Source organism: Rhizobium rhizogenes NBRC 13257, from assembly GCF_000696095.1.
In the GTDB taxonomy this organism is placed as follows: Bacteria; Pseudomonadota; Alphaproteobacteria; order Rhizobiales; family Rhizobiaceae; genus Rhizobium; species Rhizobium rhizogenes.
Map to the genome: position 1 here is coordinate 1 of NZ_BAYX01000007.1, position 55,974 is coordinate 55,974.

59 protein-coding genes, 1 pseudogene and 1 riboswitch (1 of these 61 only partly in view) are annotated in these 55,974 nt (G+C 60.2%); of the genes and pseudogenes, 30 read left to right on the plus strand and 30 right to left on the minus strand.

The window, feature by feature from the left end:
* Positions 1-80 precede the first annotated feature (80 nt).
* The 3 genes from RRH01S_RS34180 to ampC form a co-directional block, all read right to left on the minus strand.
* Entirely contained in the window at positions 81-839 is a 759-nt protein-coding gene (locus RRH01S_RS34180; protein ID WP_007689770.1) for a hypothetical protein, read from the minus strand.
* A 75-nt stretch (positions 840-914) separates the two neighbouring features.
* On the minus strand, positions 915-1,703 hold the full coding sequence (locus RRH01S_RS16315; RefSeq protein WP_012652051.1) for a phytanoyl-CoA dioxygenase family protein: 789 nt from the start codon (positions 1,701-1,703) through the stop codon (positions 915-917).
* 770 nt (positions 1,704-2,473) lie between these two features.
* Positions 2,474-3,655, minus strand: a complete 1,182-nt coding sequence (gene ampC / locus RRH01S_RS16320; protein WP_042473139.1) for a class C beta-lactamase — start codon at positions 3,653-3,655, stop codon at positions 2,474-2,476.
* Positions 3,656-3,868: 213 nt separating this feature from the next.
* Between ampC and RRH01S_RS16325 the strand changes: the two are divergent.
* Positions 3,869-4,746, plus strand: a pseudogene (locus tag RRH01S_RS16325) (LysR family transcriptional regulator).
* A gap of 18 nt (positions 4,747-4,764) precedes the next feature.
* Here RRH01S_RS16325 and RRH01S_RS16330 read toward each other — a convergent pair.
* The gene (locus tag RRH01S_RS16330) at positions 4,765-5,277 is read right to left on the minus strand and encodes a GNAT family N-acetyltransferase (protein WP_012652054.1); all 513 of its coding nucleotides are present in this window, start codon (positions 5,275-5,277) and stop codon (positions 4,765-4,767) included.
* 152 nt (positions 5,278-5,429) lie between these two features.
* On the opposite strand from RRH01S_RS16330, the gene pyrE reads away from it, so the two are divergent.
* Entirely contained in the window at positions 5,430-5,945 is a 516-nt protein-coding gene (gene pyrE, locus RRH01S_RS16335; protein ID WP_042473141.1) for an orotate phosphoribosyltransferase, read from the plus strand.
* A gap of 15 nt (positions 5,946-5,960) precedes the next feature.
* On the opposite strand, the gene RRH01S_RS16340 is transcribed toward pyrE, so the two are convergent.
* A complete protein-coding gene (locus RRH01S_RS16340; RefSeq protein WP_037221128.1) occupies positions 5,961-6,956 on the minus strand; it encodes a LysR family transcriptional regulator in 996 nt (331 codons plus the stop codon).
* A 120-nt stretch (positions 6,957-7,076) separates the two neighbouring features.
* On the opposite strand from RRH01S_RS16340, the gene RRH01S_RS16345 reads away from it, so the two are divergent.
* From RRH01S_RS16345 to RRH01S_RS16355, 3 genes are all read left to right on the plus strand, one after another.
* Positions 7,077-8,477 (plus strand): MFS transporter, encoded by a 1,401-nt coding sequence (locus tag RRH01S_RS16345; protein WP_012652056.1) that lies wholly within the window; start codon positions 7,077-7,079, stop codon positions 8,475-8,477.
* Between the two features lie 203 nt (positions 8,478-8,680).
* Entirely contained in the window at positions 8,681-9,058 is a 378-nt protein-coding gene (locus RRH01S_RS16350) for a VOC family protein (protein ID WP_012652057.1), read from the plus strand.
* Positions 9,059-9,284: 226 nt separating this feature from the next.
* A complete protein-coding gene (locus tag RRH01S_RS16355; RefSeq protein ID WP_042473144.1) occupies positions 9,285-10,061 on the plus strand; it encodes a phosphatase PAP2 family protein in 777 nt (258 codons plus the stop codon).
* Here RRH01S_RS16355 and RRH01S_RS16360 read toward each other — a convergent pair.
* Positions 10,035-10,445, minus strand: coding sequence for a response regulator (locus RRH01S_RS16360; RefSeq protein ID WP_037221131.1), 411 nt, complete (start codon positions 10,443-10,445; stop codon positions 10,035-10,037). The two genes, RRH01S_RS16355 and RRH01S_RS16360, sit on opposite strands and share 27 nt — an antisense overlap.
* A gap of 244 nt (positions 10,446-10,689) precedes the next feature.
* Between RRH01S_RS16360 and RRH01S_RS16365 the strand changes: the two genes are divergently transcribed.
* The 6 genes from RRH01S_RS16365 (at position 10,690) to RRH01S_RS16390 (ending at position 16,425) form a co-directional block, all read left to right on the plus strand.
* Complete coding sequence (locus RRH01S_RS16365) at positions 10,690-12,354, plus strand: phosphoethanolamine transferase (protein ID WP_491185347.1); 1,665 nt, start codon at positions 10,690-10,692, stop codon at positions 12,352-12,354.
* 221 nt (positions 12,355-12,575) lie between these two features.
* On the plus strand, positions 12,576-13,610 hold the full coding sequence (locus RRH01S_RS16370; RefSeq protein ID WP_034519275.1) for an LLM class flavin-dependent oxidoreductase: 1,035 nt from the start codon (positions 12,576-12,578) through the stop codon (positions 13,608-13,610).
* A gap of 163 nt (positions 13,611-13,773) precedes the next feature.
* Positions 13,774-14,679, plus strand: a complete 906-nt coding sequence (locus RRH01S_RS16375) for a MurR/RpiR family transcriptional regulator (RefSeq protein WP_042473149.1) — start codon at positions 13,774-13,776, stop codon at positions 14,677-14,679.
* A gap of 42 nt (positions 14,680-14,721) precedes the next feature.
* Positions 14,722-15,477, plus strand: a complete 756-nt coding sequence (locus RRH01S_RS16380; protein WP_042473152.1) for a COG4280 domain-containing protein — start codon at positions 14,722-14,724, stop codon at positions 15,475-15,477.
* Positions 15,474-15,680, plus strand: a complete 207-nt coding sequence (locus tag RRH01S_RS16385; RefSeq protein ID WP_034517791.1) for a hypothetical protein — start codon at positions 15,474-15,476, stop codon at positions 15,678-15,680. The genes RRH01S_RS16380 and RRH01S_RS16385 overlap by 4 nt, the downstream gene beginning before the upstream one ends.
* A gap of 163 nt (positions 15,681-15,843) precedes the next feature.
* On the plus strand, positions 15,844-16,425 hold the full coding sequence (locus RRH01S_RS16390) for a histidine phosphatase family protein (protein WP_042473154.1): 582 nt from the start codon (positions 15,844-15,846) through the stop codon (positions 16,423-16,425).
* 79 nt (positions 16,426-16,504) lie between these two features.
* Here the strand turns inward: RRH01S_RS16390 and RRH01S_RS16395 are convergent, their stop codons facing one another.
* Entirely contained in the window at positions 16,505-17,440 is a 936-nt protein-coding gene (locus RRH01S_RS16395; RefSeq protein WP_012652065.1) for a phytanoyl-CoA dioxygenase family protein, read from the minus strand.
* Between the two features lie 133 nt (positions 17,441-17,573).
* Here RRH01S_RS16395 and RRH01S_RS16400 point away from each other — a divergent pair, with 133 nt between their 5' ends.
* Positions 17,574-18,437: a helix-turn-helix domain-containing protein gene (locus RRH01S_RS16400; RefSeq protein WP_042473156.1), complete on the plus strand. Its 864-nt coding sequence runs from the start codon at positions 17,574-17,576 to the stop codon at positions 18,435-18,437.
* Here the strand turns inward: RRH01S_RS16400 and pdxR are convergent.
* The gene (gene pdxR, locus RRH01S_RS16405) at positions 18,427-19,854 is read right to left on the minus strand and encodes a MocR-like pyridoxine biosynthesis transcription factor PdxR (RefSeq protein ID WP_037221139.1); all 1,428 of its coding nucleotides are present in this window, start codon (positions 19,852-19,854) and stop codon (positions 18,427-18,429) included. The two genes, RRH01S_RS16400 and pdxR, sit on opposite strands and share 11 nt — an antisense overlap.
* A gap of 95 nt (positions 19,855-19,949) precedes the next feature.
* Between pdxR and RRH01S_RS16410 the strand changes: the two genes are divergently transcribed.
* Both RRH01S_RS16410 and RRH01S_RS16415 read left to right on the plus strand, forming a co-directional pair.
* Positions 19,950-20,633: a pyridoxamine 5'-phosphate oxidase family protein gene (locus RRH01S_RS16410; protein ID WP_042473159.1), complete on the plus strand. Its 684-nt coding sequence runs from the start codon at positions 19,950-19,952 to the stop codon at positions 20,631-20,633.
* A gap of 34 nt (positions 20,634-20,667) precedes the next feature.
* Entirely contained in the window at positions 20,668-21,330 is a 663-nt protein-coding gene (locus RRH01S_RS16415) for a GNAT family N-acetyltransferase (RefSeq protein ID WP_042473488.1), read from the plus strand.
* On the opposite strand, the gene aac(6') is transcribed toward RRH01S_RS16415, so the two are convergent.
* Entirely contained in the window at positions 21,327-21,767 is a 441-nt protein-coding gene (aac(6'), locus tag RRH01S_RS16420) for an aminoglycoside 6'-N-acetyltransferase (protein ID WP_037221141.1), read from the minus strand. The genes RRH01S_RS16415 and aac(6') overlap by 4 nt on opposite strands.
* Before the next feature lie 49 nt (positions 21,768-21,816).
* The gene (locus tag RRH01S_RS16425) at positions 21,817-22,302 is read right to left on the minus strand and encodes an HIT family protein (RefSeq protein ID WP_037221143.1); all 486 of its coding nucleotides are present in this window, start codon (positions 22,300-22,302) and stop codon (positions 21,817-21,819) included.
* A gap of 233 nt (positions 22,303-22,535) precedes the next feature.
* Between RRH01S_RS16425 and olsE the strand changes: the two genes are divergently transcribed.
* Both olsE and RRH01S_RS16435 read left to right on the plus strand, forming a co-directional pair.
* The gene (gene olsE, locus RRH01S_RS16430) at positions 22,536-23,534 is read left to right on the plus strand and encodes an ornithine lipid hydroxylase OlsE (protein ID WP_007689814.1); all 999 of its coding nucleotides are present in this window, start codon (positions 22,536-22,538) and stop codon (positions 23,532-23,534) included.
* A 267-nt stretch (positions 23,535-23,801) separates the two neighbouring features.
* Positions 23,802-27,125 (plus strand): thiamine pyrophosphate-dependent enzyme, encoded by a 3,324-nt coding sequence (locus RRH01S_RS16435; RefSeq protein WP_037221147.1) that lies wholly within the window; start codon positions 23,802-23,804, stop codon positions 27,123-27,125.
* A gap of 91 nt (positions 27,126-27,216) precedes the next feature.
* On the opposite strand, the gene olsC is transcribed toward RRH01S_RS16435, so the two are convergent.
* The 13 genes from olsC to RRH01S_RS16500 form a co-directional block, all read right to left on the minus strand.
* Positions 27,217-28,062, minus strand: a complete 846-nt coding sequence (gene olsC / locus RRH01S_RS16440) for an ornithine lipid ester-linked acyl 2-hydroxylase OlsC (RefSeq protein WP_080705442.1) — start codon at positions 28,060-28,062, stop codon at positions 27,217-27,219.
* Between the two features lie 327 nt (positions 28,063-28,389).
* Positions 28,390-29,736 (minus strand): voltage-gated chloride channel family protein, encoded by a 1,347-nt coding sequence (locus RRH01S_RS16445; protein WP_042473161.1) that lies wholly within the window; start codon positions 29,734-29,736, stop codon positions 28,390-28,392.
* A 116-nt stretch (positions 29,737-29,852) separates the two neighbouring features.
* A riboswitch (Fluoride riboswitch) is annotated at positions 29,853-29,940 on the minus strand.
* 57 nt (positions 29,941-29,997) lie between these two features.
* The gene (locus tag RRH01S_RS16450) at positions 29,998-30,822 is read right to left on the minus strand and encodes a class I SAM-dependent methyltransferase (protein ID WP_034517781.1); all 825 of its coding nucleotides are present in this window, start codon (positions 30,820-30,822) and stop codon (positions 29,998-30,000) included.
* A gap of 147 nt (positions 30,823-30,969) precedes the next feature.
* The gene (locus RRH01S_RS16455; protein ID WP_007689827.1) at positions 30,970-32,013 is read right to left on the minus strand and encodes a Gfo/Idh/MocA family protein; all 1,044 of its coding nucleotides are present in this window, start codon (positions 32,011-32,013) and stop codon (positions 30,970-30,972) included.
* Between the two features lie 8 nt (positions 32,014-32,021).
* Positions 32,022-32,807: a ThuA domain-containing protein gene (locus RRH01S_RS16460; protein WP_007689835.1), complete on the minus strand. Its 786-nt coding sequence runs from the start codon at positions 32,805-32,807 to the stop codon at positions 32,022-32,024.
* 163 nt (positions 32,808-32,970) lie between these two features.
* A complete protein-coding gene (locus tag RRH01S_RS16465) occupies positions 32,971-33,312 on the minus strand; it encodes a DMT family transporter (protein WP_007689838.1) in 342 nt (113 codons plus the stop codon).
* Positions 33,313-33,331: 19 nt separating this feature from the next.
* Positions 33,332-33,895: a TetR/AcrR family transcriptional regulator gene (locus RRH01S_RS16470; RefSeq protein WP_034517779.1), complete on the minus strand. Its 564-nt coding sequence runs from the start codon at positions 33,893-33,895 to the stop codon at positions 33,332-33,334.
* Positions 33,896-33,926: 31 nt separating this feature from the next.
* Entirely contained in the window at positions 33,927-35,015 is a 1,089-nt protein-coding gene (locus RRH01S_RS16475; protein WP_034517778.1) for an ABC transporter ATP-binding protein, read from the minus strand.
* A gap of 69 nt (positions 35,016-35,084) precedes the next feature.
* A complete protein-coding gene (locus RRH01S_RS16480; RefSeq protein ID WP_034517776.1) occupies positions 35,085-35,969 on the minus strand; it encodes a carbohydrate ABC transporter permease in 885 nt (294 codons plus the stop codon).
* Position 35,970: 1 nt separating this feature from the next.
* Positions 35,971-36,873: a carbohydrate ABC transporter permease gene (locus RRH01S_RS16485; RefSeq protein ID WP_007689845.1), complete on the minus strand. Its 903-nt coding sequence runs from the start codon at positions 36,871-36,873 to the stop codon at positions 35,971-35,973.
* A 73-nt stretch (positions 36,874-36,946) separates the two neighbouring features.
* Positions 36,947-38,215 carry an ABC transporter substrate-binding protein gene (locus tag RRH01S_RS16490; protein ID WP_007689847.1) on the minus strand — a complete coding sequence of 423 codons (1,269 nt, stop codon included), beginning with the start codon at positions 38,213-38,215 and terminating at the stop codon, positions 36,947-36,949.
* 249 nt (positions 38,216-38,464) lie between these two features.
* Positions 38,465-39,358 (minus strand): sugar phosphate isomerase/epimerase family protein, encoded by an 894-nt coding sequence (locus RRH01S_RS16495; RefSeq protein WP_012652080.1) that lies wholly within the window; start codon positions 39,356-39,358, stop codon positions 38,465-38,467.
* Positions 39,359-39,377: 19 nt separating this feature from the next.
* On the minus strand, positions 39,378-40,406 hold the full coding sequence (locus tag RRH01S_RS16500; RefSeq protein WP_034517773.1) for a Gfo/Idh/MocA family protein: 1,029 nt from the start codon (positions 40,404-40,406) through the stop codon (positions 39,378-39,380).
* A gap of 135 nt (positions 40,407-40,541) precedes the next feature.
* Between RRH01S_RS16500 and RRH01S_RS16505 the strand changes: the two genes are divergently transcribed.
* The 3 genes from RRH01S_RS16505 to RRH01S_RS16515 all read left to right on the plus strand — a co-directional run bounded on the left by RRH01S_RS16505 (position 40,542) and on the right by RRH01S_RS16515 (position 42,443).
* Positions 40,542-41,582 carry a substrate-binding domain-containing protein gene (locus tag RRH01S_RS16505; protein WP_012652082.1) on the plus strand — a complete coding sequence of 347 codons (1,041 nt, stop codon included), beginning with the start codon at positions 40,542-40,544 and terminating at the stop codon, positions 41,580-41,582.
* A gap of 85 nt (positions 41,583-41,667) precedes the next feature.
* Entirely contained in the window at positions 41,668-42,057 is a 390-nt protein-coding gene (locus RRH01S_RS16510) for a group II truncated hemoglobin (protein ID WP_007689854.1), read from the plus strand.
* Positions 42,058-42,065: 8 nt separating this feature from the next.
* Positions 42,066-42,443, plus strand: a complete 378-nt coding sequence (locus RRH01S_RS16515; RefSeq protein ID WP_042473166.1) for a DUF423 domain-containing protein — start codon at positions 42,066-42,068, stop codon at positions 42,441-42,443.
* Positions 42,444-42,459: 16 nt separating this feature from the next.
* Here RRH01S_RS16515 and hmuQ read toward each other — a convergent pair whose 3' ends face one another.
* The 5 genes from hmuQ to RRH01S_RS16540 form a co-directional block, all read right to left on the minus strand.
* Entirely contained in the window at positions 42,460-42,774 is a 315-nt protein-coding gene (gene hmuQ / locus RRH01S_RS16520) for a heme-degrading protein HmuQ (RefSeq protein WP_042473169.1), read from the minus strand.
* Between the two features lie 21 nt (positions 42,775-42,795).
* Positions 42,796-43,074 carry a hypothetical protein gene (locus tag RRH01S_RS16525; RefSeq protein ID WP_034517768.1) on the minus strand — a complete coding sequence of 93 codons (279 nt, stop codon included), beginning with the start codon at positions 43,072-43,074 and terminating at the stop codon, positions 42,796-42,798.
* The gene (locus RRH01S_RS16530; RefSeq protein WP_034517766.1) at positions 43,071-43,469 is read right to left on the minus strand and encodes a DUF2325 domain-containing protein; all 399 of its coding nucleotides are present in this window, start codon (positions 43,467-43,469) and stop codon (positions 43,071-43,073) included. Before RRH01S_RS16530 ends, RRH01S_RS16525 begins: the two co-directional genes overlap by 4 nt.
* A 206-nt stretch (positions 43,470-43,675) precedes the next feature.
* Positions 43,676-44,872 carry a cell envelope integrity protein TolA gene (gene tolA, locus RRH01S_RS16535; RefSeq protein ID WP_034517763.1) on the minus strand — a complete coding sequence of 399 codons (1,197 nt, stop codon included), beginning with the start codon at positions 44,870-44,872 and terminating at the stop codon, positions 43,676-43,678.
* A 4-nt stretch (positions 44,873-44,876) separates the two neighbouring features.
* The gene (locus RRH01S_RS16540) at positions 44,877-45,332 is read right to left on the minus strand and encodes a hypothetical protein (RefSeq protein WP_034517761.1); all 456 of its coding nucleotides are present in this window, start codon (positions 45,330-45,332) and stop codon (positions 44,877-44,879) included.
* A gap of 197 nt (positions 45,333-45,529) precedes the next feature.
* Between RRH01S_RS16540 and hemP the strand changes: the two genes are divergently transcribed.
* From hemP to RRH01S_RS16575, 7 genes are all read left to right on the plus strand, one after another.
* Positions 45,530-45,703, plus strand: coding sequence for a hemin uptake protein HemP (gene hemP / locus RRH01S_RS16545; protein WP_034519271.1), 174 nt, complete (start codon positions 45,530-45,532; stop codon positions 45,701-45,703).
* A 9-nt stretch (positions 45,704-45,712) separates the two neighbouring features.
* Positions 45,713-46,768, plus strand: a complete 1,056-nt coding sequence (locus RRH01S_RS16550; protein ID WP_042473172.1) for a hemin-degrading factor — start codon at positions 45,713-45,715, stop codon at positions 46,766-46,768.
* 10 nt (positions 46,769-46,778) lie between these two features.
* Positions 46,779-47,711: a heme/hemin ABC transporter substrate-binding protein gene (locus RRH01S_RS16555; RefSeq protein ID WP_034517757.1), complete on the plus strand. Its 933-nt coding sequence runs from the start codon at positions 46,779-46,781 to the stop codon at positions 47,709-47,711.
* Between the two features lies 1 nt (position 47,712).
* Positions 47,713-48,822: a FecCD family ABC transporter permease gene (locus RRH01S_RS16560; RefSeq protein WP_034517755.1), complete on the plus strand. Its 1,110-nt coding sequence runs from the start codon at positions 47,713-47,715 to the stop codon at positions 48,820-48,822.
* 7 nt (positions 48,823-48,829) lie between these two features.
* The gene (locus RRH01S_RS16565) at positions 48,830-49,621 is read left to right on the plus strand and encodes a heme ABC transporter ATP-binding protein (protein WP_034517753.1); all 792 of its coding nucleotides are present in this window, start codon (positions 48,830-48,832) and stop codon (positions 49,619-49,621) included.
* Positions 49,622-49,795: 174 nt separating this feature from the next.
* Positions 49,796-50,149, plus strand: coding sequence for an ElaB/YgaM/YqjD family protein (locus RRH01S_RS16570; protein WP_012652090.1), 354 nt, complete (start codon positions 49,796-49,798; stop codon positions 50,147-50,149).
* Between the two features lie 9 nt (positions 50,150-50,158).
* Entirely contained in the window at positions 50,159-50,563 is a 405-nt protein-coding gene (locus RRH01S_RS16575; RefSeq protein WP_034517751.1) for a hypothetical protein, read from the plus strand.
* A gap of 99 nt (positions 50,564-50,662) precedes the next feature.
* On the opposite strand, the gene RRH01S_RS16580 is transcribed toward RRH01S_RS16575, so the two are convergent.
* A complete protein-coding gene (locus RRH01S_RS16580; RefSeq protein WP_007689879.1) occupies positions 50,663-51,214 on the minus strand; it encodes an RNA polymerase sigma factor in 552 nt (183 codons plus the stop codon).
* 11 nt (positions 51,215-51,225) lie between these two features.
* A complete protein-coding gene (locus tag RRH01S_RS16585) occupies positions 51,226-51,432 on the minus strand; it encodes a NepR family anti-sigma factor (RefSeq protein WP_007689881.1) in 207 nt (68 codons plus the stop codon).
* Between the two features lie 266 nt (positions 51,433-51,698).
* Between RRH01S_RS16585 and RRH01S_RS16590 the strand changes: the two genes are divergently transcribed.
* From RRH01S_RS16590 to preA, 4 genes are all read left to right on the plus strand, one after another.
* Positions 51,699-52,493: a response regulator gene (locus RRH01S_RS16590; RefSeq protein WP_012652091.1), complete on the plus strand. Its 795-nt coding sequence runs from the start codon at positions 51,699-51,701 to the stop codon at positions 52,491-52,493.
* A gap of 186 nt (positions 52,494-52,679) precedes the next feature.
* Positions 52,680-53,672 (plus strand): sensor histidine kinase, encoded by a 993-nt coding sequence (locus RRH01S_RS16595; protein WP_153510620.1) that lies wholly within the window; start codon positions 52,680-52,682, stop codon positions 53,670-53,672.
* 508 nt (positions 53,673-54,180) lie between these two features.
* Positions 54,181-55,542, plus strand: coding sequence for an NAD(P)-dependent oxidoreductase (locus RRH01S_RS16600; protein ID WP_042473177.1), 1,362 nt, complete (start codon positions 54,181-54,183; stop codon positions 55,540-55,542).
* A gap of 13 nt (positions 55,543-55,555) precedes the next feature.
* A protein-coding gene (gene preA / locus RRH01S_RS16605; protein WP_007689890.1) for an NAD-dependent dihydropyrimidine dehydrogenase subunit PreA crosses the window boundary here: on the plus strand, positions 55,556-55,974 show its start. It continues 895 nt past the right edge of the window; the window shows 419 of its 1,314 coding nt (coding positions 1-419); it begins with the start codon at positions 55,556-55,558; the stop codon falls past the right edge of the window.

The following is a 55,974-nucleotide window of genomic DNA, read 5'->3' on the forward strand; positions in this document are numbered from 1 at the left end:
CATCATTCATCCAATTGCGCCGTAAGATTTGTCCCGCCCACGATTTTGGGTCTCAGAGGGGATAAATCGGCGTTCCCCAATTATTGCTGCTGCAAGATAATTGGCGGCACATACATCGGCGTTATGAGGCCGTCGCTTTGGATTCGCTTCTGAACATTGGACGGCCGCGAGGCAGACGACGTCGGTTTCGTGCCGGCATTCTTTTTTCCGGATGGAGATGACGCGGATACCGATTGTGATTCCGTAAGTGTCATTGCCTGCAGCACGGCAAGCGCGAAATCGCTGTATGCCTTTCCTCCTTGGGAAAATAGCCAATATTTCCCGTATTGACCTAACGTTACACACTGCAGTCCACCTGCCGAACACGCGGCTGGTGGGGTCGAACTGCGGCTGTGATATAACCAGCCATGATGAGGCGGCTTTGTCGTCAACGCCGCTAAATCTTCAAGCCGAATTGGATCGCCATTTACGGCGTTAGCATAGAGATCACGCATGACCTGAACGGCTTTAGCACTATTGACTGGTGTGACCGTAAGAGTTGATGAACTGGAAAAAGCCCCGACACTCAGTGCAACCTCGCTGGTGACCCCGGCAGGCGCAAACGTCCGTTTTGGAGAGGCGCTTAAAGAGCTGTCATATTTGAGGCTGGCACCTGAGATATTCGCGAAAGCTGGAACCGTGTAGGGGTCGTCAATCGCTTTCGAAAGCTGCATCTTTATTTGATCATACGACGCTGATTCGACGCTACTCTGATATCTTTTTGCCCCCTGCAAGCTAGCAACATCAGCACAACCGGAAACAAGTATTGGAAATAAAATTACACAAAGTCTCGTTTTCATAGCTGCCCCACTCGCCCATTAAACGATAGTAATATTTGCAATCACACGCTGCTCGATCGCTCGGCAGCCACCACCCTACCGCCCCAGCCACGCCCTCAATCCACTCCCCCTATGCGGATCCGCATAGTGAAACAGCGCCGTCGCCCTGATCTTCTCGGGGTCGCAGGGTGCGTTTGTGTGGATCGAGCGATAGCCCCAGAAGAAGTAGAGATTTCCCGGGACCATGGAGATGCGAAGGAATCGATCCGGGATCGATTTTGCCATGCTTCGGAGGGCCCATTGGGTGAGCGGGTTGTCGAGCAGGATCTTGTCGATCAGATTGCTGGCATACCAGCGCCTGACGCGCCGGAAATTCGGCAGGACGATGAGTTCACCATTGTCCTTTCCGGTGGGCACCTCGATGGGCAGCAGCACGGTCAGAACATAGGAATCGAAGTGAAACACCATCGAATGCTTGCGGCCCGTGCTGCCGGTCAGGCATCGCAGGATTTGATAATAGGGCTGGTCGGGCGCGGGTCTCGACGTCGCGATCTCATAGGCGCGCATGCAAATGTGCCGGAGCGCCGGCGACGACGCCAGCTTCCCGAGCGCTGTTTCAGCGACGGGGTCCGGACCGCGCAGCATGGTGTAGCGATTGCCCGCCGCCGCCACCGTATCCCGCACGAATTGGCGCAAGTCCACCAGCTCAGCGGGCGAGATATATCGGGGAAGAACAGCATATCCATCCCGATCGATCTCCTGAACCAGCGACGAAATCTCCGCCTCCGACAGTTCCCGGCAATCGTAAGGCTGGTGAGGGTCAATCGGCTCACAGGAATCAGGTGGCTCAAGAGCGCCCGCTGAAGCGACGATTTCGGAAGTCATAATATCCCCTCCCATCATCCGTAATAAATTCAATTAAAAGTTAAGTTCAAATCATCGTCAAGGACGTTTTTTTCTTTAATAACACGAACTTATTTGAAATATTTCGACTTATTAAGGAATTTCATAGCAGCAACAACGAGATATAATTTACAATTTTCACGCCACCAGCACATAATCTTCTATATCTCTGCCCGCATGAGGCGAATAACGACTATCGCCAGAAACATAGACAGAAATGCTCTCGGAGATAGCTCAGCGCGACATCGACCGTAGCCTCGTCACTTCAAAATCGAATTCGCCCGCCGGCCTGAAAACGAGCGGTGGCTCACAGGATAGACAAGGCGCTGAACCAGAAAGTTAGCCGGGCAAATTTCTCCAGCGATCACGACATTGTGCGCAACAGCTAAAAATCATGAAAAAACTGTAACTTGTCTCTCGGCTCATTGAGAGCGACATTTCCCTCGCGCCGGATAAACGAGGTGATAGACATGTCAGACTTGGAAATGTTGGTGAGACGCCGGATCGAGGAAGAACGTGCCAAGGGCACATCCCCGGAGCGTATAACCCAGCTCATTCAAGAGCTCTTCAACAGCGTGGACGCCGCCCAGGCGAACGCGCCCGTAGCGGCTTCTCGCAGACGATAGCAAAACTCCCGTAGACTGACAGCGGCCGGCTCGCGACATCTCTCGCTGAGCCGGCTCGCTTTTGCCCGGCCGAGCATGGAACCTGGCCGGGCGAAACACAGATGACATTACCAGCCGAGAGTGGTCTCAGCGCATGCCCGACTCCTTGTCCAGCGCCGTCAAGATCCGGTATGCCGCCTTGATGCGTGCGGGGATCGGATAGTTCCTATTTGCCAGCATCACGATGCCGATCCCCTTGGCGGGAGCGAAGGCGACATAGGCGCCGAAACCGTTGGTGGAGCCGGTCTTGTTGATCAGCACGTCCCTGCGCGGCGGCTGAGGAGGCACGAGCTTATTCGCCTTGTTGGGGTTGCGGGACATCTCGTTGGAATTTCCCGCCTGCAACCGCTCAAGGCTAGTGGGATAGGCATACATTTCCCAACCCAGCCCCTGCGTCATGTCGCCGATCCTGTAATATCCGGTATGCGTCGTGGCGATCGCGCTTTGCAGCGTTTCATCCAGCTTCGAACTGTCCATGTTCGCTTCAAGGAAGTGGATCATGTCGGCCGCGGTCGTCTTCACACCGTAGGCTTCCGAGTCCAAGGCGCCCGGCCCCACGCGGATGGGTTTGTTACTCTTCGAATAGCCATAGGCGTAGTTGCCCATCTGATCCTGGGGCACGCGGATATAGGTATGGGTCAGGCCAAGCCCCGGGAAAATCTTCTGTTCCATCAGAGCGTCGAAAGGCTCGCCCATGCTTGCGGCGGCGAGATAGCCGAACAGGCCGATGCTCGGGTTGGAATAGAGCCGACGGGTGCCGGGGGCATGGTCCGGACGCCAGTTCTTGTAATAGGCGATCATCTTGTCCTGACCGGTCACATCATCAGGAAACTGCAACGGCAGGCCGCCCGCCGTATAGGTGCCGAGATCGAGAAGGTTGATAGTGTCGAAGCTGCTGCCGGCCAGAGCCGGCAAATACTTGCTCGCCTTGTCGGAGAAGGACAGCGTGCCGCGCAACTGTGCATAAGATGCAAGCGTCGCGGTGAAGGTCTTGCTGATCGAGCCGAGCTCGAAGATCGTATCCTCGGTGACCTTCTGCCCGTTTTCCCTGGAGGCGACGCCATAGTTGAAGACATAGCGCTTGCCGTTGACAGTGACCGCAACAGCCATGCCCGGAATGTCGTTTTCCTTCATGACGGGCCGGATGGCCTCGTTGACGGCCCGCTCAAGTCGGGCTTGCTCGCCGCCATCAGCAGCGCAGGCACTGCTCCCATGGAAAAGAGAGGCGACGGCGATCATTCCAAATGTTGGAAGAAAGAGATTTCTCATAACGAAAACAATGTCCTCATGTGAATGGTCAACCGCATCCGCATTGAATGACGGCGAGCGGTTGTCAAAGGGGGGAAGCAGACGGTGATTGATCCCGTTGATGTCTTAAGGGCCGCCTGCACTTCTCGAAGCGGACTATGCAGCCGCGCCATGCCCTCGACAAACGATCAATTCTGGGCTTAGACATGAGAAAAACTTGGGCATTGAGGAACCATGGATATCTCGCAGCTACCACTGAACGCCCTGCGCGTCTTCGAAGCCTCGGCGCGGCATGGCAGCTTCACGCGGGCCGGCATGGAACTTCGGGTCACGCAAACGGCCATCAGCCATCAGGTCAAGGCGCTTGAAGAGGTCCTGGGCATCACCCTGTTCAAGCGCCTCCCGCGCGGGGCCTGGCGCTGACCGATGAAGGACATGCGCTGCTGCCGGTGCTGACTGATGCGTTTCGGCGCATGAGTGCGACGCTCAGCCAGCTCGAGGAAGGCAATTTCGACGAGATACTGACCGTCGGCGTGGTTGGCACCTTCGCGATCGGCTGGCTCCTGCCGCGCCTCACCTCCTTCAAGACACAGCATCCCCATGTCGACCTGCGTCTCAAGACCAACAACAACCGCGCCGACATGGTATTGGACGGCCTCGATTTCTTCCTCCGGTTCGGCGATGGCGCCTGGCATGGCACGGAAGCGATCCATCTGATGGATGCACCCCTTTCTCCGGTGTGCACGCCGGCATTAAGCGAAGGGCTTCACACACCGGCAGACCTGGCTAATCTTGACCTGCTGCGGTCATACCGGATCGATGAATGGCCGCTCTGGTTCAGGGCGGCGGGGGCAGCGCCACCCAATCTCCGCGGCTGGATGTTCGATTCGTCGCTGACGCTGGTGGAGGCTGCGGCGCGCGGCGTGGGCGCGGCACTCGTCCCTGTCGCCATGTTCTCGGAGGAGATCGAAGCCGGCCGGATCATTCAGCCGTTTCCAATCACCGTGCTGACCGGCAGCTATTGGCTGACCCGGCTGAAATCCCGCGCGGAAACCGCTTCGATGAAGACATTCCGGCAATGGTTGATGGCGGAAATGGAAGATCAGCCATAGCAGGCTGAAGACCCTCGCTCAGCTTATCCTTGGCGCGGCGAGCGCAAAGAGATTGGTCGGCGCACCATGCAGCATGACCTCGCGCTCCAGGGTGAAACCGCATTTCTCCAGCACATTGCGCGAGGCGACATTGATCGGACGGACGAGGCCGATGACCCGCGCGGCATGCAAGTCATTGAACGCAAAGTCCAAGACCTGCCGCACCAGCTCGGTCGCATAGCCCTTACCCCAGTTATCCGGATGCAGATGATAGGACAGGTTCAGCCCCTCGAACTCCTTCGATGTGGTCACGCCCCCGAACCCGATCAGCCCGCTATCCGCTTCGACGGCCCAGCGGCCAAATCCGTGGCTGCGCCAATGATCCATATCGCGCGCAAGGCGCCGGGCACTCTCCTCTCGCGTATCCGGCGTCGGGTCAGGCCGATGCGCGACGAGCTCCTGCCGTGAAAAAAGCGCGGTGACGAAATCGACGTCCGCCTCCACCGGCACCCGTAGAAGCAGCCGCTTTGTATGCCAAACCCGCTCAGTCATCGATCATCCTAACAACCCTCTCCCGGAACGAGCACAGTTGCCGCAATCAGAGGCAAAGAAAAACGCCCACGATCCATTGTGATCGCCATGGGCACTTTGCGGTCTTCCATGGATTATGTAAATCGAACGGAAACAAGGATTGGGAGATGGTTATGAACGACGACTTGCTGGGCACTGATATCAATGCGATTGCGCGGATCCATGGGACTTTCACGCTGCGATCCGGTCAGGTCTCAAACGAATATTTCGACAAGTATCGATTCGAATCCGACCCAGCTCTTCTGCGCCGCATAGCGCGACGCATGTTGCAGCTTCTGCCGAGCGACACGCAGGTTCTGGCCGGACTGGAACTCGGCGGCGTCCCGATTGCCACAGCAATGTCGCTGGAAAGCGGCCTGCCAGCCGCATTCATTCGCAAGGAAGCAAAGAGCTACGGCACATGCAAGGCGGTCGAGGGCCTGGATATCAAGGGCAAGAAGGTCACGTTCATAGAAGACGTGATCACCACGGGCGGCGCTGTCGTCGACGCGGCTAAGCTGGTCAATGCCGAAGGTGCCGATATCCTCGCAGTCGTCTGTGCCATCTGGCGGGGGAAAGGTGAACCCTCTCTCCCCGGACTGCCCGACCTCTCGGTCTTTCCGGCGCTGCTGGCATCGGAATTGCGGTAGGACCGCACTCGAGCTTTATACGGCTACGGCCAAGGGCGCCTGTTCGTAGCAGCAGGCGGCGTTGGAAACACCCACGCGGCATCCGGATGCCTGAAGCGCATCCGCCACCACCTCCACGAAGAGCCGGCGGAACCATACGGCCCTGCTATCGGCCTGGTCGACCCGACGATAGAGCATCGTCACCGGATCGGCCGGCAGGTCGAGAGGCGGCTGCGAAACCGTCAGATTATGCAATTGCGCCATGCAGCGGGCGATCGATTCCGGGATTGTCGCAATAGCCGGCATGGCCCGGAGCGCCATCGGCAAGGCGGAATAACGCGGCACGGTCGCGACGACCTGACGATGGTATCCGACACGGGCAAGAGCGAGATCGACATTGGTCAGCGTGTTGCCTTCCAGGGAGACGGTAATGTGGTCCGCCTTGGCAAAATCCTCAAGCCCAAGCGGCGCGTCCAACCGGATGTGCCGCGGATCGTAGATACAAGCCGACGCCTGATTGAACAGTGGCGCGCGAATGTGCCAGGATGCCGGTTCGTCATGCACCGAGATGCTGAAGTCATAGGCCCCTTCATCGAGCAGGCGCCCAGCTTCGCGTTTGTCGAAAGCCACACCGGTCAGTCGGGCGTTCGGCGCAAGGCCACGCAACCGCGCCGCCAACGGGCCGAAAAAATCCGATTCGAGATTGTCGCACATGCCGACGCGAAACTCGCCTTGCCAGCTTGAAGGGTCGAAAGCCGCCGGCGGCCGGATGGCACGCTCGATGCCCGAAAGCGCGTCCTCGATGGCAGGCGCAATGGACAGCGCCCGCGCCGTCGGCTGCAAACCGCGCCCGACCCGCACGAACAATTCGTCGTCGAGCGTCTCGCGCAACCGCCGTAGCGCGGCCGACAGGCCCGGCTGGCCAAGCAACAGGCGTTCGGCGGCACGGCTGACATTCCGTTCCTGCATCAGCACGGAAAAGGCGAGCAGCAGATTAAGATCGATTTTTCGAAGTGCAGCATCATTCATCATCGCCAGTAATACCTGACATGGTTACTATCAATTTGCAATAGGGTTTGAACGTGTACATTTTCTCGTTCCCTGCCGTTTGCAACCTCCCAAGAGGCGGCAGCATAGAAAGGAACGATCCCGATGACTTCTTCCCAAACCCGAAGCGGGGCCGGATTTGCGCTGCTGCTGCTATGCGCCGCCAACTTCCTGGACGCCATGGACGTCTCCACCATTGGGGTGGCCCTACCCGCAATCCAGAAAGAGCTCGGCATGCAGGCGACATCGCTGCAATGGGCCGTCAGTGCCTATGTGCTCGGCTATGGCGGCTTCCTGCTGCTCGGCGGCCGTGTCGCCGATCTCTTCGGCCACCGCCGCGTCTTCCTCTGGTCGCTTGCCGTCTTTGCCGCCGCCAGCATTGCCGGCGGCTTCGTCGACAGCGCACCGACCCTGATCGCCGCGCGACTGATCAAGGGCATCGCCGCCGCCTTCACCGCGCCGGCGGCCCTCGCACTACTGCTCTCCGTCTTTGGAGAGGGCAACGCCCGCGCCAAGGCGCTCGGCGTATTCTCGTCAACCGGCGCCGCCGGCTTCGTACTCGGCATGGTGCTGGGTGGGGCTGCGACCATCATCAGCTGGCGGGCAACCATCGTCATGGGTGCACCCGTCGCCATCCTCGCCCTGATCGTCGCACCCTTCGTCCTGCCCGCCGATCACATGCGAAGCGGCCCACGCGCCCGCTTCGACTGGGCAGGCGCAATCACCATCACCCCCGGACTACTGCTCTTCGTTTTCGGCGTCACCAACGCCGCGGCCGATGGCTGGCAGGCATTTGCCACATGGGGATCCCTGGTTGCGGCTCTGGTGCTGATCCTGCTCTTCCTGCTGGTCGAAGCACGGCATAGCGATCCTATGGTGCCGCTTGCCATGTTCCGGCGAGCCAAGCTCAGCCATGCCAATGCCATCGCCGCGCTGTTCCAGGGAGCCTATGTCGGCTTCCAGTTCATCGCGACGCTCTACTATCAGACAGTCGTCGGCTGGTCGGCCTTCGCCACTGGATTCGCTTTCGCCATTGGCGGCGTCTGCGTCATGTTCCTCGCACCGCGCTTCGCCACTATCGGGCAGGCTCGCGGCACGACCCTGCTCATGACGTTGGGCGTCGGACTGCAGGCCATCAGCTATCTCTTCTGGGCGCTGTCGGCCGGCCATATCGATACGATCCTGCTGGTCGCCATCTCGCAGCTGCTGCTTGGTATCGGCTATGCCATGACCTATCCGTCCATTCAGGTCGCAGCCCTGTCCGATATCGAAGAGGATAAGGCCGGCCTGGCTTCGGGCATGCTCTTTGCCTCCTTCCAGATTGGCGGCGGCATCATCCTGGCGGCAGCCTCGGCCGTCTTCAGCGCAGCACCCAGTTACGGCTGGAACCCCTATATCGCCGGCATCGGTTTCGTGACGATCCTGGCCGCCGCCATAACGTTGCTGGCCGCTGTCGGGCCAAAAACGGCAACATCGCGTCCGGATGCCTACCAGGCAGCCGAATAGCCAACGACTTTCATACCCGCGCCAATCCGGCGCGGGTACTCCGCATCATTGTGTCAGCGCTCTTCCCCGCGCACTTCATTGACTCCGAACGGTCGTTGCAAGATGGTGTGCCAACGCTGGAGCCCCTGGTTTTAGAAGGGATGGCAGGCCCTTCGCCTTGGGACGCACGAAGCCGCTACAGTGGGCAAGAGGAGTCTGCATCCATGTTCGATCATGTCTCGATTGGCGTCAAAAGCCTGGAAAGATCCCGGCAATTCTACGATGCAGCGCTAGAACCCCTCGGCTACGAGCGGCTGACGAATTTCGACGGCACTGTCGGCTATGGCGCAGAGCGGGCGCAATTCTGGGTCAGCCAGGTGGAACGTCCCGTTCCGGCAGATCGCGGCTCCGGCCTGCATTTCTGCTTCGTGGCACCGAGCCGGGAAGCAGTCGATGCCTTCTACGCCGCCGGCATCGCCCAAGGCGGCGAGGACAATGGCAAGCCGGGTATCCGGCCGGACTACAGCCAGTTCTACTATGCCGCCTTCGTCATCGACCCCGACGGCTACCGTCTCGAAGCCTATTTTCAGACGGGCTTGTGACGATGATCGCCTGATCGGCAACATCTCATCGTGTAACCTGCCTCCACGGAACGCTGCTCATGGCGGCATCTCCGCACACCATTTTTGCTAACCATTTGATGTTTCAGGCTACTGTCAGGCTTCTGCCGTAAATGCACGGTCGATGGGGATTATCAGTGCCGTTGCGCAAGACGCCAGTGAAATTCCGTCTCACTTTTGCATTCGATGACGGAGGCGGCGTTTCCTGATGTATGATGACTATGTTGCGTACCCGAAACGCGCGACGTCACTCAGCAGACCCCTTGCATCGTTTCTGACGTTGTTTGCCTTCTGGTGGCTGCTGCTGCTTGTTTTCAATAGATTTCCTGAGATCGATCTTTCTGTTGCCCGCAGCGTCTTTACCAATGCGCCCTGCCCTTCGAGTGATCCGATCGGCAAGGTTTGTGGCATATTCGCTTACGACAGGAGCTCGCTCTTCGCCTTCCTGCGCGCCATCACGCTCGTCCTGCCCTATATCGCAATCATCATATTGCTCGCGCTTCCGATTCTGTCCTGGAGGCGGCTCGGGCCGCTTTGGCGCACGCCGAAAATCGACCGGTACATAGCCGCGCTGCTGTCGCTGGCCCTTGGCTGCGGCCTCCTCGTCAACCTTATCCTGAAAGGCTTCTCCGGCCGGCCGCGCCCTCGTGGCACCGATCTCTTCGGCGGGGCGCTGGATTTCGTCCAGGCGGGCTCGTTCGCCGGTAAATGCCTCAGGAACTGTTCCTTCATCTCCGGAGAGGCATCATCGGCCGGCTGGCTTCTCTGTCTTATCTTGCTGCTGCCGCCGCGCTGGCGCATTCCGCTCGGCGTGCCGCTGGCAGCTATATCGATCCTGATGCCGACCATGCGCGTCCTTACCGGCGCCCATTACCTGTCCGACGTGGTCCTCGGCTGGCTTTCGTCGCTGGTGATCTTCGCCGGCATGCTGGCGATTCTCGAGCTCCTCGGCACCTCTTCAGCCCACCCTGGGCAGAAGGCGTGACCGGTCGTTCCTCGATCTCCCAGCAGCCGCAGGCATGACCGCCTTGCGGATTCGAGCCGTCAGTTCGGCAAGCCCGAACGGCTTTATGAGATAATCGACCGCACCGATGCTCAATCCGGTCATCTGATCGGAAATCTGGTCATAGGCGGAAAGGATGATGACCGGCGTCGTCCCCACCTGCGCCTCCATGGATTTCAGCAGGTCCAGACCACTTCCGTCCGGCAGACGCAAATCAAGAAGAACCAGGTCATAATGGCCTCCGGCAACCGCCATCTTCGCCGCTCCAAGGTCCATCGACCAGTCGACCGCAAACCCCTCCGCCAGCAGATGATCCTGCACGGCGTTACCGATGATGGCATTGTCCTCGACCAGTAAAACCCGCACGGCTGCTTCCTTGATTCAAGAAAGGAAGCTATGATCGGGATTGCTGACGGCGACCTGAACTCCACTTAACCGTGCGACAAAAAGCGCGGATAAGCGCAATCGACCAAGGCACAGGTGGACGCTATTCAGGTAAATGTCAGGAACGGCGGGCATGGTCTCGCGCTCAAACAGTCTGAGCCGCGTCCCGCGCGTTAAGTTGTACGGCATTCCCGCTCTGTTCAGGGGAATGCCCTGGAGAAAACCGTTGAACAATAAAAACACTCAGTCTGGCGGACGCAGCGTCCGACCAGCCATCGGCAGCGTCACTCTTTGTCTTATAGCCACCCTTTATATCCTTCTTGTGACGAACCGGATGTTCTGGACCAAGGCTTATGGCTATTTCATTGAAGAGCCCGCCGCCTTCGCCGGCTTCGTCGTCGGCATCTCGGCCGTCATCATGGCGCTCTTCACGTTTTTCTCCGCCAAATACATCACCAAGCCGATCCTGATTTTCTTCGTTCTCGTGGCTTCGGTGTCCTCGTGGTTCAACGACCAGTTCGGCGTGATCATCGACAAGGAAATGATCCGCAACGCGGCGGTATCGACGGGCGCCGAGGCGGGCCACCTGATCACCACGCGTTTTGTGACGCATGTGCTGCTGACCGGTGTTCTTCCGTCGCTGGTGATCGCGTCCGTACGCATCGTCCATCGCCCCATTCTCAAGAAGCTTGCCTACAACACCGCAGTCATTCTCTCCTGCGTCGCGATCTTCATGGTCGCCGGCATCAGCTTCTACAAAACCTATGCCGGCGTCGGCCGGGCGCATCGCGACATGATGGATACGCTCAATCCGGTGGTGCCGATTACCAGTGTCGTACGCTACATCGTCGATTCCACCAGGAATGCAAACGTCGTTGCACAGCCCCTGGGCACAGATGCCCGCAGGGTTGGAGCCGTCGACAACGGCAAGCCGCGCGTGACGATCATCGTCGCCGGCGAAACGGCGCGCGCCCAGAATTTCTCGCTCGGCGGCTATGGCAAGATGACCAATCCTGAGCTCGCGAAGCAGAATATCGTCTATTTCCCCAACACCACGAGCTGCGGAACGGCAACGGCGACATCGATCCCCTGCCTGTTTTCCGTCTACCCGCGGGCGCAATATAGCCATCGCAAGGGTCTGGAAACGGAGAACCTGCTCGACGTGCTGACGCATGCCAAGGTCGACGTGACCTGGCTGGACAACGACACCGGCAGCTACAATGTGACAGATCGCGTTCCCTATACCTATCTGCCGCCCTCAGCCGATCCCCGCTTCTGCAAGGACGGCGAATGTCATGATGCGATCCTGGTCGACAAGATCGACAACTGGCTGGACCACATCAAGGGAGATAGCGTCCTCGTGCTGCACCAGCTCGGCAGCCACGGTCCGGCCTACTACCAGCGCTACCCCGAAGAGTTTCGCCGCTTCACGCCGGACTGCCGGGCCAATGACTTCGGCAAGTGCTCGCAGGAACAGATCAACAATGCGTACGACAATACGATCCTCTACACCGATCACATCGTCTCGGCGGTCATCGACAAGCTGAAGCAGCGCTCGGCCACGGTATCCGGCGCGGTGATGTATTTCTCGGATCACGGCGAGTCGCTTGGCGAGAACGGCATCTATCTGCATGGCACGCCGTATATTATCGCGCCGCCGGAGCAGATCCATGTGCCCTTCCTGGTCTGGATGGCCGACGATCTGGCAAAGATCGGCGGCTATGACATGAGTTGCGTTGCCAAGCAGGCGACCGAAGGCACCCACTCGCACGACAACATCTTCCATAGCGTTCTTGGCATGATGGACATAGCAACGAAGGTCTACGATCCCAGCCTCGACGTCTTCGCCGCCTGCCGCCATCCGGCAAACAAGCTGGCTCAATTGAATTAATGCCTGTGGGCTTGTGACTTCAATCGCGGTATCGCCAATCCGATATCGCGATTCCCTCCGTCACCCCCGCAGGACACGTCTGCGACGTTTCTTGTCCTCACTACTGCTGTCGTCATATCGAATTCCTCGAACGGAACCCTCGAAACTTTGCGGGTGTTTCGCAATTGGGAACGCGAGTAAATGCCTCCCGAACATCATGGCGATAGGCAATGGACACAATCATGACGGCAAACACGGTCGAATTCGGGCTCGATACATTCGGCGACGTAACCCATGACGAGAGCGGGAAGCCGGACTCTCATGCGCAGGTCATCCGCAACGTCATCGAGGAAGGCGTGCTCGCGGACCAGCTCGGGATCGATTTCTTCGGTATCGGCGAGCATCACCGCGAGGATTTCGCGGTCTCCTCGCCCGAGACTGTTCTCGCCGCCATCGCCGGGCGCACGTCGCATATCCACCTCGGATCGGCGGTCACGGTTCTGAGCTCCGACGATCCTATTCGTGTCTTTCAGCGCTTTTCGAGCCTGGACGCGGCATCCAACGGACGCGCCGAGGTGATCCTCGGCCGTGGGTCCTTCACCGAATCCTTCCCACTGTTCGGCTTCGAGCTGTCGCAATATGAAAAGCTGTTCGAAGAAAAACTCGATCTTTTCGCCGCATTGCTCACCAACGAACCGGTGACCTGGAAAGGCAGCATCCGCCCACCGCTCGACAAGCAAAAGGTCTTCCCGACGATCGAGAAGGGTCACCTGAAGACCTGGATCGGCGTCGGCGGCAGCCCAGCTTCGGTCGTGCGCGCCGCACAATATAATCTGCCGCTGATGCTGGCGATCATTGGCGGCAGCCCCTACCGTTTCCAGCCTTATATCGATCTCTATCACAAGGCATTCGCGCAACTGGGCGGCACGGCCCAGCCGATCGGCATCCATTCTCCCGGTTACATTGCCGATACCGACGACCAGGCCCGCGAAGAACTCTGGCCCTGCTACAAGGTGATGCGCGACCGCATCGGCCGCGAGCGCGGCTGGCCGCCGGTGACGCGCAACGAATTCGAGAACGAGATCGAACACGGCTCACTCTATGTCGGCTCGCCCGAAACGGTCGCCGCCAAGCTGACGCCGGTGATCAAGACGCTCGGCATCAACCGCTTCCAGTTGAAATACAGCACCGGCACACTCAGCCACCAGAAGCTGATGCACTGCATCGCGCTTTACGGCCGGGAAGTCATCCCTGCCGTGCGAGCGGGATTGGCGTAACACTCTCCAACCTCAACTGCCGTGCCTGATCGGCCGAAGGGGATGATTGCGGCCGCGACAGCTCGACGCGGCCGCTGGAATCCTGTTGCCATACTTGGTAACGAATACTACATTCATCTCTATCGGTAGCATTTACTACACGACGATAGATGGAAGCATCAGCATGACAACGGATGCACGATCGCAACCGCAGCCTAATTTCGACGCCCGGATTTTCGCCGCGATCGAGGGCCTGGCGCCTGCCGAACAGCGCATGGCCCGCTTCTTCATCGATCAGAAGCAGGCTGTGCTGCTGAACTCCGCCGCCCAGATTGCCGAGCTTGCCGGCGCCAGCGATGCGACGGTGGTGCGAACCGCCCGCGCGCTCGGCTTCGAGAGCCTCTCGGCGCTTCGCGCGGCGCTGCTTTCGGAACTGACAGGAACCTCGACGCCCGGCAATCGGCTGGAGCGGACACTTGCCGAAACCGACGGCGACGCTGCCGGCATCCTGCACCATGTCATCGGCATTCACGAAACCGCGCTGGACGTTCTGAAGCGGCCAGAGACTGCCGCAAGCTTTACGCGCGCCATCGATATTCTGGCGGCGGCAAACCGGCGCCATGTCTTCGGCATCGGCCCCTCCGGCGCAATGGCGGACTATGCCAGCCTGCAATTCAACCGCATCGGCCTGCCCACCTACCCGCTCTCCGCATCAGGCATCGCTCTCGCCGACCGCCTTCTCTGGCTCGGCAGGGGCGACGCCGTTTTGATGATGGCCTACGGCCCGCTCTATCGCGAAGTCGAGGTCGTGCTCGAACAGGCCAGTCGGCATGGCGTGCCGGTGATCCTCATCAGCGACAATCTCGGCCCACTGGTCGCCGACAAGGTGGCGGAAATCCTTCCCGTCCCACGCGGCAAGGCCGATCATCTCGCCATGCATGCCGGCACCATGGTGCTGATCGAAGCGACGATCGTCGGGCTCGCCGCGCATCGCCGACAAGCCGCCTTCGACAGCCTTGATCATCTGAGCACCCTGCGCGGCTCCATCGACAAGGCCTGGAGCAAACGCGGCACGAAGAGAAAGAAATAGCATGCGGAATCAGACCCCTATCCGCCACTCAGGATTCATTGCATGAATAGTCTCACCCCCATCCTCTCCACCCTGACGGCTTCCTTCCTCGGCTCGTTCGTCGAAGTCGTGGAAGCCTTCACCATCGTCCTCGCGGTCGGTGTCACGCGCAGTTGGCGCCCGGCGCTAATCGGTGCGGCGCTCGCGCTCGCCCTGCTGGCCGCCCTCGTCCTCGTCTTCGGGCCGCTGCTGGCGCTGATTCCGATCCATACGATGCAATTCGTCATCGGCGTTCTCCTGATCCTGTTCGGCATGCGCTGGCTGCGCAAGGCCATCCTTCGCTCGCTCGGCGTCATCGCCCTGCATGACGAGGCCGCCGCCTTCACCAAGGAAGCAGCAGCCCTGCGGCAGCAATCCGACGACCGGCGCGCCGATTATCTCGCTGGGCTTGCATCCTTCAAAGCGGTGTTGCTGGAAGGTGTCGAGGTGGTCTTCATCGTCATCGCCGTCGGCGGTGCCCACGGCATGACGCTCTATGCCGGTCTTGGCGCACTGGCCGCCTTCGTCCTGGTCATGCTGATCGGCCTGCTGGTGCATCGCCCGCTCGCCACCGTGCCGGAAAACACGCTCAAATTCGTCGTCGGGCTGATGCTGACCAGCTTCGGCATCTTCTGGACCGGCGAAGGCATCGGCGCGGACTGGCCGGGCGCAGATCTGGCGCTGATCGCCATCTTCGCGATCGTTTCGCTGGTATCCTTCATCATCGTTCGCAGCCTGCGCGGCTCGACCGGCAAACCCACCGCAAAGGCAGCCCAATGAGCGTCGTCCGCACCGCCCTGTCCGAGCTGATCGGCATGTTCATCGATGATGGCAGCCTGGCGACCCTCTGCCTGATCCTGGTCGCCGCCGTCGCCGGAGCCGTCGAGCTTCTGGCACTGCCGCCACTTATCGGCGGAGTCCTGCTTCTGGTGGGATGCCTCGCCATTCTGGTGCACAGCGTTCTGCGTGCGGTAAAACGATAGGATCATCATTCCCCTGCAAACCATTGGTATACAGGGGAAATCAAGGAACTCCCTGCGAACTGATCGCCATCCCTGAGCGAGGCGATGGCCGCCCTGTCCCTCGACAGATCGTCTGGCAGGTGCGAAGAAGCTGAAAGGTTCAGCGCGATTGAGAGGCGTTCAGATGAGCAGTGCATATCCGGAAATCTATCTGGTTCGGCATGGGCAGACGGAATGGAGCCTGTCGGGCCGGCATACCGGACGAACCGACATACCCTTGACCACCGCCGGAGAAGATGCCGCCCGCAAGGTTACCGGCCGCCTGCCTGCCATCGACTTCGCCGCCGTCTGGTCGAGCCCGTCGCAGCGCGCCAGGAACACCTGCGCACTGGCCGGCTTCGGTGACGTCGTTGTCATCAAGGACGATCTGGCAGAGTGGGATTACGGCGCCTATGAAGGCATCACCACCAAGGACATTCAAGCTCAACGCCCCGGCTGGGAGATTTTCCGCGACGGATGCCCAAATGGAGAGACGGCAGCCGATGTCGGTGCACGGGCCGACCGGATCATCGGCCAGCTCCGAGAGATCAACGGCAACGTCCTGATCTTCTCCAGCGCCCATTTCCTGAGGGTCTTTGCCCCGCGCTGGATTGGCCTGCCGCCGGAAAACGGCGCACGTCTCGTGCTCGACACCACCAGCATCAGCATTCTCGGCTACGACCACGACTTAACCGAACCCGTTATCCGCCGCTGGAATCAGATCTAACGGATCGCATCGCCAACAGATAATGATCGAGCGGCAACAAGGCCGCTCGATCAAAGCTTAGCGTCGAACAGTACCCGCCTTACCAGGCCGTCAGCCCCAGCAGCTTTTCACCCAAAGGTGTCAGAACCGCTGTCTCGGCATTATGCTTTTCCCATTCGCGCGGGTCGCCCGGAAACGAGTCGCGCTTCGGATGATCGCGCTCGCGCCATAGGCGGATGCGCTCTTCCCTCTCGACGACATCGTCGAACTCGGCCGGGTGCATCGACACATACTGCGCCATACGCACGCGGTTTTCCGCATGGTTTGGGCGAACACCGTGAGCCAGCAGCGAATTGAAGATCATCAGGTCACCCGGCTCCATCTCGATATTGACGACGGAAAGCCCCGTCATGTCGGGATGCATCGGGTCTCGATCCGCAGGCTGCGTCTTCTCCCATTCTTCGAAACGCTCGAATAGTTCCGGCACGCACTGAAACCCGCCGACATCGCCGTCCTGCTTCTTCAGGCTGAGGACGCCCTGCACGCCGATCGGCAGCGGACGGCGCGATGTGTCCACATCCCAGTGAATGAAGCCGTTCGGATTGCCCCTGACCTTCTTCGGCGCATTGAGATTGGCGCGGTCGATCGTCACCCATAGATCTTCGCGGTCCCAGATATCGACAAAAACGTCATAGATGCGCCGTTCCATGCGGTTGTCCCAGAGCGCCTGGTGATTATAGATCTCCAGCATGCCGGTGTTGTTGAGCTCCTTCATCTTGTGCTCGCGGCGTTGCGGCGCATACCAGGTCGAGGGATCGTTCGGATCCTTCTCGTCAAATGCCCAGAGCACCTCCACAAGCCGCTCGACATTGGCGGCGGGGACCGCCTGCCGCACGATCACATAGCCCTTGGTGATCCAGTGCTGCCAGTCCTGCTGCGAAAGAACCCGCAATGGCAGCGTCTTCTTGATGTCCTTCAGTTGCGTCGTGACCGAAGAAGCGGTCGGATGAGCGTCTCGTTTCAAGGCCTGTTGCATATGGTCCTCCCATCGGATTGATGCCTGTCGTTTCAGACGACGACCGATTTGTAATGGGACGTAAGCTGCTCGTGTTGCCCTGCTCCGGCAATTTCTGATACTATTCTGGCTTTCCTATTCCTATAGGCGCCCGATGAGACCCTATCTTGAAGTGTTGCAGCGCTCGCCCGAGACCTCGTGGAGCATGCTCAACCGACGGCTCGACGACGCCATTCCCTTCCAGTGGCACCATCATCCCGAATTCGAGCTCACCCTCACGCTGAACTCGATCGGCCAGCGTTTCATCGGCGATCACAGCAGCGATTACGACGACGGTGATCTCGTGCTGGTCGGGCCGAACCTGCCGCACACATGGGCCTCACGCGCCAAGATCAATGAGCATCAGCCGCATGTCGCACTTGTCCTCTGGTTCCATCGTGATTGGCTGTTGCGCATGACCGGCGGCGCCGTCGAGTTTCGGCAGATCGAGGCGATGCTCGAGCGAGCCGATGGCGGCCTGCATTACTCGAAGGAGACCGCACAAGCAGTGCGGCTTGAATACGAAGCCGTCTTCGACAAGCCGCCGGTGGAGCGCCTGTTGTCCCTCTTGAACATCCTTGCCAGAGTTGCCGAGGATCGACAGGCAACACCGCTTGCGAGCGCGCCGGGTCGATCACCAGACATCAAGGAAAGCCGCGAACGCATCGACCGCGTACTGACGCATATGCATCTCCACTATGCGCGCGCCATCAGCCTGGAGGAGTTGGCCGATATCGCCGCACTCAGCGTTTCTGGCCTGCACCGCATGTTCCGTCGCCACACCGGCACCGCCATTTCTGACTACCTGACGCGCATGCGGATCGGCGACGCCTGCGCCCGCCTCTCCTCCACCAATCAGGCTATCCACCACATCAGCGATGCGGTCGGCTATCACTCCATCGCCAACTTCAACCGGCAGTTCAAGACCCTCAAGAGCATGACGCCGCGGCAATACAGGGCATTGTTCGTCAGGCGATGACCGACGAACGGCGAAACAGCCTGGCGATCCTTGCCGCCGCCGCATCCGCCGCTTCTGGCGGCATGCGTGCAATGCCGAACAACAGGCCCGGCCGTGGCGGACCGAGGTGCAGGGATGACATGGCGCGGAGCGCGAATCCCTCCGCGTTGATCCTTCGCGTCGCCGCCAGATCGTCGATACCCGCATCCTTGAACCAGGTGGCCAGCTGCAGCCCGCCGGCGCCCTCGCCCAGCTCGAGCCAATCGCCGCAATGGCGGCGTAGCGCTGAAACACTCGCTGCCATGCGCGCGGCATAGATCGCGTTCATCTGTCTCAGATGCGCGCGAAAACGGCCGTCACGGATAAAATCGGCAAGTGCTGCCTGAATATGAATGGGGACGACGGCTCCTCTCAACAGCTGTGCGGCTGTCACCTCCGGCACGAGCCAGGACGGCACGACCGCGTAGGCAACGCGCAGACCGGGAGCAAGCGTCTTCGAGAAGGTGCCGAGATAGGCAACGACTTCGCCACGGTCGATGCCCTGCAGGGCGGCAATCGGACGCGAGGCATACTGGAATTCGCTGTCGTAATCATCTTCCAGCACGACCGAACCGTTGGCGCGGGCAAATTCGAGCAGGGCCAGACGACGCGAAAGGCTCATCGTCGCGCCGGTCGGATATTGATGCGAGGGTGTAACATAGATCAGCCGCGGCGGCGGACCGGCGGCTTTGGTGACATCGATGCCCTCGATATCGCAGGGCACAGGCACGAGGCTCGCGCCCGCCATCCGCAGCAGCGCCTGTGCGGTCGCATATCCCGGCTCTTCTATCCAGGCGACAGCACCATCCGGGCGATCGGATCTCAACAGGACGCGCGCCAGGAGATCGATGGCCGCTCCGGTCGAGGGAACGATAATAAGCTGCTCCGCGCGCGCGATTACGCCGCGCGTGACGGAGATGTGCTCGAGGACCGCTTCGCGCAACTCGCGAATGCCGCTATGGGCGCCGTAGCCGAGGTCATGCACCCGGAGCGAACGGCCGCGAGCGCCGAGATACCGCGCCCACGCGGCATGCGGAAAGGCGGCAGTATCCGGCACGCCGGACTTGAACAAGCCGTCGGTGGCAACCTCGAGCGTTGGCGGCGGGCTGAGCGGAGATGGCTCCGCCTGCCCTTGCAGAGGCGGTGTTGCGAATGCGGCAACGCGGGTCGCCGCCCCCGTCGTCGACTGCAGATAGCCCTCGGCCTTCAGCCGCTCGTAGGCATTGACCGCAGTGGAACGCGCCACACCGAGCGAGATCGCCAGCGTCCTTGTCGACGGCAGCTTTTGTCCCGGCAACATCTGCCCCTGAAGGATGCGGTCACGCATCAGGCGATAGACCTGCCCTTCCAGATCGCCCGAGGTTCGAGCGAGCGCCGGCCATTGCGCAACTGATGTCATACGTCCCCAACTGGTCTGCTTTGAATATAAAAACTGGCTGTTTATAACATACCTCTTTGGCGGCAAGGATCAAAGCGATACCAACGAGGAAAACCATGGCCGATCTCTCCCCGCTATCCACCGACGACTATCCGACCACAGAACGCACGCGCGTGCGGCGCGAACATCATCGCGGCAGCCATGCGCAGGCGGACGTCCATGCTATCCTAGACGCCGCCCCGCTCTGTCACGTCGGCTATGTCATCAATAGTGCGCCCTATGTGACGCCGACGCTGCATTGGCGCGAAGGCAATCATGTCTACTGGCACGGCTCCGCCGCCAGCCGCTTTCTGCGCGCAGCGGAGGATATGCCCGTCTGCCTCACCTGCAGCATCATGGATGGCTATGTGCTCGCCCGCTCCGCCTTCTACCATTCGGTCAACTACCGTTCCGCCATGGTCTTCGGCAAGGCATGCCTGCTGGAGGACACCGAGGAGAAGGCCGATGCGCTCCGCCGTTTCGTCGAGAACCTGTTTCCCGGCCGCTGGGACAGCCTGCGACCGATGACCAGCCAGGAGGTGAAAGCGACCTCCGTGCTGCGGATGGAAATCGAGGAGGCGACCGCCAAGGTGCGCAACGGCCCGCCGGGCGATGCCGACGAGGCGGATGTTCCGGTCTGGGCGGGCGTCTTGCCGGTGCGCAGCCACCTCGCCCCGGCGCAAGCCGCACCCGGATTGCTCGACGGAATAGAGCTACCCGAACCGCTGGCGGCGCTGATACAATCAGGCCGGCTTCGATAGATTGCCCTCGCATTTGATACCGAAGGACTTCGACATGGACCTTACGAATTGGAACGGCGTGCCGCGCCCGCAACGGATCACTCTGGAAGGCCGCTATGTCCGGCTGGAACCGCTCGACGCCACGCACCATAGCACCGACCTCTTCGCTTCGGCGCAGGCGCCCGGCGCCGATGATCGTTTCCGCTACCTGTTCGAGAACGTCCCCGCCGATCTCGCCACCTTCACGCCCTGGCTCGAGAAAGCCGCAGCCAGCACCGACCCGCTGTTCTTCGCCACGATCGACAAGCGGACCGGCCGGGCCGAGGGCCGGCAGGCATTGATGCGTATCGACCCCGCGCATGGCGTCATCGAGATCGGCAGCATTCTCTGGGGTCCGGCAATCGCCCGCAGTCGCGTCACCACCGAGACGCTCTATCTCTTCGCCTCCTATGTCTTCGACACGCTCGGCTATCGTCGTTTCGAATGGAAATGCAACAATCTCAACGAGCCCTCCAAACGCGCCGCCGAGCGCTTCGGCTTTTCCTTCGAAGGCATTTTCCGCCAGCATATGGTCGCCAAGGGCCAAAACCGCGACACCGCCTGGTTCGCGATGATCGATGCCGACTGGCCGCGCCTGAAGGCCGGCTATGAGCGGTGGCTGAGCCCGGAGAATTTCGACGAGGCCGGACAGCAGAAGAGCAAGCTGACGTTCGGCTAGAGCAGCTTTCGAAAGTACACGACGCGTTGGGTTTCCTCGAAACCCAACGCGTCGTGAAAGGCATGGCTTTCGACATTGTCGAGCAGCGCATCCGAAGCAAATTCCTGGCACCCGGAGGCTCGTCCCCAATCGGCGACGGCGCGGCAAAGCAATTGCGCGGCGCCCTGCCGCCTGTACTCCCGGCGCACATAAATGCCCTCAAGGAAAAGCACCGGAGAGGTCTTGCAGCCATTGACATAATCATGCCGGAGCGTCGCCTCGGCAAACCCCACTGCGTGACCCGTCTGATTGCAAGCAATGAAGGCGATGGCATTTTCTTTCGTGAGAATTTGTGTCAGCTCGGCGCGATGATGCTCCATCGAGCTACTCGGCCAGAGCTCGGCGCGCAGACGCAACCATGCATCCAGATGTTCGAAACTGGCTTCCTTTATTTGCATCGTCCCTCCCCATCCTTTGATAGATTTAGCCGCAATGACACTCCCCCAGCTAAGCCGTCAAAAACGTGCTCCGCATCATCGCGACGACGTCCGAAACAGTCGGCCCCGTGACTGGCGGCGGATTTGGCGCCTCACAAAACTCCCGCCAGATAAAGAATGTCAGCTCGGCACCATCCGTCCCCGGCTCCCCCGCAGGCTGACCGAAGGAGCCAAGAGCCCGATAACGCTCATCCTTCCAGAACAGGGCTTCAAGCCAATCATAGACCGGCATGATATGGAAATGTAACGGATGTCCCGGCGAATGACCGTAGCGGCCAATATAGACGCGCGCGGGATGAAGCAGGGTTTCGAGCTCCCGCTGCACCTTGGCAAGAAGAGGCCCAAGCGATGCGAGCGCTTCGGTTGGCAGATCGTACAACGCATTCGTCCCGCGCTTGGAGCCGACCATCAGATAACCCGGCAGGACCGTGTCCATGCGATGGTTCACGAGCCAATGCTCCGTCTCGTGAATTCTGAATTTGGAAGGAATATCCAACGACGTCACCTTTTCATTGCCGTCAGGGCAGCCCCACCCAAGACTTACGCCCGCAAAGACCGATGTCTTAAGGCGGAGCAACTTGAGACGACGAGGTTGATCAGCGTCTGCAATATAGTGAAATGCACGCTTCTATCTCGACTCAAGTTTTCCCTTTCGCGACCACAATCATCGCGTTACATATCGCGCATATTCACGCGCCAACCACCAGATGACAATTCGAGGACAATGGCATGACGTCAAAAAACAGTTCGCGCCTTTACGCTGCTGTTTCATCCCTGTTGTGGCCAGCCATCTTTTGCGCCGGCCTGACAGGCTCCTATTTCGCCTTCCAGTCCGATATGCATCTGCTGTGGTTCAACGTCACTTATTTCTCGATCGTGGCGATCATCGCGCTCTTCGAGCGGCTGATGCCCTATGAAGAGACCTGGCTGGAGAGCGATGGCGAGACGTTCAACAACATCGCTCATACGCTCCTGAGCAAGGGCGGCGTGCAGATCGCCGCGGCCATTGGCACCTCATTCCCGATGGCGGTGGCGACCGTGGCGCAGCCTTTCCTGAGCCACAAGGCGAATATCTGGCCGGAGCAATGGCCGATGGCCCTGCAGGTCGTGCTCGGGCTCGTCATCGCTGAATTCGGCCTCTATCTCGCCCATCGCCTTGCACATGAATATCTGTCGCTATGGCGCTTCCATGCCCTGCACCACAGCGTCGAACGCCTATGGGTCATCAATACCGGACGTTTCCATATCATCGACTCGCTGTTCAAGATCGCGCTCGGCCAGATCCCGCTCTATCTGCTCGGCGCGCCGCTGCCGGTCTTCCTGTGGATAGGCGCGGTCACGGCCTTCATCGGCCTTCTGACCCATTGCAACATCGATGTCCGTACCGGCCCGCTCGACTGGATCCTCTCCACTCCGCGCCTGCACCGCTGGCATCATTCCAAGCTGCTGGCCGAGGGCAATACCAATTATGGGGAAAACCTTGTGATCTGGGACCAGATCCTCGGCACCTACTATAACCCACCTCGCCCCTCCTCCACCGACATCGGCATTACCGGCAAGGTCGCCGACAGTTTCGTTGCCCAACTCGTGCAGCCCTTTTCCAAGAAAGGCGCCAAGCAGATCATCGGCAAGAAGCCGAAGGAAGTCCGGGACAAGGAAGAACTGGCCGCCGCCAAGGCCGCCTCCCGGCGCAAGCAGGCCGAGGAGCCGATCCGCAAGTCAGGCTGAAAGACACGCGACACCGGTCAAATTTTCGAATGGATATGCGGCGCAGGGACAGGCAAGGATGAAATGGCCTCGCCCCGCTACTGCGCGAAAGCGCATAGACTGTGTCCAGGGAAACCGGCTCGACCCAATTCGAAGTGCCGCCGACACACGTAAACCTATTTCAAATCGAGAAGATATTGTCATTTAACGTGTATTGAAAAAGGCACCCTGGGGGGTTACCTATCCCTCGCAAATTATTGACCATGAAAGATTAGGAAAACTATTGAAATGGAAGGGAGATTTACCACAGATCATCTCAAGCAACTCCATAGAATATTTTTCACATCTCGTGAAATAGATAGACTTGAACGAGAATTCATTAAGCAAGGCATAGCACACTTTCATGTTTCCGGTGCCGGACACGAGTCGACGGCGCTGTTGAATGAATTCCTTCATGACGACGATTGGCTGCATCTGCACTATCGCGACAAAGCCCTGATGCTGGCGCGCGGCATGCCCATTCGTGAGTTTTTTTCCAGCCTTCTCGCCACGGGCAATTCGCATTCCGCCGGCCGCCAGATGAGCGCGCATCTTTCCTCCCGCGCTCTCAACATCACGTCCATCGTTGGTCCGGTCGGCAACAATGCACTTCATGCCGTCGGTGCCAGCGCAGCGCTGAAGCATAAGGCAGGCATGCCGATCGCCATCTGTTGCGTTGGCGACGGCACCACGCAGCAAGGCGAATTTCTGGAAGCCGTGGCCGAAGCCGTGCGCGGCCAATATCCGGTCGTCTTCGTCGTCGAGGACAATAGTTTCTCCATCTCGACGCGGACCAGAAAGCAGACCTTCTTCGATCTGCCGACCGGCCCCGCACCATCCTTCTACGGCCTCGACATCATCCGTGCCGAAGGCGACGATCTGGCGGCCTCGCGCGAAGCCTTCCGCAAGGCCGTCCGCCATAGCCGCAACAACCGCACGCCGAGCCTTGTCGTCATCAACATGGAGCGGCTGACCGACCACACCAACGCCGACGACCAGAAGACCTATCGCACGCAGGATGAGATCGAGAACGCGGCTTACCGCGATCCTCTCATCAATTTGAGAGTCGCCCTGCTGAAGGCGGGTATCGACGACACCGCGCTGGACAAGATCGAAAAAGACCTGACTGCAGAAGTGCAGGCGGAAGCAGCCCTTGCCCGCAAGGAAGATGCGCCTAAGGTCGAGCCGGAAGCAAAAGCGCCCTACCCAGCCTCCTTCGACAAGACAGCCGAATATCGCGGCGGCGCCAGTGCTGCGACGCTGACGATGCGCGAGGCGCTGAACGGCGTGCTCGACAAGCAGCTGGCCAACAATCCGGATGTCGTCCTCTTCGGCCAGGACATCGAGGACCCCAAGGGCGATGTCTTCGGCGTCACACGCGGCCTCAGCACGAAGTATCCCGAGCGCGTCTACAATGCGGCGCTGAGCGAATCGACCATCGTCGGCACCGCCGTCGGCCGGGCGCTAGCCGGCCAGCGCCCCGTCGCCTTCCTGCAATTCGCCGATTTCCTGCCGCTCGCCTATAACCAGATCGTCTCGGAAATGGGCAGCATGTTCTGGCGCAGCAATGGCGACTGGGAATCGCCCGTCATCCTGATGGTGAGCTGCGGCGGTTACAAACCCGGCCTTGGACCGTTCCACGCGCAAAGCTTCGAGAGCATGCTGGCGCACACGCCCGGGATCGACGTCGTCATGCCCTCCACCGCCGGCGATGCTGCCGGCCTGCTCAATGCCGCTTTCGAATCCAGACGCCCGACCGTCTTTCTCTATCCGAAGGCTGTGCTCAACAATTCCGACGGCCGCACCTCCGTCGATGTCGACCAGCATTTCGTCCGTCCCGGCCTGTCGCGTTATATCGCCCGCGGCCGCGACCTGACGCTGGTCACCTACGGCAACACGGTGTCGCTCTGCGCCAAGGCGGCAAGCGCCTTCGAGACCCAGGGATTTTCGGTCGAGGTCATCGACCTGCGTTCGATCTCGCCATGGGATGAGAAGGAAGTGCTGGCCAGCGCCAAGCGCACCAAGCGCCTGATCGTCGTGCATGAAGACAACCGCACGGTCGGTATGGGCGCTGAAATCGTCGCCACCGTCTCCGAAAAGGCCGACGTGCCTGTCGTCGTCCGCCGGCTTGCCCGTTCTGACTCGCATGTCCCCTTTAACTTCGGCAACCAGCTGGAAACGCTGCCATCCTACAGCAAGCTGGTCGATCTGATGGCCGAAGTCCTCGAATGCGAGGTCACCTGGCATGAAGAGGACAAGTCTGGCCCGACGGCCGCGATCAAGGCGATCGGCTCTGGCCCCGCCGACGAAAACGTGCTGGTGACCGATCTCCTGGTGAAGCCTGGCGATACGATCGAGGTTGGCCAGCTCGTCGCGGTGGTCGAGGCGACCAAGGCTTCGGTCGAGATCTGCGCCAATATTGGCGGCGTGGTGCAGGAAGTCTTCGTCAAGATCGGCGACCAGATCGCCACCGACAGCCCACTTCTGACCGTGGACGCCGACCGCGACCTCAGCGAGCGCAATTTCGCGCTGGCTTCCGAGGTCCAGAACAAGTTCGTGCTGCGCCGCCTGAAGTCGCACGCCATCCCGGCGCTGCGCCGCCATTCCGGTAATTTCACGGAAATCGCCGTCAGCGGCATGGGCTTTGCGACCGGCGCCCGCCGTGTCAGCAATGAAGAGATCATCCATAACTGGCCGAACCGGCGCGCAGAGGAAATCTTCGCGCTGACCGGCATCAAGAGCCGCTATTGGGTCGGCCCCGGCGAAAGCACGCTGAGCCTGGCGACCAAGGCCGTTCGCGACCTTCTGCACCAGACCAATACGACGATCCATGACATGGACCTCGTCATTGCCGCTACCGGCACGCCCGATATCGCGACGCCGTCGCTCGCAAGCCGCGTTTCGGTTGCCGTTGCCGAAGACGGCGTGCGGCCGTCGCTCGCCGCCTACGACATGGGCGCCGCCTGCTCCGGCTATCTCTATGCCCTGCAGCAGGCTTACGATTTCATTGCCCAGCAGAACGACGCCAAGGTGCTGATCGTCACCTCGGAAGTGCTGTCACCGCTGCTCGACATGAGCGATTTCTCCACCGCCATCCTGTTCGGCGACGCCGCCACCGCCTGCCTGGTGACCAGCCGCGACATGGCGCGCAATCCGCTGTTTGCAGCCAGCCGCCCGGTCATCAGCGGCCGTCCGGAACCGGGCGATCTTCTCTATGTACCGCTGCCGGACAAGGGCGTCATTTCCATGAACGGACGCTCGGTCTTCACCGAAGCCGTTCATTCCATGTCGCGCTCGATCGAGGATGCCTGCGTCGATGCAGGATTGGAGCTTGCCAATCTCGACCTTCTGGTGCCGCATCAGGCCAACCAGCGCATCATCGACACCATCGCCAAGCGCAGCGGCCGCCCGGCGCTGAGCGTCATCGAGAACTACGGCAACACCAGCTCGTCGAGCATTCCGCTCGCCATGATGCATGTCGCCAAGGAACGCTCCGAGCCACTCAACCTTGGCCTCGTCGCCTTCGGCGGCGGCATGACCTCGGGCGCAGCCATCGTACGCACGATCAAGTAACCGCAAACGGCTCTTCACATCGACCAAAACAAAACCCCGAAATCCGCAGCGGATTCCGGGGTTTTTCGTAAGATTAACAAGCCAGTGCTAACTACGCCTTCGGGCGGTTTCTCAGCGCCTCGGCTTCGGCATAGAATTTCTTTTCCCATTCTTTATGATTGTCGAGGCCCTCTTTGATGAAGGGCGTGAAGATCGCCAGGTTCATCAAAGCCCAGTTGACGATGCGGGCCGGGAATTTCAGCGGCTTGACGAAATCGACGAAGAGGACGACGCGGGTCTTGTCGGTGTGGTTCCAGGCCTCATGCTCATAGGCGTCGTCAAAGATCAGCGCCTTGCCTTCTTCCCAGTGGCAGATCTGCTTGTCGACGCGGATGGCGAGCTGGTCCTTCGGCTCCGGTACGATCAGGCCGACATGCAGGCGCAGCACGCCGTTATAGGGGCCGCGATGGGCGGGAAGGTGCTTGCCCGGCTCGAAGATCGAGAACATCGCCGTCGTCAGTCCCGGGATCTTCTGCACCGCCGCCCAGGTGTTCGGGCAGGCCTTGATGTTCTGCTCCGACTTCACGCCGAATCCGAGAAGGAAGAAGGTCTTCCAGCGGTTATCGGTCGAGATGGTCTTCACATCGGTAGAAATGTCCTGGAAGGTCGGCAGCTCACTCTGGCGTTCCAGCACCTTTTCCAGCTCGGCACGGATCGCGGGATAATCCTTCTCGATCTCGGCGGCCCAGGGGAAAGTGGCGTTGTCAAAGACCGGCGGATTGCCGAGCTTGGCGTATTTCAAATTAAGGCTTTCGGCCCAGGCGACGACGCCCATAAAGAAGCGTGTGACTGTGCTTGGGCGATCCATCGGCGCGATGCCGGTTGTACCAAAGGTTTGTTCCGGAGCATTCGGCTCGGCGGTTGTGGGAGCTGGTGCGCTCAAAGTGCTCTCCGTCATGTCTGTCTGCGTAGGGGTTGTTTGGGAGGAGGAAATCTTGTCTCAGGGGAATTTGCGCGGGAATCTTGGAGCGGCAATAGGTCCAGCAACGTCTGCATTTGCCTGGCCGATCCACGATCTGCGCCCGACTCCTCTGTTATGCAATGATCATAATAAGCGATTATATGAGTTCATTAGTCGAATTTCGCAAGAGTATCCGTTCGCAAGAGCGGGGCTTTGTCGTGCGTATTTTTCAATGCCTGTTTTCTGCGGATATCTGCCCCGGAGCCGGCGGAAATACGGCCGAGCCCAAGATTTTTTCCGCAATGATTTCACAATTTTGCGAGCTCACGGCTCATCTCGCTTGGTCTTGGTGTTCAGCAGCGAGCGGATCGATACGCCGGACGAAATGCCGCCGTCAGCGGCACCCTTCACGACGCCGACACGCTGCGACAAATAGATGCTGGTATGGCCGCTACAGATGTAGGCGAGGAAGCAGGCGACGGCGAGATAGACCGTGTGTGTCGCACCGAAGAGCTCGATGCCCATGATCATGCAGGCGAGCGGCGTATTGGTAGCGCCTGCGAAAACCGCGACGAAACCGAGTGCCGCGAAGAGATCGACCGGCGCGCCAAGAATGGCGGCGATGGCATTGCCAAGTGCGGCGCCGATGAAGAACAGCGGCGTCACCTCGCCGCCTTTGAAGCCAGAGCTCAGCGTCACGATAGTAAAGACCGCCTTCCAGAACCAGCTGCAATAATCGACGCGCGCCGGATCGAAGAAGCCCGGGATCGTCGCATCGCCAGGATTGGGTGACCAGACGCCGAGACCGAGATATTCTCGGGTGCCGAGCGCATAGACGAGGCCGATCAGTACGATGCTGGCAATCACCGGCCGGAGCGGCGCATAGGCACAAACTTTCTTGAAGGCAGCCGACATCCTGTGGGAAATCTCGCTGAAGCAGCGGGCCATCAGCCCGAAGAGCACGCCGGCAATGCCGACCTTCAGAAGCAGCAGCGCATCGAGATGGAAGGTGCTAGCCGGCGTGCCGGCGAGATAGGCGATATGGTACTGGATGTGCTCGATACCCCAGGCATGGCAGGTCCAGTCGGCCGCGATCGCCGCCACAAGGCTGGGGATCAGCGCTTCATATTGCATACGGCCGATGGTCAGCACTTCGAGCGCGAAGACTGCGCCTGCGATCGGCGTACCGAACACCGCGCCGAAACCGGCGGCGATGCCGGCCATCAGCAGGATGCGGACTTCGGCGTGGCTCAGTCGGAAAAACCTGGCAAAGGCACTGGCGATGCTGCCGCCGAGCTGCACCGCCGTTCCCTCGCGCCCCGCCGAACCGCCGACCAGATGCGTCAGGACGGTCGAGACCAGGATGAACGGCGCCATGCGCAGCGGTACGCCACCGCCCGGCTCATGGATCTGCTCGACGATCAGATTATTGCCGCCCTCCGCGCCCCGTCCGAAACGCTGGTACGCCAGCACCATCAGGAAACCGGCAACCGGCATCAGGAAGATCAGCCAGGGATAGTCGAACCGCGCCTGCGTCGCCCGGTCAAGGCTCCAGAGAAACAATGCACAGAGCGAGCCGACCACGGCCGCCATCGGCACCACCAGAAAGATCCATTTGAATATGCTGCGCAACTGCTGGAAACGATGATGAAAGAACTCGGATGCCGACATCAGTTCGCCCCTCCCGGAAGACCAGCGATGAGCCTGACGGGGACAAGGATCATAAAACAAAGTTGGGGTAACAGCAGGATTGCGGACACGACTCTACTCCTTCGCCCCACCGGGCACGTTGAGTAGGAGTCATCAGCTTCCCTGAATCTTCAGAGCAGCGGTTCGGCCACCATGGCCCGGCAGAAATCCATTACCGTTGGATTTTTCATACAGATAAGGAAGCGTCCCTGTCAATCCGGGCGCCGCGGATGCGGCCGCCCTTCAAACTGCTTTGGCGATCATTTCGATCGGCGCGATCAGGCCGCTGCCGACCGACGTACCGACATTGCCCACGCGCTCCGCCGCCTTCGGCCCCATCAGTGCGCCGAGGCTCAGCGACTGGCCGCCACCGGCGGCGCTTGCGCGCATCTCCTGCGCCAGTCGGATTGCCAGCGCACTGCGATCCTGCTCGGACTCCACCGTGAAGCCGGCCTCGCTGAGCAACTGTCGATAGGTTTCGGGCGTACAAACGAAGCTCGTCTCCGGCGTCATCGCCCAGGGCATCGGATAGGGCAGCTCGCCGGCCCGCATCTGCATAATTTCATAGAGACCGAACCGGCCGCCGGGCTTCAGCACGCGTCGCACCTCGGCAAACAGCCTCGCCTTATCCTCGATGTTCATGCCGACATGAATGAGCGTGGCACGCTCGAAGCTTTGGTCGGCAAAGGGAAGCGACAGCGCGCTCGCCTGGCGGAACAACACCTGCGCGGCCATGCCGCAACGCTCGGTCAGAACATTGGCGACCTTGACGAATTCATCGGTCAGATCGACTCCGGTGACGATAGAGCCATAGGTGCTGGCCATATAGCGCGCCGGCCCGCCAAGTCCCGATCCGATATCAATCAGCCGCATGCCGTCGATCAAATCGAGATCCCGGGCAAACTCCCGCGTGGCCTCGCGCCGTCCGAGATGGAATTCATCGACCCCGGCAAGGTCGTCGATGCTAAGATGATCGATATCCTTGCCGCCGGCGGTAAGCCCCGCAAGGATCGTTTCTTCCAGTGAGCCGTGCGTATAATGACTCGCAACCTTTTCCTCGGTGGACATGACCCCTCCTCCCATGACCTCGCATTCAGAGCATGATGGAAGGATGCTGCACCTGCCTCCCTATCCCGTCAAGCAATTGGGCAGATCTCAATGAAACGGCCGCCCGAAGGCGGCCGCTTGAATGTCGAAGATAAAGCAGGGGCAACCTCAAACCTTGAGTTCGCGCCGCTCCGTTTCTGTGACCATGGCAAGATCCAGCACACGCTGCAAATTGGCGGCATGGCGGAAGCTCGGATCCTGCGGGCTGCCGGTCATCACCGCATCGGCGAAACGCTGATAATTGGTCAGTACCGGCGGCACTTCGATGACCTTCCACGTCGCCGTTTCAGTGTCGTCGCCAAGGCAACCGCGCAGCTCCGAACCGTTGGGGCTGTGGTTGACTTCCAGCCCGCCGCGTTCGCCATAGATGCGCAGCTTCAACTCGTTCAGATGCCCAGTCGCCCAGCGGCTCGCATGCACGACACCGAGCGCGCCATTGGCGAAATCGACCGACATGGAGAAGCTGTCATTGGCATCAAGCGTATATTCGCCGATGCGCTCATCCGGAGCCTTATTGAAGGTCTTTAGCCGAGCGAAGACATGATCGATATCGGTCGCTGCGCCATAGGCGGCGAAATCGAGGATATGGATGCCGATATCCCCGAGCACGCCGTTGGAACCGTGCCCGGTCGACAGCCGCCACAACCACTTGGATTCGCTCCGCCAATCGCCCCAGGCCCTGGAGACGAGCCAGCTCTGCAAATAGGAAGCCTCGACATGCTTGACCGTGCCGATCTCGCCCGAGATCACCATCTCACGCGCCTTCTGCAGTTGCGCGACATTGCGGTAGGTCAGGTTGACCATGTTAATGACGCCGGCTCGTTCGGCCGCCTCCGTCATCTCCAGCGCCTTGTCGTAATTCTCCGCCAGCGGTTTCTCGCAGAGAACATGCTTGCCCGCGGCCAGCAGCGGCAAGGTCGTCGGGTGGTGGGCCTTGTCCGGCGTGACATTGGTCGCCGCGTCGAAGTCGCCCCAGGCCAGCGCCTCGTCCAGCGACAAGAAGCGGTTCTTGATATCGAACGTATCGGCGAAGGCGGCGAGCCTCGTCGCATCCGTATCGACGGCGCCGACAATCTCGACGCCTGGAATACGGACGAAATGCTCGGCTTGGTTCTTCGCCATGCCGCCCGTGCCAACAATTATGAGACGCATTTTATACCTCAGCGATAACCGGCTTCGCCGGCCTGGTGGAGTTTAGGACCACGTTCGACGATCGGCTCCAACGCCTTCTCGACCGGCACGTTCGGCGCATCATGGATGCTCGCCTGTGTGCCGAGCGGATTGTGCGCCCATTTGACGGAGTTGATCAGAACCTTCTGCACGGTGTCGTTGTGATAGGTCGGATAGGTCTCGTGACCGGGGCGGAAATAGAAGATATTGCCGGCGCCACGACGCCAGGTCATGCCAGAGCGGAAGACTTCGCCGCCCTGGAACCAGGAGATGAACACCGTTTCCAGCGGTTCGGGAACGGAGAACTGCTCGCCGTACATTTCTTCGTTTTCCAGCTCGAAATGTTCGCCGAGACCGGCAGCGATCGGATGGCGCGGGTTGATGACCCAGAGTCGCTCGCGTTCGCCCGCTTCGCGCCATTTCAGCGCGCAGGGCGTGCCCATCAGCCGTTTGAAGACCTTCGAGAAATGGCCGGAATGCAGCACGATAAGGCCCATACCTTCCCAGACGCGCTTGGCGACACGCTCAACGATCTCGTCACTCACGGCGCCGTGGTCCTTGTGGCCCCACCAGAGCAGCACATCAGTGTCCTTCAGCCGGGCTTCGCTCAGGCCGTGTTCCGGCTCCTGCAACGTTGCAGTGGTTGCTTCAATGCCGGCATCGGCATTGAGCCCCTTGGCGATCGTCGTATGCATGCCCTCCGGATAGATGTCGGCGACGACCTTGTTTGTCTGTTCATGAATGTTCTCGCCCCAAACGACGGCACGAATAGTCATTACGGCACTCCTCTAATACCATTGAGATTGAACAGGTTATGCGATCCAAAGCGCTTTGGAAAAGCGCCACTTTCAGGCCTCCATCAGCCCTTCCAGCGCAAGAGATAATGCGTCCGAAGCGATTTGACAAAGGCTAAAATTACCATGCGAAACACCTGTCTTTTCAGTGCGACACGGATTTTGAAAACAGGTTGACGACGATGACGCCGGCGATGATCAGACCAAGGCCTATGACCGCCGCCAGATCAAGTTTCTGGCGGAAAAACACCAGCCCGACGGTGGAGATCAGCACGATGCCGAGCCCGCTCCATATGGCGTAGGCAATGCCGACCGGGATCACCCGCAGGGTCACAGACAGGCAATAGAAGGATGCGGCATAGCACAGCACAAGCACGATCGAGGGACCGAGCCGGGTGAACTGCTGCGACATCTGCAGTGCCGTCGTGCCCATCACCTCCAGCACGATCGCCACCATCAGCACCGCATAAACGGACGCGTTCGCCATCAAACCCTCTCGATATTCATTAGAGTTGCGTGAGCTCGATCAGCCGCTCGACCAGTTTCTCGCGGGCGCTCTCGTCCATCGCATGGCTGTCGAGCAGATCGGCGAGCCAGATCCCATCGGTCGCCAGCCGCACGATCGCCGCATCCACGGAGGAGTCCGTGCCGACATATTCCTCGCTGCGTTCGCGCACCCAGTCGAGCCAGCGCTGCCGCAATTGCGGCTCGCTGAGCAGCACCATCGTCACCTGAGCCCAATCCTTCGTTTCCTCGGGTTGGTCGCGCAGCGCCAGGCAGGCGCGAAGGTAGCCGCGGGTGAAGCGCCCATGCGGCAGCGGATCGGCTCGCATCTCCTCCTCGATCGCCCGGTCCAGCCGCTCGATCAAACTGTCGAACAAGGCCTCCAGCAGCGTATTCTTGTTGGGGAAATGATGCAGCAATCCGCCCTTGCTGACCCCGGAGGCACCCGAAACCGCATCCAGCGTCACCGCCGTCATGCCCTTCTCCGACGCCAGCCGCGCCGCCACCTCCAGCAACTGCTGGCGGACGAGCAAAGGCTGCTTCTTTCTGTGGTGCGCTGTAGACATGGCGACATAACATACCAGTTGGACGGTTTCGTCAATGCGCTGCGTGATGGGCTACGTCGTTCTGGTCGAAAATGGTCAGCTTTGCCCCATCGACGGCAAAGACGATCGGCGCACCGCTAGTGATGGTCGTCATGCCCGGGTCGGTGCCAATGATCTTCGAGCCGTCCTTCAGCCGGACATGGACGAGCGACCGGTCGCCCAACCGCTCCACCGTCTCGACCGTTCCGGCGATGTCGCCCTTGTCCGCAGTGGTCGCCACCAGATATTCCGGCCGAATGCCGAGCGTCAGCTCCGAGCGCGCCATACCGTTCACCGAAACCGCAGTCTTGATGATCGATCCGTCCGGCAAAGTCGCCGTCGCAAAGCCCCCGGCCTCGCCGACGCCGGCCACGTTGACGAAGTTCATTCCGGGTGAGCCGATGAACTGGGCGACATAGCGCGTCGCCGGCCGCGTATAGATCTCCACCGGCGTCGCCACCTGTTCGATCTTCTTGTTGTTCAACAGCACGATCCGGTCGGCAAGCGTCATCGCCTCGATCTGGTCGTGGGTGACGAAGACCATCGTTGCGCCCAGCCGCTCATGCAATTGCGCAAGCTCGACGCGGGTGCGGTTGCGCAGACCAGCGTCGAGGTTGGACAGTGGCTCATCGAACAGGAAGACATCGGGCTCGCGCACGATAGCGCGGCCAATGGCGACACGCTGACGCTGGCCGCCCGAAAGCTCCGATGGCTTGCGGTCAAGCAGATGCGGCATCTCCAATATGGTGGCTGCGATGTCGATGCGCTTTGCGATCTCGGCCTTCGGTGTACCGATGTTTCTGAGACCGAACGACATGTTGTCACGTACCGTCATATGCGGATAGAGCGCGTAGGATTGAAACACCATCGATACGCCGCGTTCGCCGGGCGGAAGCTGGTCGACCCGCCGTCCGCCGATCCAGACCTCACCGCTGGTGATCGCCTCAAGCCCTGCGATCATCCGCAGCAGAGTCGATTTACCACAGCCGGAGCCGCCCAGGAACACGACGAATTCGCCGGGCTCGATCGTGAGATCGATGTCGTTGAGAACCTGCACCGCACCGAAATGCTTGGTGACGGATTTGATGTTGATTCCTGCCATTTTTCCTCCTCCGGAAGAATTGAACTTCGCCAGACCTGCTGTTTCTCTCTTTATGTTCCCGGCATTCGTCTATTTGACAGCACCAGCAGCCACGCCCCGCGTCAGGGTGCGTTGGAAAATCAGGAAGAAAATCACCGTCGGCGTGACGCCGAGCAGCGAAGCTGCGGCAACCGCCGTCGGATCCTGCGTATTGGCGCCTGAGAGGACACCCATGGCGACCGAAACCGTCTGGTTGTTGTTGGAGACCAGGAACACCAGCGGGATCAGGAACTCGTTCCAGGTCCAGATGAAGAAGAAAGTCGCAAGCACGGCAAGTGTCGGCCTGAGAACCGGCACGATCACCAACCACAGGATCTGCCAGCGGCTCGCATTGTCGATCTGCGCCGCCTCGATGATCTCACGCGGGAAGGTGGTCAGCACCGAGGACAGAAGATATGTGCCGAAGGCGGTGTGCAGCACGCCGACGATCAGGATCACCGACAGCATGGAATCGAATAGGCCCACCTGCTTGGCCATGTAGTAAAGCGGATAGATCAGGGCTTCCTGCGGCGCCATGATCGAGATCAGCAAGATTACCAGCAACACCCGCCCTCCCCGCACGCGACCGATGCCGATGGCATAGGCATTGAGGAGACTGAGAACGACCGCGAGAATGGCGGTGCAGCCGCTGATCAGGATGCTGTTGAAAAGCTTTCGCGTAAAGTCGACATTGCTCCAGAAATTCTTGAGCGCCGTCAGGTCGAAGCTATGCGGGAAGGCAAGCGGACCATTGGCCGCATAATCGGTCGGGGTCTTGATGGCGTTGAAAGCCGCCAGGAAGAACGGAAACAGCGTACCACCAAGAAAAACGAACAGAACGGCCAGGACGATCCAGCGGGTCACGCCCTTCTTCTGGCGATGCTCCGTCGGCGCATCCGATGCGACCGTGGCCGAAAGTGAAGCCGTAGCAGCCATCTCAGTGTCCCCCTTCGGTCTGTTTGGATTGCATGCGCAGGAAGAAGATACCGAGCATGATCGTTACGACGGTTTGCAGTGTCGCAATCGCGGCCGCATAGCCGACGCGGTTGGTGGTGAAGAAGTGGTAGTAAGAGAGGTAAGACGGCACCGTCGTCGCATTGTCCGGCCCGCCGGATGTCAAGACGTAGATCGGCGCGAAAACCTTCAGGGCGGCGATCAACGTGGTGAGAGCAACCACGAAAATCTCCGGCATCAGCATGGGGATCGTGATGTAGCGAAAACGGCCGAACCAGCTGGCATTGTCGAGCTCGGCGGCTTCGTAGAGCGAAGGATCGACCCGCGCCAGCCCCGACATGAAGACCACCAGACAGTAGCCGACCTGGATCCAGACAATGACGGCGGAAACGGCCCAGAGCGCGTAACTTGCATCCCCCAGCCAGTTCTGCGCCATGAAATCGAGGCCGATCGCTTTCAGGACTGCGTTGACGATCCCGATCGGATTGAGGATCCACCCCCACAGCACGCCGGCTGCGGTCAGCGGCAAAATCTGCGGCAGATAAAAGCCGGCGCGGAAGAAGCTCGACAAGGTCTCGCCGAACTGTGCGCTGATATAGTCGAACAGCACCGCCGCCAGCACCAGGCCCAGAATGATCGGCACGATCGTCATCGAAATGATGAACAGGAGCGTGTGCTGGATCGATCCCCAGAATGCCGCGTCCACGAGCAATCTCTCGTAGTTTTGAAACCCGACATACCTCGGCGTTCCAATGCCCTTCCAGGTCGTGAAGCTGATCGCGAAATTGGCGATCAGGGGGACAAGCACGATCAGAGCGAACCCCAGCATGCCGGGCAGAATATAGAGATAATACCCCGCCCTGCCGGAGTTTTTGGACTTCTCCATCGCATTCCTCCAGTCCGAGACAGCGAGACGGCATCAAGCCGTCCCGCCGCTGCGAATTGCTCCAGTACAGGGGTTACTGCGCTGCCTGCGCGTCGTCGTAAGCCTTCTTCAGGCGATCGGCGAATTGCTCCGGCGTCGTCGAGCCATTCACCAGGCCGGTGGTCGCCTGGATCAGCAGCTCATAATAGCCGGGAACCGGCCAGTCCGGATAGAAACCGAGACCGCCCTTGCTCGAGATCTCGTTGAAGAGCTCGACATTGCGCTTGCCGACCGGATCGGTGATCGCTGCCGGATCTGCAGCAATGGCCACGCCGCCGAAATTGGCTTGGTCATTCTGGTTCTGTTTGCTCAGCACCAGATCGATGAACTCATAGGCGAGATCCTTGTTCTTGGAGCTTTTGGGCACCATGAACAGGTTGCCGGTCGAACCCGTGCTGTATTTCGGGGTCGGGAAGATGAACTGGCTCCACTTGAAATTCTTGATCGTGCTCGCGAAATTGCCGTTGTTCCAGGTTCCGCTGACAAACATCGGCGCTTTGCCGGAAGAGAAGAGGTTGTCGGCACCTCCCGTCCCCTTCAGACCCGTCGAATCCTTGGAGATGTAACCCTTCTTGACCCAATCGACGATCTTCTGCGCGGCAAACAGGAAAGGCTTGGTATCAAGCGGCGCCTTGAGGCCCTGATAGTTCTTAACCCAGGTATCGTCAGCCTGTGTCAGCGCCAGCGTATAGAGCAGATGCTGCGCATTGGAGTCGACTGTGCCATAAGCGAGTGGTGTGATGCCTTTCTTCTGGAAAGTCTCCAGGGCGGCCTCGAATTCGTCCAGCGTCGTCGGCACCTTGATGCCGTTGGCCTCGAACATATCGATATTGTAGAAGACCGAGACGAACTCGGCGTTGACCGGAAGGCCGATGATCGGACCGGAGCCGTAAACGCCGCTCTGATCATATTTGCTGAGCTGCGTGTTGGTTTCGTTGACAATCTTGTCCCAACCGCGCGTCTTGAATTCATCGTCAAGCGGGGTCAGAAGGCCCTGCGAGGCGACGAGACCGGCCGTCGCATTACCCTTGTTGTATTCCAGCACGTCCGGCGCCTGGTCCGAATTGAGAATAAGGCTGCCTGCCTTCTGCAATTGCTCAAAGGTCTTCTGTTCAAAATTGATCGTGACATCGGGATGCTTGGCCTTAAGTTCGCCGAGCGCCTTCGTCCAGGCCTTGGCCTGAGGTGTATCCGGCAGCTCATACCACCAGACATTTAATGTCTTGCTCTGCGCTTGCGCGACGCCGGCAGCCAACAAGAGCGACATGCCGGCGGTGATCGCCAGCTTCGAAAACATGTTCATAAATTGTCCTCCACCATGCGAACCGTGACGGTCTCAGTCCGACGGCATGGCTCGCGATGCCCGTCGGTGCTCCTCTTATTTCACCCCTCGTCCGTTCATCGACGATGAGACGAACCACTTGGATGTCGCAACGCTCCTCCGTTCCGATATCCGGGCCGACTGGAACGCCGCACGGCGACGCCGCTCCAGTTCCCCGAATTAACGCATAACTCCGTCCTTAAATCGATTCAGATTTAAGGAGCGGGCACGCTATTCGACGAATTCGCCGCCCCGGCTGTGCTTCAGATAGTTCAGGCCATGGATCTGACCAGTCATTTCCAACTCGTCGCGATAAACCGGGTCATGCCAGCCTTCGATATCGATCGATCCCGACCAGCCGGCGAGACGCAATTCGGAGATGATGTCCGTCCAGTTGCTGTCGCCGAAACCTGGCGTACGCATGAAGACGAACTTCTCTTTGCCGAAAATGCCGTGCTCCTTGATGACGTCCCAGCGGATCGTCGCGTCCTTGCCGTGAACGTGAAAGATTTTGCTTGCCCATTTGCGGATCTGCGGCAGCGGCTCGATCAGATAGACCATCTGATGGCAGGGTTCCCATTCGAGGCCGATATTGTCGTCCGGCGTCTCGTTGAACATCAGCTCCCAGGCATCCGGATTATGCGCGATGTTCCAGTCGCCGGTTGCCCAGTTGCCGTCCATGGCGCAGTTTTCGAAGGCAATCTTGATGCCCTTGTCGGCGGCTCGCTTGGCAAGCTCGCTCCACACCTGCTTGTAGCGTGGCAGGCTGTCGGTCAGCGGCTTGTTGCGAATCCGGCCGGTGAAGCCGGCAACGCAGGTGGCGCCGAAGTGATGGGCGTTGTCGATGCAATCCTTCCAGCCCTGCAGCGTCTGCTGATCGAGCTCGGTGGTTTCAAGCGGATTGCCGAACATGCCAAGCGTGGAAATGGTAATGTCGCGGCTGCCGATGGCGTCGAGGCAGCGCTTGCCGAGCTCCGCCAGATTCTGGCCGTTGGTCGTCTGCCAGAAGAAGGGTTCAAAGCTTTCGAAGCCGTGATCGGCGATCTTGGCGATGCCCTTGGCGGCATCCTCACTGGTCGCCTTGATCATCGTTCCGATGCGGATGGCCTTTGCCGGATTTGTCATGGTCTCACTGTCCTTATGCTTAGATTTCGATACGCCGGCCCGACTTGGCGCTTTCGATCGCGCCGAGGACCATTGCGAGGCTATGAATATTGTCGCTGCTTTCGGTCTCCGGCCGCTTGCCCGTCTTCACCGCATCGATAAAGGAGGCGATGACGCTGGCATGCCCATGCGTCTCGTCATCATGCCTGGGGCCGGGAACGTCGATGGGGGTAAAACCATGCAACAGGCCCGGCTCATGGCCGGCGACGGAAGCTTCGAAATGTTCTTCGCCGTCCCAGGTCAGCATGCCTTTGCTGCCGGTGAGCCGCCATTGGCTCTCCCAGCTCGTGCGCTTGCCTTCAGTGCACCAGGAGCCGCGATAGCTGAAGACGACGTCGTCGGAAAACTCGAATAGCGCATGCGCGGACGCACCATGCCTGTACCAGGACCCGGCAGGGTTCTTCTCGACGCAATAGACCGAAAGCGGCGTCTTGCCGGCAACGAAACGGGCGGCATCGAAAGTATGGATCGCCATGTCGAGCAGGAGTACATTGTCCATCTCCTCACGGAAGCCGCCAAAATGCGGCCCGAGGAAGAAATCGCAATGAATGCCGGTGAGCTCGCCGATCGCGCCCTCTTCGACAAAGCGGCGCAGACGGCGCACGCCGGAGATGAAGCGGCGGTTCTGGATGATGGCGTGTACCTTGCCGGTCTTGGCGGCGAGATCGATGAGGGCAGCCCCCTCTTCAAGCGAAGTTGCCATCGGCTTTTCGCTGAGGACATGGCAGCCGGCTTTCAGCGCCGTCGAGACAACGCCGAAGCGAGCGGCGGGAATGACGACATCGAACACCAGGTCGGCCTTCGTCGCCGCGATGACTGCGGCAAGGTCCGAACCGATAACGGCCTCTTCGAGACCGAACTCTTTCGCAAGGTTTTCGGCGGTCGCTCGATTGAGATCGACCAGGCCCACGACATTGATGGTTTCGGCAAGCGACGGCGTCGAGGCGATGGCCTTGAGCCAGCCTTTGGACATAGCTCCGCACCCGCACAAAATGGCGTTAAATTTCACGATTCCCTCCAGCGAATGGTGTCAAACTCCTCGTGACACGCATTCCGTAAACGTTTACGATCCTATGCGAAAAGATTTTCCTGTGTCAATAGAGGAGGACTATGGAAAATGGCGCATGGAGGAAAACACCCGCCGATGAAGGGAATTCGTCAGCTCGCCGAACATCTCGATATCTCGATCGGCACAGTATCACGCGCCTTGAACGGCAAGCCTGATGTCAACGAAGAGACCCGCAAGCGCGTACTCGCCGCCGCCGAACAGCTGGGCTATGTGGCCAACCAATCGGGGCGCAGCCTGCGGCAAGGCACGACCAACGTCATCGGCCTGATGATCCAATCCAGCAAGGAAACGGTTGAAAACAGCGACAATTTCTTTCTGACCGTTACGGGTGGGCTGCAGAGCGTGTTCGCGCGCCACAACCTCGATTTGGTCATGCTCCCCTGCCCGAACGACGAAGACCCCTACGAGTACCTGAAACGCATGGTGGCGAGGCGCATCGTCGATGCCCTGATCATTTCCGAGACACAGCGCATCGACAAACGCTTCGATCTGCTCGCCAAAACGAAAATCCCTTTCGCAGCGCTTGGCCGCAGCCTCTCGATCGGGCAGCATTCCTGGGCCGACCTCGATTTCGACGGCGTCGCCAATTGCGCTGTCGACCGGCTCGTGGCGCATGGGCATCGCCGCATCGCTATCAGCGCGCCCTCCAGCGACATCAATCTCGGCTTCATCTTCGTGGAGGGTTATCGGCGCGCGCTCGAGCGGCACGGCATCGCCTACGACCCGGATCTGGTCATTCGCGCGAAATCGAGCGAACAGGGTGGCTATCAGGTCGCCGACAAATTGCTTCACCTCGATGACAAGCCGACGGCTGTAATCCTGATCTACGAATTGATGGCCATCGGCTTCTACCAGCGCGTGATGGAAGCCGGCATCATTCCAGGGCGCGATATTGCCGTCGTGGGCTTTCGCGAGGCGCCGCGCGCCAAATTCCTGCAACCGCCGCTAACCTGCTTTCGCACATCCCTGCACGAACTCGGTGTCGAATTGGCCGAGATCTTGCTCTCCAGCATGCCCGCCTACAGCCATATCTACCCCAAGACCAAGCGCCAAATGATCTGGCCGCTACAGCTCGTCCCCGGAGAAAGCGACAGTTTTCACCTGAAGGCGGAGTAGCGCCGAAACGCCGCATGGGTGAAATCTGCGATTGCGATCCGCCTTGCAAATTGCCATGTAGAACGCGGCGAACGGGGACCGGCATTTGAGCGAAGAGACCATCACACTCTACCAGGCGATCGGCGGCGATCAGACCGTGCGTGCGCTGACGACACGCTTCTATGATCTGATGGACACGCTGCCGGAAGCCGCCAACTGCCGCGCCGTGCATCCGCCGAGCCTCGAAGGCTCCCGTGAAAAATTCTACGAATATCTGACCGGCTATCTCGGCGGACCACAGCTCTATATCGAGAAACGCGGCCATCCACGCCTGCGCAGCCGTCATTTCGTCGCCGCTATCGGCCCCGCCGAGCGCGACGAATGGCTGCTCTGCTTCCGCCGCGCCATGGCTGAAACCATCGAAAACGAAAAGCTGCGGGCGATCATCTGGGAGCCCATCGAGCGCCTCGCCTTCCATATGCAGAACCGGGAATGAGAGAAGACATGAGCTTCAGCACGATAATCCGTCCGCTCACCCTGTTTGTTGCCGGCACCCTCGGCGCCGCCGGTGTCGCGCTTGCAGCCGCCGCGTCCCATGGCGGCGATACACTTTTTCTCGGCTCCGCCTCGACCATGTGCCTGGCACATGCCCCTGCCCTGCTCGCGCTCTACGCCGGCTATGACCGCATCCGCACCGCGCCGGTGGCGACCATCCTGCTTGGATTGGGAACGCTGATCTTCGCGGGCGATCTGGTCAGCCGCCATTTTCTCGGCAGCTCGCTATTTCCCCTGGCCGTGCCGACCGGAGGAATGGGCATGGTGGCGGGATGGGTTGTCGTGGCGCTGAGCGCTTTCTTCAGGAAAGGCGCGGCGGGAGCTTGAGGCGTGTCAGCCTATCTCAAACCCCAGCAACCACATTGAACCCTTCGAACTGCGGCGGCCCCCAGTACAATGCCTTGTTACTGCCGGCATTGCGGTGCGCCTCGCGGAAATTCTCGGATTTCGTCCAGTTGAGGAAATCCTCTTCGCTGCGCCAGATCGTATGCGAGGAAAATAGCGTATAACCCTCCTCGACATTCACGGAACCGCGCAGCAGGCGGAACTCCACGAAACCGGGAACCTCCCCCAGCCGGGAATCACGGTCTCTCCAAATAGTTTCGAAAGCAATCTCTGAACCGATGACGACCTTGAAGCGGTTCATGGCGATGTACATGGGGCTAGACCTCTCGGGCAATCAGACCTTCTTGCGACGGTCGACAGTCTTGCCCGGTCGAGGTGTAAAGGCAATGACATTCGTGCCATCGCGTGCCGTAATATCTGGCGCTATATCCGATTGCTCTCCCCGCAGGCGCGCCTGCCAGGACGGAAAGGTCATCACGTTGGGAGCCTGCCGCTGCTGCTCTGCACGACGCATCAGCAATTCATAGAGTTCCGGCACGAGGCCGTCACCATTCTGCGCGGCCAGCTTGTGCAGACCGATCATCATGAACCCGTCAGGGCCTTTGTCATTCATCGGGTAGCGTCTCGTTCGTTCATTGTGTTCAGCGCCCGCTCGAGGCTCGACTTGCTGCCATTGCGCAAGGGTATGAACGCCTTGCCGAACTTCTTGCAGCCGGTCTTCACCCGCAGGCACGCATCATGGCTGATACAGTCGATCGGGCAGAAGACACAGTCGACGGACGGTAGCACGGTGTCGATGCGCGACACCGCCTCGCGCAAGCCGCCATCATGATGGATCAGCTCGGCGCCGAAGTTGCTGGCGATCTGCCGCAGATGCGCCACCTGGCAATCGCGACCGCCGACATACAGGAAACTGCGCCCATCGAGGCTGGATTTCCCGGATGTCTGCTCCGGCTTTTGCGCCTCGCGACTATCCCGGCCCAAATCCCTCTTCCCCTTACGCGCCATACATCACCCGTTCATTGGTTGCTCTTGCGCACCCGATTCCGTCGAGCGCTGGGTGACCATATTAAACATGAGTTTTGGAGTAAAGTATAAAGTTGACGATTATTATCATATTTTGTCGCGACATGTTTTCCGTACGCAACAATCAGGCCCAAAGATGGTCAAACGATTGAAATCGATACGATGCTTGCTATAGGCACGAACGCAACCTACCGCCCGGTTACCTGAACCTCTTGCGTGAACGTCCAGCTCGGCTTGCCCCATTCCGAGGGTAACGGCGGAAAGGGTGCAGCCCGCCTGACACCGTCGGTGACAGCTTCGTCCAGCTCTGGAATACCCGAGCTGCGTGCTACCGAGAGGGAAGCCAGCTCACCACTCGCACCAATTGTCAGGCGCACACGCACCGTTATGCCCTTTTCATATTTCGACGACAGACGGACGGCGCGGCGAATGCGGGCCTGGACCTTACCCGGATAATTGGCAACGGCTGCACTACCCGAGCCGGTGCGGCGGGCGTTTGACAGCGAATTCGTATCGGACTGCGAGGTCTCGGTTCCTTCCACAGAACCCCTCTTCGAATCCTGCTGGCTCTCGCCATTGGAGCCGGTCCTAACCTTCGCAATCTTCGGCACCGGCTTCTTAACAACTTCCTTCGCCTTTTCCTGGCGAACGGGCTTTGCGAGCGGAGTGACAACTTCAGGTGTCGGCTCAACGGGCTGCACAGTTTCGGCCGGCTGCACGACGGTCGTCTCGGCGGGCGCTTGCGTTGCAAGGACCTGTGGCTGCTCGGTCGGTTGAACCACCTCCGCCATTTCGGTCGGCTGCACTTCCGTCTCAGCAGGCTGAACGGCTTCTGGCTCGGCCGGCTGTACTTCATCCGGCTTGATTTCGGTCGGCTGAACCGTTTCCGGCTGCACAGCCTCTGCCGTCACCTCTTCCGGGGGCTGCTGCGGGCTTTCTTCACCTGCCGCCATCTGATCCATATCGGAATTGCCGATCATTACGACACTGACGGTATCGCCGGCTTCTTCCTGCGCCTCTTCAGGCGTTGCGACGATCGCCACCAGCAACGCCGCAATCACCATGGCGTGGAAGAAGCAGGACCCCAAGCCAGCGAAAGCAAGTGACTTCTTACCGGCACCCGCTACTTTTTGCGTCCTCTCCGCCGACAACATGTCCATGACCGGCGGCTCGGAGGCATCCGGCGCGGGCTCGGTCGGGTGAACGGGATAGGAGTCGATCTGGGTGAAGCGGCTGTAATGCGATACTGCCTCGGCGGTGGGCGGATGCGGCAGGCCGTCGAGGCCGGCCAGTTCATGGCCCGGAAGCACACTCGGATAGTTGTCATTCAAGCCATCGCCGGAGCGGCGGCGATCGATGGAAACCTGAGCCGAGCGGCGTGCCATGGCGTCAGCCTTCGAAAGGAACGGAAAGCTGGGAGCGCGTCATCAAGGCGGCCTTGCAGGCGCCCGCCGCCGGGCCATCGCAGACCGGCGTATCGTTGACGATGATGCGGCTTACGCTTTCGCATTTCACACCGGGCATGTCGAACTGCCGTACGCGCTTCTTACCGACCGGCAGGTCGCGGAAGTCGAGAACGGTGACGCGGTCGACCGCATTCTTGTCGTTGAAGAAGGCAAGCTCGAAGGAGATCTTGCTGATCGGCGTCGCCAGGTCGTTTTCCGCAACGAAGGTCATCATGCAGCCCTTCTGGGAGGGCGCCAGCGCGTTGAGTTCGACGTTGAGCTTCTGCGCATCCGTTGCAGGAGCCTGCGCCGCGACCGCATCCTCGGCGAAGGCCGGGACACAAGAAGCCATGGCAAACAGCCCACCGGCGGCAACGGCTAAAATCGTCTTGGTCAGCATCAGCAATCACTCCCGAAATGTCTCTTGGCGAACGCAAAGCGAGCATTGGATGCCGGCGCGCGCACCACCTAAAATTTTAAACTTGACTCCAACAGTCTTCTATTGCGTCTTTAGGAAACCATGACTATGTGAGTCAAGTTAAATCTGGCCGGAGTAACCTTCGGTCCCCTATGAATTTTCAGGCAAAACCAAGCAGGATGATTGCTGAGAAGCCCCCAATACAGCCGGTGCCGCCAGTGGCCGCACAGCAAATTAGAATGGTCGAAAGCACGGATATTTTCCGGGGCCAGACCGAAATCATGATCAGACATGAGGGTGCGGTCTATCGGATGAAGATCACGCGCCAAGGCAAACTCATTCTCAACAAATAGGCATAGCAGATGACCGAGACGACCCGCCCCACCCCCGCCGCCATCCGCGCCTTCCGCGCCGAGAATTCGAACATGCGCGAGCGCGATATCGCAGCCCGCTTGAGCGTTTCCGAAGCCGCGCTGGTCGCCGCCGAAGTCGGCATTTCCGCCATTCGCATCGATGCCGACGCCAACCGTTTCCTTGAGCACATCGCCCCGCTCGGTGAAGTCCTGGCGCTGTCGCGCAACGAGAGCACCGTGCACGAGAAGATCGGCGTCTACGAGAACATCAAATCCGGCGTACAGGCCGCCATCGTGCTCGGTGAGAACATCGACCTGCGCATCTTCCCGCAGCGCTGGGCGCATGGCTTCGCCGTCACCAAGACGGACGGAGACCAACAGAAGCTCAGCCTGCAATTCTTCGACAAGGCCGGCGACGCCGTACACAAGGTGCATCTGCGTCCCGCCTCCAATGTCGAGGCCTATCACGACATGGTCGCGGCACTTCGCCTCGATGACCAGTCGCAGGATCTGATCGAAGATTTCTCCGGCTATGACAATGGCGCGATCGACGGCGATATCAGCCGCGACGAGCTGCGCGACCATTGGAGCCGCATGACCGACACGCATGAATTCTTCGGCATGCTGAAGAAGCTGAAGATCGGCCGCCAGGCGGCGATCCGCGCCGTCGGCGATGATTACGCCTGGAAGCTCGGAACCGGTGCTGTCGCCGAGATGATGCATGCCTGCGTGCGCGAGGGCCTGCCGATCATGTGCTTCGTCACCAATGAAGGCACCGTGCAGATCCATTCCGGCCCGATCGTCAACGTTGCGACCATGGGACCCTGGATCAACGTCATGGATCCCACCTTCCACCTGCATCTGCGCCAGGACCACATTGCGGAAGCCTGGGCCGTGCGCAAGCCGACCAAGGACGGCCATGTCACCTCGTTCGAAGCCTATAATGCCAAGGGCGAAATGATCATCCAGTTTTTCGGCAAGCGGAAGGAAGGCTTCGACGAACGCCGCGACTGGCGCGCCATCATCGAAAACCTGACACGGGCTGACGCCAGCGTCGCCGCCTGAGGATCGAACCATGACGATGTTGACCAATATCAAGCGCATCAAGCCGTGGGAAATCGCGCTCACCGCCGTGGTGATGATCCTACCGCTGGTGCCCGTCAGCCCGATCAAGGGCAACTATAGCCTGGTCCAGCACGCCCATGCAGCCGAGGTGCCAAAGATCGACACATCGCGGCTCGTCTCGGTCGGCGGCGATGTCACCGAGATCATTTATGCACTCGGCGAGGAAAAGCGGCTCATCGCCCGCGACTCCACCAGCAACTATCCGGAAGCCGCAGCCAAGCTGCCTGATGTCGGCTATATGCGCGCGCTGTCGCCGGAGGGCATCCTTGCCGTCAATCCGACCGCCATCATCGCCGTTGAGGGCTCCGGCCCGCCGGAGGCGCTCGCCGTGCTGCGCAATGCCAGCCTGCCCTTCGAAACCGTGCCGCAGACCTACGACCGTGACGGCATCCTGAAGAAGATCGACGTCATCGGCTCGCTGCTCGGCGTGCCGGACAAGGCAAAGGCGCTGGAAGGCAAGGTCGCCGCCGATCTCGATGCCGCCATTGCCAATTCCGAAAAGCGTCCGGAGGCCGAGCGCAAGCGCGTGCTCTTCATCCTCAGCAACCAGAACGGCAAGATCCTCGCCTCCGGCGACAATACCGCCGCCAGTGGCATCATCAAGCTTGCCGGCGCGATCAACGCGGTCGGCAGCTTTTCCGGTTACAAGCCGCTGACGGACGAAGCCATCATCGAGGCCAAGCCCGACATCATCCTGATCATGGATCGCGAAGGCCCGCTGTCGATGAAGGACGAGGACCTGTTGAAGCAGCCGGCGATTTCGCTGACGCCCGCGGCCAGCCACAAGGCAATCGTCCGCATGGACGGCCTGCATCTCCTGGGCTTCGGACCCCGCACCGCCAGCGCCGTACGCGAGCTGAACGCGGCGATCTACGGAGGCTGACATGGCGCTCAGCGAGGTCGTGGCGGAGCTGAAGCACATGTCGCACGGAACGACCCGCCGTCGCGAGGGCGACCGCACGCTGCTCGCCCTCCTCGTCCTCGCCGGCCTCGCGGTCGCCTCCGTGCTCGCTTTCGCCTTCTCGATCACCATGGGCGCCTCGAATGCGTCGATCAGCGATGTCATCCGCAGCATGGTCGGCAGCGGCGCGGATAGCGCGCTCAGCAGCCGTGACCGCATCATCATCTTCGATATCCGCCTGCCCCGCGCCATCCTCGGCTTCCTGATCGGCGGCGGGCTTGCCGTCTCCGGCGCGGTCATGCAGGGCCTGTTCCGCAATCCCCTGGCCGATCCCGGCCTGATCGGCATTTCGGCGGGCGCCAGTCTCGGGGCAGTCGGAATGATCGTCCTGGGCGCTGGCATCCTCGCGCCGGTCACGCATCTCCTGGGCATCTTCGCCCTGCCCATCGCCGCCTTCATCGGCGGCCTTGCCACGACGATCATCCTCTACAAGGTAGCAACGCGGCATGGGCAAACATCGATCGCCACCATGCTTCTCGCCGGCATCGCCATCGGCTCGCTGGCGCTGGCGGCAACCGGCCTGTTGATCTACATGGCCGATGATCGGCAGTTGCGTGATCTCACCTTCTGGAGCATGGGCTCACTTGCCGGTTCGACCTGGAGCAAGATCGTCGCAGCCGGCCCCATCATCGTCCTTGCCATGCTGCCATTGCCGTTCATGGCGCGCGGCCTCAACGCGCTGACACTCGGCGAAGCCGCAGCCTTCCACATGGGCATCGCCGTCCAGCGTTTGAAGAATATCGCCATCGTCAGCGCCGCCGCCGCAGTCGGCGCTTCCGTCGCGGTCAGCGGCGGCATCGGCTTCATCGGCATCATCGTGCCGCATATCCTGCGCATGGTGATCGGTCCGGACCATCGTTTCCTGCTGCCGGCCTCGGCCCTGCTCGGCGGCTCCCTGCTGATCATCGCCGATGTGGTTGCCCGCACCATCGTCTCGCCGGCGGAACTGCCGATCGGCATCATCACCGCCAGCGTCGGGGGGCCGTTCTTCCTGTGGATGCTGCTTCGGCAGCGCTCGCGCCTCAGCCTGTGAGTTCTCGATGATCGACGTCTCGAACCTTTCCGTCCGGCTTGCCGGCAAAACAGTCGTGCAGGACGTCTCCTTCATCGCCGAACCCGGCGCCCTCACGGCGATCTGCGGACCGAACGGTTCCGGCAAGACGACGACAATGAAGGCCATTTCCGGTGAGCTTGCCTATCAGGGCTCGGTGCGCCTCAATACGACGGAGATCGGCAGCCTCCAGCCGTGGCAACTGGCGGAAATACGCGGCGTGCTGCCGCAGGCAAACACCATCTCCTTTCCCTTCACCGTCCGCGAAATCGTCCGCATGGGGCTGACGACCGGACGCAATCGCCATCCCGACCAGGCCGACCGTATCGCCGCCGATGCGCTTGCCTCCGTCGATCTCACAGGCTTCGAGGGACGCTTCTATCAGGAACTTTCCGGCGGCGAACAGCAGCGCGTCCAGCTCGCGCGCGTGCTCTGCCAGATCTCGGAGCCCGTCATCGACGGCAAGCCATGCTGGCTGCTGCTCGACGAGCCGGTCTCCAGCCTCGACATCAGCCATCAGTTGACGATCATGACGCTTGCCCGGCAATTTTGTCAGCGCGGCGGCGGTGTCATCGCCGTGATGCACGATCTCAACCTTACCGCGCTTTTCGCCGACCAGATGGTACTGCTCAAGAATGGCCAGCTGCAAGCAGCCGGCCCGGTCGCCGAGGTCCTGACAGACCGGCATCTGCTGGATGTTTTCGGCTGCGCGCTGAGGGTCAACCGCACTCCCAGCGACGGCGCTCCCTTCGTCCTCGCCCACAGTGCGCTTGGCGACTGAACTCGCTTTCGTTGCAAAGTCTGGAACCTTTCGTTGCATCGCCGCGTTGTTGACGGGTGACCCGGATCGATTTTCTGCGCGCCTGACGGCGCAACATGTCTGGCAGCATTCGGTCATCGCAACAGCCAGCGCGCCGTTCCCGGCGCCAGAGCAAAGACGCAAGGGAGAAAGACCATGGCCACATCCATCCTCCATTCAGCGAAAGCCAAGCGCAACGGCAGCAGCACCCTGCACGATATGGAAACCAGCATCGAGGAGCAGATCGCACATCTGCGCAGCGAGATTGCCGCTTTTGCCAAGATCGTCGGTGAAAGCAGCGCCAAGCAGGGCGAGACGATGCGAGCCCGCGCGGAGACCGGCTTGGAAGATCTGACGGCACGCGGCGAGGACCTGCTGCATGAGCTGCAGCGAGGCTACGCCAAGGGTTCACGCGAAATGCGCAGGACCGTCCGGCAGCATCCGGTCGCAACCATCGGGGCCGCTACGATCTTCGGTCTGGCAATCGCCCTGCTTCTGTCCCGCCGCTAAGGAGCCGCGATGCTCGCTCCAATCCTCAGCCTGCTCCTGTCGGGCACACTGAACCGTACCGTTGCGCGCACCAAGCGCAACGGTATTTTTGTCGCCATTGCCGCGATCCTTCTTCTCACGGCCTATGGCTTCGCACTGGTGGCCGCCGCCATATGGCTCGCGACCATCTATGGTGCCGCCATCTCGGCGCTGCTGCTCGCCGCCGGCGCGCTGCTGCTCGGATTGATCGTCCTGGTCATCATGGCGATCCTCAACAAGCAGGAAGAGCGCCGTGCCCGTGAACGCCGCGCCTCCTTGGAGACCATGGCCGTCGCCGCGCTCGGCCTTGCAAAGACACAGCCGCTGCTGACCGCCGCCATCGCCACGGCACTGGTGTTCGGCAACCTGCTTGGAACGAAAAAACGGGATGATTGAGCGGCGGCCCAGCCGCTCGATGGGGTTCGCGACTGCGCGCAAACGCATAAAGTGACCAGCCCGCACCATCATGAGTGATCGTGCGGGCTGATTGCAATCTCAGAAGGCAAACGCCTTGGAGGTCAGCGGCGCGGACGTGGCGTCCGGGCCGAAATCCGCCTCTCCTGAAATCTGTAGCACTTCCTGCAGACGCTGGCGGGCGCGATTGACGCGGCTCTTGATGGTGCCAACGGCACAACCGCAGATCTCGGCTGCTTCCTCATAGGAAAAACCGGAAGCGCCGACGAGGATGATGGCTTCGCGCTGATCGGGCGGCAGCTGATCCAGCGCCTTGCGGAAATCCTGCAGGTCGAGTGCGCCATATTGGGAAGGATGCGTCGCCATCGATTCGGTGAACAGGCCATCGCTGTCCTGTACCTCGCGGCCGCTCTTGCGCATCTGGCTGTAAAGCTCGTTGCGCAGGATGGTGAAGAGCCAGGCCTTCATGTTGGTGCCCATCTCGAAATGATCCTGCTTCGCCCAGGCTTTCATGATGGTATCCTGCACGAGATCATCGGCCCGGTCGTGACGGCCGGTGAGCGAAATGGCGAAGGCACGGAGGCTCGGCAGGGCAGCCAGGAGTTCGCGCTTGAAGCTCGGTTGCTGTTCCATGATGCTTCCCCTCAATCGGAGACTTTTGCGGAAGCCAAGCGTTCAACCTGATCCAGTTTCTCGAGCAGATCGAGAAAGCGATCGGGGATAGCCTCGTCTTGCACCGCGGCGTAGAAGGAGCGCAGCCGGTTGCCGATCTGATTGTTGGGATCGAGGATATCGGCAGCGCGCAGATCTGCGCGGTTCCGGTCCGTTTCCTCTTGATTTTGGGTGGTCATTTGGCCTGCTCGCTTCCGCATTTTCTCGCGTTCATGGGTCGGGTGCGCCTATATGCCCTGGTCTGGGAGACCAATCTGCCTCGCCCACGTCCGTTTCGAGCCGAATTCGGAAGAGGATGAAACCTACTGTTCGTTGGCAGGGTAATGCCATTGCCTAAAAAAAGTTCCGGTGCAGAGGAACTTTTTTACCAAACTGGCGTTTCTTTGTCATTGCAGCTCGGAGGCTGTGTTTCAATTAAGAATTGATTAAAAGGCGGGAGCCATTAATGACACTTTCCACACGCATTGCGCCGCATCTTCCGTACTTGCGCCGCTACTCCCGCGCGTTGACCGGGACACAGACTTCGGGAGACGCCTATGTCGCAGCGGTCCTCGAAGCGATCATCAGCGATCTCTCCATCTTTCCGGAAACATCCAACGATCGCGTCGCCCTTTATAAACTCTTCACCAAGCTCTTCGGTTCCTCGGCGATCCAGATTCCCGAACCGACGTCGCCCTATGCCTGGGAGCAGCGCGCTTCGATAAACCTCGCAAAGGTGTCGCCGATCGCCCGTCAGGCCTTTCTTCTTGCCTCCGTCGAAAACTTCCGCCTCGGCGAGATCGCCAGCATTCTCGAAGTATCGGAAACCGAAGCCATGAGTTTGCTCGACAAGGCGTCGCAGGAGATTTCGCGCCAGGTTGCCACCGATATCATGATCATCGAGGATGAGCCGCTGATCGCGATGGATATCGAACAGATGGTGGAAAGCCTCGGGCATCGCGTGACCGGCATCGCCCGCACCCATGCGGAGGCTGTCGCCCTGCACAATGCCACCAAACCCAGCATGGTGCTTGCCGACATCCAGCTTGCCGATGGCAGCTCCGGCATCGACGCCGTCAACGAGATCCTCAAGACATCGAACATTCCGGTCATCTTCATCACAGCCTTCCCGGAGCGTCTTTTGACCGGCGAACGCCCCGAGCCGACCTTCCTCGTCACCAAACCGTTCAATCCGGACATGGTGAAAGCCCTGATCAGCCAGGCGCTTTTCTTCAACGAAACCACAAAGGTGGCCGCCTGACACGATTCGACACCCTGTCGCGGAACAAAGATAGCAACCGAACGTTCCGGCTGCTAAGGGACGCTTTACCGACTGTTATGGCGAGTGAATGTATGGACCGGATCGAGTTTTTCCGGCGGAGAATGCCCTGTTGGCGGGATTCTCGAAATTCGAGTGAAAGGCAAACCGGTGAATACGACTGAACCATTGTCCGGCGCGCCTTTAAGTTTTGAAGGCAAGGCCGCTATGATGGAGCGGGCGCTCGGAAGCGCCGGCATCTCGATCCTCTTTCAGGATACGACCCTTGCGATCCGCTATGCCGAAAACCTGCCCGACCACCTGAAACCATCCCTGATCATCGGCGGCACCGACCTGCACCTCTTCGGCGAGAAGGACGGCGCGCACCTGCTGCAGCTCAAGCGTGGCGTGCTGGAAAGCGGCAAGCCCGCCAGCGCGGAAGTGGAGCTTCCAACCGGCGACGGCGTACGCATCTACGAGCTGAAGATCGAGCGCATAGGCGGGCGCAAGCCGCAGGGCCTGCTCTCCGTCATCTCCGAGGTCACCGAGACGCGCCACCGCGAAAAGGTCCTGAAATCGCTGCTGCGTGAGCTATCGCATCGCTCCAAGAACCTACTGGCAATCATCCAGGGCATCGCAACCCAGACAGCCCGCCATACGCTGACGATCGACAATTTCCTCATCAAGTTCCGCGGTCGCCTGCAGTCTCTGTCGAATTCTCAGGACCTGATCACCGATTCCAGCTGGCGCGGCGCCTATCTGTTCGAACTTGCCGAAAAGCAATTCGCCCCCTACTGGCCCGATGCTGGCGTACCCATGCCGATCTACGGGATCAACGCGCATCTGACGCCGAATGCCGCCGTGCATCTCGGCCTTGCCCTGCACGAACTGATTGTCAATTCCGCCTCGCACGGTGCCATTTCCGCGGGCGCCACGAGCATCACGCTGAATTGCAGGGAATCCGAACTCGACGGCAAGAAAGCGATCGAGGTCGCCTGGTCGGAACGCTTCTATTTCCCTGCCGACCACGAATTCGAGGATAATAGCTTCAGCCGCACCGTGCTCGAGCGCGTGGTCCCGAGCTCCATGAACGGCCGCGCCGATTTCTCCATCGGCGACGACAGCATCGGCTATCGCCTGATCATCCCTGAAAGCGAATACGAAATCCTCCGCCGCAGCTGAGCGCAGCTCATGAGAACGACAAATGAAAACAGCCAGTGCGAGGGCGGCGCACTGGCTGCTTTTCACTCATCGGGAGGGGACCGTGAGTAGTTGCCCGGTAACGATGTTGGGGGCGTGCATCAACTGATGCACTCATCACCAAGCATTCTCTAAACGACGGCGCCGGGGCCTTGGTTCCCATCTTTTTCAAAAAATTTTGATTTTCTTCTCATGCGTCCGCCGCCCATCTCGAAGGGGGCAACGACAGCCGACGCACGCCTTGAGAGCTTCTCCATAATTCCGGACTATTACAGTTAAGTTTTTTGATCTTTCCCCGATCAGAAACTCAAGAATACAAAATACAAAACATACCCTTAGTAGAAACCCTCCGGCCAGGTTCAGCACCGTGCGGTAGAGACCAACATTTCTACTTCGACGAAAGCGAAATCCAAAATTTTACCGTTTGATAAATTTTTTATCCTGAGTTACCGTTTGTTCCACTGGCCGTTTACTATAAGAGGGAACTTCAATGGGACGACTGGAAACTGGGATTCATAAAGGCCGGCTGACGCCCGCCGAATATGAAGCGAACTTCTCCGATCTTCATCCGCGCCTGAACGATCACGAGGCGCTGGTCGCTGCCGACCGCTGTTATTTCTGCTACGACGCGCCGTGCATGACGGCCTGTCCCACCTCCATCGACATTCCGCTGTTTATCCGTCAGATCTCGACGGGCAATCCGATCGGCTCGGCCAAGACGATTTTCGACCAGAACATCCTGGGCGGCATGTGCGCCCGCGTCTGTCCCACCGAACAGCTCTGCGAGCAGGATTGCGTGCGCAATACTGCCGAGGAGCGCCCGGTCGAGATCGGCCGCCTGCAGCGCTACGCGACCGATATAGCCATGGCCGAGAACAAGCAGTTCTACGCCCGCGCCGCTTCGAGCGGCAAAAAGATCGCCGTCGTCGGCGCCGGTCCCGCCGGCCTTGCCTGCGCCCATCGCCTTGCGGTGAAGGGTCACGAGGTCGTAATCTTCGACGCCCGCGAAAAGGCCGGCGGCCTCAACGAATACGGCATCGCCACCTACAAGGCGGTCGACGATTTCGCGCAGAAGGAAGTCGATTACGTGCTGTCGATCGGCGGCATCGAGGTGAAGAACGGCCAGGCGCTCGGCCGCGATTTCAGCCTCGCCGATCTCGCCTCGCAATATGACGCCGTCTTCCTCGGCCTCGGCCTTGCCGGCGTCAACGCGCTGCGCGCAGAAGGCGAGGATCTCGATGGCGTCGCCGATGCGGTCGCCTATATCGCCGGCCTTCGCCAGGCGAACGACAAGGCCGATATCGCCATCGGCCGCCGCGTCGTCGTTCTCGGCGGCGGCATGACCGCCATCGACGCCGCCGTGCAGGCAAAGCTGCTCGGCGCCGAAGAGGTGACGATCTGTTATCGCCGCGGCAAGGAGCACATGAATGCTTCCGAGTATGAGCAGGATCTCGCTGCCTCCAAAGGCGTGATGATCCGCCATTGGCTGGCGCCGAAGCGCATTCTCGACAAGGACGGCAAGGTCGCCGGCATCGAGGTGGAATATACCGAACTGCGCGACGCCAAGCTCACCGGCACCGGCGATCTCGGTGTCATCGCCGCTGACCAGATCTTCAAGGCCATCGGCCAGACCTTCGAAGCCTCCGGCCTCGGGGCATTGCGCATGGAAGCCGGCCGCATCGCCATTGACGGCGAAGGCCGCACCTCGCTCGACCACGTATGGGCCGGCGGCGACTGCGTGCTCGGCGGCGACGACCTGACGGTCTCGGCTGTCGCACAGGGTCGCGACGCGGCCGAATCCATCAACCACGCGCTCGCTGCCTCTGCGCAGCCGAACGCCGCCGTCGCTTGAAGGAGAAATCGATATGGCAGATCTCCGCAATAATTTCGTCGGCATCAAATCCCCGAACCCGTTCTGGCTCGCCTCGGCGCCGCCGACCGACAAGGCCTACAATGTCGAGCGCGCCTTCAAGGCCGGCTGGGGCGGTGTCGTCTGGAAAACCCTTGGCGAGGAAGGCCCGCCGGTCGTCAACGTCAACGGCCCGCGCTACGGCGCGATCTGGGGCGCCGACCGCCGCCTGCTTGGCCTGAACAATATCGAGCTGATCACCGACCGTGACCTCTATACCAACCTGCGCGAAATGAAGCAGGTGAAGATGAACTGGCCGGATCGCGCCCTCATCGCCTCGATCATGGTTCCCTGCGTCGAGGATGCCTGGAAGGCGATCCTGCCGCTGGTGGAGGAAACAGGCGCTGACGGTATCGAGCTCAACTTCGGCTGTCC

Bases quoted from the DNA above. Each gene is read 5' to 3' on its own strand.
- hmuQ (WP_042473169.1), bottom strand. From the start codon at position 42,774: ATGTACATCGCCATGAACCGCTTCAAGGTCGTCATCGGTTCAGAGATT.
- RRH01S_RS16505 (WP_012652082.1), top strand. From the start codon at position 40,542: ATGAAGGGAATTCGTCAGCTCGCCGAACATCTCGATATCTCGATCGGC.
- olsC (WP_080705442.1), bottom strand. From the start codon at position 28,062: ATGACGGAGAGCACTTTGAGCGCACCAGCTCCCACAACCGCCGAGCCG.
- RRH01S_RS16580 (WP_007689879.1), bottom strand. From the start codon at position 51,214: ATGGAACAGCAACCGAGCTTCAAGCGCGAACTCCTGGCTGCCCTGCCG.
- RRH01S_RS16415 (WP_042473488.1), top strand. From the start codon at position 20,668: ATGGACCTTACGAATTGGAACGGCGTGCCGCGCCCGCAACGGATCACT.
- RRH01S_RS16395 (WP_012652065.1), bottom strand. From the start codon at position 17,440: ATGCAACAGGCCTTGAAACGAGACGCTCATCCGACCGCTTCTTCGGTC.
- olsE (WP_007689814.1), top strand. From the start codon at position 22,536: ATGACGTCAAAAAACAGTTCGCGCCTTTACGCTGCTGTTTCATCCCTG.
- RRH01S_RS16315 (WP_012652051.1), bottom strand. From the start codon at position 1,703: ATGACTTCCGAAATCGTCGCTTCAGCGGGCGCTCTTGAGCCACCTGAT.
- RRH01S_RS16530 (WP_034517766.1), bottom strand. From the start codon at position 43,469: ATGGCGCGTAAGGGGAAGAGGGATTTGGGCCGGGATAGTCGCGAGGCG.
- RRH01S_RS16555 (WP_034517757.1), top strand. From the start codon at position 46,779: ATGACGATGTTGACCAATATCAAGCGCATCAAGCCGTGGGAAATCGCG.
- pdxR (WP_037221139.1), bottom strand. From the start codon at position 19,854: ATGACATCAGTTGCGCAATGGCCGGCGCTCGCTCGAACCTCGGGCGAT.
- RRH01S_RS16390 (WP_042473154.1), top strand. From the start codon at position 15,844: ATGAGCAGTGCATATCCGGAAATCTATCTGGTTCGGCATGGGCAGACG.
- RRH01S_RS16410 (WP_042473159.1), top strand. From the start codon at position 19,950: ATGGCCGATCTCTCCCCGCTATCCACCGACGACTATCCGACCACAGAA.
- RRH01S_RS16495 (WP_012652080.1), bottom strand. From the start codon at position 39,358: ATGACAAATCCGGCAAAGGCCATCCGCATCGGAACGATGATCAAGGCG.
- RRH01S_RS16455 (WP_007689827.1), bottom strand. From the start codon at position 32,013: ATGCGTCTCATAATTGTTGGCACGGGCGGCATGGCGAAGAACCAAGCC.
- pyrE (WP_042473141.1), top strand. From the start codon at position 5,430: ATGAACGACGACTTGCTGGGCACTGATATCAATGCGATTGCGCGGATC.
- RRH01S_RS16400 (WP_042473156.1), top strand. From the start codon at position 17,574: ATGAGACCCTATCTTGAAGTGTTGCAGCGCTCGCCCGAGACCTCGTGG.
- RRH01S_RS16515 (WP_042473166.1), top strand. From the start codon at position 42,066: ATGAGCTTCAGCACGATAATCCGTCCGCTCACCCTGTTTGTTGCCGGC.
- RRH01S_RS16450 (WP_034517781.1), bottom strand. From the start codon at position 30,822: ATGTCCACCGAGGAAAAGGTTGCGAGTCATTATACGCACGGCTCACTG.
- RRH01S_RS16340 (WP_037221128.1), bottom strand. From the start codon at position 6,956: ATGATGAATGATGCTGCACTTCGAAAAATCGATCTTAATCTGCTGCTC.
- RRH01S_RS16460 (WP_007689835.1), bottom strand. From the start codon at position 32,807: ATGACTATTCGTGCCGTCGTTTGGGGCGAGAACATTCATGAACAGACA.
- RRH01S_RS16435 (WP_037221147.1), top strand. From the start codon at position 23,802: ATGGAAGGGAGATTTACCACAGATCATCTCAAGCAACTCCATAGAATA.
- RRH01S_RS16370 (WP_034519275.1), top strand. From the start codon at position 12,576: ATGACGGCAAACACGGTCGAATTCGGGCTCGATACATTCGGCGACGTA.
- RRH01S_RS16330 (WP_012652054.1), bottom strand. From the start codon at position 5,277: ATGACTGAGCGGGTTTGGCATACAAAGCGGCTGCTTCTACGGGTGCCG.
- RRH01S_RS16585 (WP_007689881.1), bottom strand. From the start codon at position 51,432: ATGACCACCCAAAATCAAGAGGAAACGGACCGGAACCGCGCAGATCTG.
- RRH01S_RS16375 (WP_042473149.1), top strand. From the start codon at position 13,774: ATGACAACGGATGCACGATCGCAACCGCAGCCTAATTTCGACGCCCGG.
- RRH01S_RS16570 (WP_012652090.1), top strand. From the start codon at position 49,796: ATGGCCACATCCATCCTCCATTCAGCGAAAGCCAAGCGCAACGGCAGC.
- RRH01S_RS16385 (WP_034517791.1), top strand. From the start codon at position 15,474: ATGAGCGTCGTCCGCACCGCCCTGTCCGAGCTGATCGGCATGTTCATC.
- RRH01S_RS16355 (WP_042473144.1), top strand. From the start codon at position 9,285: ATGTATGATGACTATGTTGCGTACCCGAAACGCGCGACGTCACTCAGC.
- RRH01S_RS16380 (WP_042473152.1), top strand. From the start codon at position 14,722: ATGAATAGTCTCACCCCCATCCTCTCCACCCTGACGGCTTCCTTCCTC.
- RRH01S_RS16550 (WP_042473172.1), top strand. From the start codon at position 45,713: ATGACCGAGACGACCCGCCCCACCCCCGCCGCCATCCGCGCCTTCCGC.
- RRH01S_RS16600 (WP_042473177.1), top strand. From the start codon at position 54,181: ATGGGACGACTGGAAACTGGGATTCATAAAGGCCGGCTGACGCCCGCC.
- RRH01S_RS16565 (WP_034517753.1), top strand. From the start codon at position 48,830: ATGATCGACGTCTCGAACCTTTCCGTCCGGCTTGCCGGCAAAACAGTC.
- RRH01S_RS16485 (WP_007689845.1), bottom strand. From the start codon at position 36,873: ATGGAGAAGTCCAAAAACTCCGGCAGGGCGGGGTATTATCTCTATATT.
- RRH01S_RS16490 (WP_007689847.1), bottom strand. From the start codon at position 38,215: ATGAACATGTTTTCGAAGCTGGCGATCACCGCCGGCATGTCGCTCTTG.
- ampC (WP_042473139.1), bottom strand. From the start codon at position 3,655: ATGAGAAATCTCTTTCTTCCAACATTTGGAATGATCGCCGTCGCCTCT.
- RRH01S_RS16575 (WP_034517751.1), top strand. From the start codon at position 50,159: ATGCTCGCTCCAATCCTCAGCCTGCTCCTGTCGGGCACACTGAACCGT.
- RRH01S_RS16445 (WP_042473161.1), bottom strand. From the start codon at position 29,736: ATGTCGGCATCCGAGTTCTTTCATCATCGTTTCCAGCAGTTGCGCAGC.
- tolA (WP_034517763.1), bottom strand. From the start codon at position 44,872: ATGGCACGCCGCTCGGCTCAGGTTTCCATCGATCGCCGCCGCTCCGGC.
- hemP (WP_034519271.1), top strand. From the start codon at position 45,530: ATGATTGCTGAGAAGCCCCCAATACAGCCGGTGCCGCCAGTGGCCGCA.
- RRH01S_RS34180 (WP_007689770.1), bottom strand. From the start codon at position 839: ATGAAAACGAGACTTTGTGTAATTTTATTTCCAATACTTGTTTCCGGT.
- RRH01S_RS16350 (WP_012652057.1), top strand. From the start codon at position 8,681: ATGTTCGATCATGTCTCGATTGGCGTCAAAAGCCTGGAAAGATCCCGG.
- RRH01S_RS16470 (WP_034517779.1), bottom strand. From the start codon at position 33,895: ATGTCTACAGCGCACCACAGAAAGAAGCAGCCTTTGCTCGTCCGCCAG.
- RRH01S_RS16345 (WP_012652056.1), top strand. From the start codon at position 7,077: ATGACTTCTTCCCAAACCCGAAGCGGGGCCGGATTTGCGCTGCTGCTG.
- RRH01S_RS16465 (WP_007689838.1), bottom strand. From the start codon at position 33,312: ATGGCGAACGCGTCCGTTTATGCGGTGCTGATGGTGGCGATCGTGCTG.
- RRH01S_RS16540 (WP_034517761.1), bottom strand. From the start codon at position 45,332: ATGCTGACCAAGACGATTTTAGCCGTTGCCGCCGGTGGGCTGTTTGCC.
- RRH01S_RS16475 (WP_034517778.1), bottom strand. From the start codon at position 35,015: ATGGCAGGAATCAACATCAAATCCGTCACCAAGCATTTCGGTGCGGTG.
- RRH01S_RS16480 (WP_034517776.1), bottom strand. From the start codon at position 35,969: ATGGCTGCTACGGCTTCACTTTCGGCCACGGTCGCATCGGATGCGCCG.
- RRH01S_RS16560 (WP_034517755.1), top strand. From the start codon at position 47,713: ATGGCGCTCAGCGAGGTCGTGGCGGAGCTGAAGCACATGTCGCACGGA.
- RRH01S_RS16590 (WP_012652091.1), top strand. From the start codon at position 51,699: ATGACACTTTCCACACGCATTGCGCCGCATCTTCCGTACTTGCGCCGC.
- RRH01S_RS16525 (WP_034517768.1), bottom strand. From the start codon at position 43,074: ATGAATGACAAAGGCCCTGACGGGTTCATGATGATCGGTCTGCACAAG.